The 57480-nt window shown below is 65.9% G+C and carries 50 protein-coding genes (2 of these 50 only partly in view); 24 read left to right on the top strand and 26 right to left on the bottom strand.

The features are described from left to right. The 3 genes from DSD28_RS07325 to DSD28_RS07315 form a co-directional block, all read right to left on the bottom strand. Positions 1–2189, bottom strand: partial view of an ABC transporter permease gene (locus DSD28_RS07325; protein ID WP_119255723.1) — the 5' portion only. 46 nt of this gene lie to the left of the window's left edge; 2189 of the gene's 2235 nt are visible here — the first part of the coding sequence; its start codon is at positions 2187–2189; its stop codon lies beyond the left edge, outside the window. A gap of 69 nt (positions 2190–2258) precedes the next feature. Next, the gene (locus DSD28_RS07320; RefSeq protein ID WP_119255722.1) at positions 2259–3287 is read right to left on the bottom strand and encodes an ABC transporter substrate-binding protein; all 1029 of its coding nucleotides are present in this window, start codon (positions 3285–3287) and stop codon (positions 2259–2261) included. 119 nt (positions 3288–3406) lie between these two features. Further along, positions 3407–4429, bottom strand: a complete 1023-nt coding sequence (locus DSD28_RS07315; protein WP_245424771.1) for an ABC transporter substrate-binding protein — start codon at positions 4427–4429, stop codon at positions 3407–3409. 218 nt (positions 4430–4647) lie between these two features. Between DSD28_RS07315 and DSD28_RS07310 the strand changes: the two genes are divergently transcribed. From DSD28_RS07310 to DSD28_RS07300, 3 genes are read left to right on the top strand one after another with little or no spacing between them, the layout of a single operon-like run. Further along, positions 4648–5388: a response regulator gene (locus DSD28_RS07310; RefSeq protein ID WP_119255721.1), complete on the top strand. Its 741-nt coding sequence runs from the start codon at positions 4648–4650 to the stop codon at positions 5386–5388. Beyond that, positions 5385–7517 carry an ATP-binding protein gene (locus DSD28_RS07305; protein WP_119255720.1) on the top strand — a complete coding sequence of 711 codons (2133 nt, stop codon included), beginning with the start codon at positions 5385–5387 and terminating at the stop codon, positions 7515–7517. Before DSD28_RS07310 ends, DSD28_RS07305 begins: the two co-directional genes overlap by 4 nt. Positions 7518–7573: 56 nt before the next feature. After that, positions 7574–8158 (top strand): tyrosine phosphatase family protein, encoded by a 585-nt coding sequence (locus DSD28_RS07300; RefSeq protein WP_119255719.1) that lies wholly within the window; start codon positions 7574–7576, stop codon positions 8156–8158. Positions 8159–8195: 37 nt separating this feature from the next. Here DSD28_RS07300 and DSD28_RS07295 read toward each other — a convergent pair whose 3' ends face one another. Then, positions 8196–8705 (bottom strand): NUDIX hydrolase, encoded by a 510-nt coding sequence (locus tag DSD28_RS07295; protein ID WP_119255718.1) that lies wholly within the window; start codon positions 8703–8705, stop codon positions 8196–8198. 156 nt (positions 8706–8861) lie between these two features. On the opposite strand from DSD28_RS07295, the gene DSD28_RS07290 reads away from it, so the two are divergent. From DSD28_RS07290 to DSD28_RS07255, 8 genes are all read left to right on the top strand, one after another. Then, positions 8862–10142 carry an ArgE/DapE family deacylase gene (locus DSD28_RS07290; protein ID WP_119255717.1) on the top strand — a complete coding sequence of 427 codons (1281 nt, stop codon included), beginning with the start codon at positions 8862–8864 and terminating at the stop codon, positions 10140–10142. Between the two features lie 38 nt (positions 10143–10180). After that, on the top strand, positions 10181–11563 hold the full coding sequence (locus tag DSD28_RS07285; RefSeq protein ID WP_119255716.1) for a PLP-dependent aminotransferase family protein: 1383 nt from the start codon (positions 10181–10183) through the stop codon (positions 11561–11563). Positions 11564–11644: 81 nt separating this feature from the next. Then, positions 11645–12406 (top strand): ectoine utilization protein EutA, encoded by a 762-nt coding sequence (gene eutA / locus DSD28_RS07280; protein WP_119255715.1) that lies wholly within the window; start codon positions 11645–11647, stop codon positions 12404–12406. A 26-nt stretch (positions 12407–12432) separates the two neighbouring features. Beyond that, positions 12433–13611 (top strand): M24 family metallopeptidase, encoded by a 1179-nt coding sequence (locus tag DSD28_RS07275; protein WP_119255714.1) that lies wholly within the window; start codon positions 12433–12435, stop codon positions 13609–13611. Next, on the top strand, positions 13598–14794 hold the full coding sequence (locus DSD28_RS07270; RefSeq protein WP_119255713.1) for a M20 metallopeptidase family protein: 1197 nt from the start codon (positions 13598–13600) through the stop codon (positions 14792–14794). Before DSD28_RS07275 ends, DSD28_RS07270 begins: the two co-directional genes overlap by 14 nt. Before the next feature lie 112 nt (positions 14795–14906). Further along, positions 14907–15395 carry an Lrp/AsnC family transcriptional regulator gene (locus DSD28_RS07265; protein WP_119255939.1) on the top strand — a complete coding sequence of 163 codons (489 nt, stop codon included), beginning with the start codon at positions 14907–14909 and terminating at the stop codon, positions 15393–15395. 139 nt (positions 15396–15534) lie between these two features. Then, positions 15535–16746 carry a diaminopropionate ammonia-lyase gene (locus tag DSD28_RS07260; protein WP_119255712.1) on the top strand — a complete coding sequence of 404 codons (1212 nt, stop codon included), beginning with the start codon at positions 15535–15537 and terminating at the stop codon, positions 16744–16746. Beyond that, complete coding sequence (locus DSD28_RS07255) at positions 16743–17963, top strand: Zn-dependent hydrolase (protein WP_119255711.1); 1221 nt, start codon at positions 16743–16745, stop codon at positions 17961–17963. The genes DSD28_RS07260 and DSD28_RS07255 overlap by 4 nt, the downstream gene beginning before the upstream one ends. A 15-nt stretch (positions 17964–17978) precedes the next feature. Here DSD28_RS07255 and DSD28_RS07250 read toward each other — a convergent pair whose 3' ends face one another. The 3 genes from DSD28_RS07250 to DSD28_RS07240 are packed head-to-tail and all read right to left on the bottom strand — an operon-like array spanning position 17979 to position 21190. Then, positions 17979–19523 (bottom strand): DHA2 family efflux MFS transporter permease subunit, encoded by a 1545-nt coding sequence (locus DSD28_RS07250; RefSeq protein ID WP_119255710.1) that lies wholly within the window; start codon positions 19521–19523, stop codon positions 17979–17981. After that, a complete protein-coding gene (locus DSD28_RS07245) occupies positions 19516–20739 on the bottom strand; it encodes an HlyD family secretion protein (protein WP_119255709.1) in 1224 nt (407 codons plus the stop codon). Before DSD28_RS07245 ends, DSD28_RS07250 begins: the two co-directional genes overlap by 8 nt. Further along, positions 20732–21190 carry a MarR family winged helix-turn-helix transcriptional regulator gene (locus tag DSD28_RS07240; RefSeq protein ID WP_119255708.1) on the bottom strand — a complete coding sequence of 153 codons (459 nt, stop codon included), beginning with the start codon at positions 21188–21190 and terminating at the stop codon, positions 20732–20734. Before DSD28_RS07240 ends, DSD28_RS07245 begins: the two co-directional genes overlap by 8 nt. A gap of 339 nt (positions 21191–21529) precedes the next feature. Here DSD28_RS07240 and DSD28_RS07235 point away from each other — a divergent pair, with 339 nt between their 5' ends. From DSD28_RS07235 to DSD28_RS07220, 4 genes are all read left to right on the top strand, one after another. Beyond that, on the top strand, positions 21530–22843 hold the full coding sequence (locus DSD28_RS07235; RefSeq protein WP_119255707.1) for an MFS transporter: 1314 nt from the start codon (positions 21530–21532) through the stop codon (positions 22841–22843). A 23-nt stretch (positions 22844–22866) separates the two neighbouring features. Beyond that, on the top strand, positions 22867–23445 hold the full coding sequence (locus tag DSD28_RS07230; protein WP_119255706.1) for a TIGR00730 family Rossman fold protein: 579 nt from the start codon (positions 22867–22869) through the stop codon (positions 23443–23445). Positions 23446–23539: 94 nt separating this feature from the next. Beyond that, positions 23540–23914 carry a GFA family protein gene (locus DSD28_RS07225; RefSeq protein WP_119255705.1) on the top strand — a complete coding sequence of 125 codons (375 nt, stop codon included), beginning with the start codon at positions 23540–23542 and terminating at the stop codon, positions 23912–23914. Positions 23915–24000: 86 nt separating this feature from the next. Then, the gene (locus DSD28_RS07220) at positions 24001–25968 is read left to right on the top strand and encodes a protein-L-isoaspartate(D-aspartate) O-methyltransferase (protein ID WP_119255704.1); all 1968 of its coding nucleotides are present in this window, start codon (positions 24001–24003) and stop codon (positions 25966–25968) included. A gap of 72 nt (positions 25969–26040) precedes the next feature. Here DSD28_RS07220 and DSD28_RS07215 read toward each other — a convergent pair whose 3' ends face one another. The 3 genes from DSD28_RS07215 to oiaX form a co-directional block, all read right to left on the bottom strand. Beyond that, positions 26041–26241 carry a hypothetical protein gene (locus tag DSD28_RS07215; protein ID WP_119255703.1) on the bottom strand — a complete coding sequence of 67 codons (201 nt, stop codon included), beginning with the start codon at positions 26239–26241 and terminating at the stop codon, positions 26041–26043. Positions 26242–26315: 74 nt separating this feature from the next. Further along, positions 26316–27611, bottom strand: coding sequence for a four-carbon acid sugar kinase family protein (locus tag DSD28_RS07210; protein WP_119255702.1), 1296 nt, complete (start codon positions 27609–27611; stop codon positions 26316–26318). Positions 27612–27614: 3 nt separating this feature from the next. Further along, positions 27615–28871: a 3-oxo-isoapionate-4-phosphate decarboxylase OiaX gene (gene oiaX / locus DSD28_RS07205; protein ID WP_119255701.1), complete on the bottom strand. Its 1257-nt coding sequence runs from the start codon at positions 28869–28871 to the stop codon at positions 27615–27617. A gap of 149 nt (positions 28872–29020) precedes the next feature. On the opposite strand from oiaX, the gene DSD28_RS07200 reads away from it, so the two are divergent. Beyond that, positions 29021–29737 carry a transcriptional regulator NanR gene (locus DSD28_RS07200; RefSeq protein WP_119255700.1) on the top strand — a complete coding sequence of 239 codons (717 nt, stop codon included), beginning with the start codon at positions 29021–29023 and terminating at the stop codon, positions 29735–29737. Here DSD28_RS07200 and apnL read toward each other — a convergent pair. From apnL to DSD28_RS25795, 16 genes are all read right to left on the bottom strand, one after another. Further along, complete coding sequence (gene apnL / locus DSD28_RS07195; RefSeq protein WP_119255699.1) at positions 29734–31599, bottom strand: D-apionate lactonase; 1866 nt, start codon at positions 31597–31599, stop codon at positions 29734–29736. The two genes, DSD28_RS07200 and apnL, sit on opposite strands and share 4 nt — an antisense overlap. Continuing rightward, on the bottom strand, positions 31596–32630 hold the full coding sequence (locus DSD28_RS07190; protein ID WP_119255698.1) for a Gfo/Idh/MocA family protein: 1035 nt from the start codon (positions 32628–32630) through the stop codon (positions 31596–31598). Before DSD28_RS07190 ends, apnL begins: the two co-directional genes overlap by 4 nt. 2 nt (positions 32631–32632) lie before the next feature. Next, a complete protein-coding gene (locus DSD28_RS07185) occupies positions 32633–33697 on the bottom strand; it encodes an ABC transporter permease (RefSeq protein WP_119255697.1) in 1065 nt (354 codons plus the stop codon). Beyond that, positions 33697–35241 (bottom strand): sugar ABC transporter ATP-binding protein, encoded by a 1545-nt coding sequence (locus DSD28_RS07180; protein WP_119255696.1) that lies wholly within the window; start codon positions 35239–35241, stop codon positions 33697–33699. Before DSD28_RS07180 ends, DSD28_RS07185 begins: the two co-directional genes overlap by 1 nt. 1 nt (position 35242) lies before the next feature. Next, positions 35243–35878 (bottom strand): DUF2291 family protein, encoded by a 636-nt coding sequence (locus DSD28_RS07175; protein ID WP_119255695.1) that lies wholly within the window; start codon positions 35876–35878, stop codon positions 35243–35245. Positions 35879–35944: 66 nt separating this feature from the next. Continuing rightward, complete coding sequence (locus DSD28_RS07170) at positions 35945–36886, bottom strand: D-ribose ABC transporter substrate-binding protein (RefSeq protein WP_119255694.1); 942 nt, start codon at positions 36884–36886, stop codon at positions 35945–35947. Between the two features lie 116 nt (positions 36887–37002). Continuing rightward, a complete protein-coding gene (locus DSD28_RS07165; RefSeq protein ID WP_119255693.1) occupies positions 37003–37830 on the bottom strand; it encodes a phosphogluconate dehydrogenase C-terminal domain-containing protein in 828 nt (275 codons plus the stop codon). A gap of 306 nt (positions 37831–38136) precedes the next feature. Next, entirely contained in the window at positions 38137–39837 is a 1701-nt protein-coding gene (locus tag DSD28_RS07160) for a dihydroxyacetone kinase family protein (RefSeq protein ID WP_119255692.1), read from the bottom strand. 86 nt (positions 39838–39923) lie between these two features. After that, a complete protein-coding gene (locus DSD28_RS07155; protein ID WP_245424770.1) occupies positions 39924–41597 on the bottom strand; it encodes a glycerol-3-phosphate dehydrogenase/oxidase in 1674 nt (557 codons plus the stop codon). Positions 41598–41608: 11 nt separating this feature from the next. After that, entirely contained in the window at positions 41609–43135 is a 1527-nt protein-coding gene (locus tag DSD28_RS07150; protein ID WP_119255690.1) for an FGGY-family carbohydrate kinase, read from the bottom strand. Between the two features lie 69 nt (positions 43136–43204). Further along, positions 43205–44059 carry a DeoR/GlpR family DNA-binding transcription regulator gene (locus DSD28_RS07145; RefSeq protein WP_205536183.1) on the bottom strand — a complete coding sequence of 285 codons (855 nt, stop codon included), beginning with the start codon at positions 44057–44059 and terminating at the stop codon, positions 43205–43207. 118 nt (positions 44060–44177) lie between these two features. Beyond that, positions 44178–45125: a D-ribose ABC transporter substrate-binding protein gene (locus DSD28_RS07140; RefSeq protein ID WP_119255688.1), complete on the bottom strand. Its 948-nt coding sequence runs from the start codon at positions 45123–45125 to the stop codon at positions 44178–44180. 119 nt (positions 45126–45244) lie between these two features. Beyond that, positions 45245–46285, bottom strand: coding sequence for an ABC transporter permease (locus tag DSD28_RS07135; protein ID WP_119255687.1), 1041 nt, complete (start codon positions 46283–46285; stop codon positions 45245–45247). 13 nt (positions 46286–46298) lie between these two features. Continuing rightward, a complete protein-coding gene (locus tag DSD28_RS07130) occupies positions 46299–47840 on the bottom strand; it encodes a sugar ABC transporter ATP-binding protein (RefSeq protein WP_119255686.1) in 1542 nt (513 codons plus the stop codon). After that, positions 47837–48487 carry a DUF2291 family protein gene (locus tag DSD28_RS07125; protein WP_119255685.1) on the bottom strand — a complete coding sequence of 217 codons (651 nt, stop codon included), beginning with the start codon at positions 48485–48487 and terminating at the stop codon, positions 47837–47839. Before DSD28_RS07125 ends, DSD28_RS07130 begins: the two co-directional genes overlap by 4 nt. Then, positions 48480–48617 carry a hypothetical protein gene (locus tag DSD28_RS25795; RefSeq protein WP_162911287.1) on the bottom strand — a complete coding sequence of 46 codons (138 nt, stop codon included), beginning with the start codon at positions 48615–48617 and terminating at the stop codon, positions 48480–48482. The genes DSD28_RS07125 and DSD28_RS25795 overlap by 8 nt, the downstream gene beginning before the upstream one ends. 642 nt (positions 48618–49259) lie before the next feature. Here DSD28_RS25795 and DSD28_RS07120 point away from each other — a divergent pair. The 8 genes from DSD28_RS07120 to DSD28_RS07085 all read left to right on the top strand — a co-directional run. Continuing rightward, complete coding sequence (locus DSD28_RS07120) at positions 49260–50810, top strand: FGGY-family carbohydrate kinase (RefSeq protein ID WP_119255684.1); 1551 nt, start codon at positions 49260–49262, stop codon at positions 50808–50810. 49 nt (positions 50811–50859) lie between these two features. Next, positions 50860–52371, top strand: a complete 1512-nt coding sequence (locus DSD28_RS07115) for a glycerol-3-phosphate dehydrogenase (RefSeq protein WP_119255683.1) — start codon at positions 50860–50862, stop codon at positions 52369–52371. Between the two features lie 8 nt (positions 52372–52379). After that, positions 52380–53315, top strand: a complete 936-nt coding sequence (locus DSD28_RS07110) for a sugar phosphate isomerase/epimerase family protein (RefSeq protein WP_119255682.1) — start codon at positions 52380–52382, stop codon at positions 53313–53315. A gap of 146 nt (positions 53316–53461) precedes the next feature. Continuing rightward, positions 53462–54406 carry a sugar-binding transcriptional regulator gene (locus tag DSD28_RS07105; protein ID WP_119255681.1) on the top strand — a complete coding sequence of 315 codons (945 nt, stop codon included), beginning with the start codon at positions 53462–53464 and terminating at the stop codon, positions 54404–54406. A gap of 77 nt (positions 54407–54483) precedes the next feature. Next, the gene (locus DSD28_RS07100) at positions 54484–55260 is read left to right on the top strand and encodes a DeoR/GlpR family DNA-binding transcription regulator (RefSeq protein WP_119255680.1); all 777 of its coding nucleotides are present in this window, start codon (positions 54484–54486) and stop codon (positions 55258–55260) included. Beyond that, positions 55257–56027, top strand: coding sequence for a triose-phosphate isomerase (locus tag DSD28_RS07095; RefSeq protein ID WP_119255679.1), 771 nt, complete (start codon positions 55257–55259; stop codon positions 56025–56027). The genes DSD28_RS07100 and DSD28_RS07095 overlap by 4 nt, the downstream gene beginning before the upstream one ends. A gap of 13 nt (positions 56028–56040) precedes the next feature. Continuing rightward, entirely contained in the window at positions 56041–56499 is a 459-nt protein-coding gene (locus DSD28_RS07090; RefSeq protein ID WP_119255678.1) for an RpiB/LacA/LacB family sugar-phosphate isomerase, read from the top strand. Positions 56500–56690: 191 nt separating this feature from the next. After that, positions 56691–57480, top strand: the 5' portion of a protein-coding gene (locus tag DSD28_RS07085) for a sensor domain-containing diguanylate cyclase (RefSeq protein WP_162911286.1). It continues 173 nt past the right edge of the window; only the first 790 of its 963 coding nucleotides appear in the window; it begins with the start codon at positions 56691–56693; its stop codon lies off the right edge, out of view.

The raw sequence follows: 57480 nt of genomic DNA, 5'->3' as shown, positions 1-57480 counted from the left end.
GCGACGCGGTTCTCGCGCCTGAGCCGCCGTTCACCCACGAGAAGCTGGAAGACGGCGATGACCGCGATCATCACGACGATCAGCATGGAGGAATAGGCGATCGCCACGCCGTATTCGCCGTTCTCGACGAGGCCAACGATGTAGGACGTCGCCATGTTGTATTCGGCGCTCACGAGGAAGATGACGGCGCTGATGGACGTGATGGCGCGCACGAAGGAATAGACGAGCGCGGCGGTGATGGCGGGGCGCAGCAGCGGCAGAATGACCTTGCGGATCGTGCGGAAGCTGCCGGCGCGCAGCGTCAGCGAGGCCTCGTCGAGGCTCTTGTCGAGCTGGCTCATCGCCGCGATGCCGCCGCGCACGCCGACCGGCATGTTGCGGAAGACGAAGCAGGCAATCAGGATCAGCGCCGAGCCCGTCATTTCCAGCGGCGGCAGGTTGAAGGCCATGATGTAGCTGACGCCGATGACCGTGCCGGGAATAGCGAAGCTCATCATCAGCGCGAATTCGAAGACGTTCCGCCCGGCGAACTTCTGGCGCACGATGATATAGGCCGTCAGCAGGCCGACCGCGGCGGTGAGCGGCGCGGAAAGAAGCGCGATCTCCATGGTCGTCCAGAACGAGTTCCAGGCGACGCCCGTCCAGGCGATGCCCCAGGCCGTGCCATTGCCGAAGGTGATCGAGAAGGCCTTGATGTAGTGGTCGAGCGTCAGCGAATTGTCGAGGCCCCAGGTCTTCACGAAACCGCCGACGAGGATCATGCCGTAGATGACCAGCGTGAACAGGCCCCACGGGATGACCACCGAATGGACGGCGATGGAAAGCCCCTTCGGCAGGGCGATATGCGCCCCGCTGTCGCCCTTGCCGGTGACGGTGGCGAAATTCTTGCCGGAGAGCCAGACGCGCTGGGCCAGGAAGGCCGAGAGCGTGAAGAAGAGCAGCACCATGGCGAGCACGGCGGCGCGGGACGGATCGTTCTGCGAGCCGACGACGGCGAAGAAGATTTCCGTCGAGAGCACGCCATGGCTGCCGCCGAGCACCAGCGGGTTGCCGAAATCGGCCATGCTCTCGATGAAGCCGATGAGGAAGGCATTGGCGAGGCCCGGCTTCATCAGCGGCAGCGAGACGCGGTAGAAGGTGCGCCAGCGATTGGCGCGCAACGTGGTCGAGGCCTCCTCCATCGACGGGCTGACGCCCTCGACGACACCGATCAGCACGAGGAAGGAGATCGGCGTGAAGGAAAGGACCTGAGCGATCCAGATGCCGGTGAGCCCGTAGAGCCAGCGACCGGGCTCGATGCCGAGGAGGCTCGAAAGCCCCTGCGTGACCACGCCGGCGCGGCCGAAGAGCAGCGTCAGCGCAAGGCCGATGACGAAGGGCGGGGTGATGATCGGCAGGATCGTCAGCAGGCGCAGGCCCTTCTTGAAGGGAAACTGCGTGCGGGTGGCGACCAGCGCGAAGGCGAGGCCGAGCAGCGTGGAGCCGAGGCCCGTCATGATGGCGAGCCATAGCGTGCGCCAGGCGACGCCGCAGCGGCCCGCGCCGATGACGCAATTGAGGCTCCAGATGCTCGGATCCTGCAGGTTGCGGATGAAATTGTCGGGATTGAACGAGCCGTCGAAATCCTGCACCGAGCCGATGAACATGCTGCCGATCGGATAGAAGACGAAGACCGCGACGAGGAAGACGAGCAGCGAGATCGAGCTGACGACGAAGGCATCGCCCTTCATGACGCCCCGCTCGGCAAGGCCGAAGGAGAACATCAGGACGAAGGTGATGGCGCAGAGCACCGCGCCCGCCCCCATCGAGGACTGGCCGTCGGCAAGCGGGCCGAACAGGCTTTCGCTGATCGCCCATGTCCAGCCGGAGAAGCCGATGGCCAGCCCCTGGAGCGCCAGGAACAGGACGCCGATCGCCCCCACCCAGGCCAGCACGGCGCCGCGGCGCATCGGGTCCGCCATGCCGCGCGCTGCACCGGCGATGAGAAGGAGCAGCACGACGGCCGCGAGCCACAGGCGGCCATGCGCCGCGATCTGGACGAGACCGGGTGCGGCCTCGGTGGAAAGCGGGAAACCGGCCAGCCAGCCGAACCCGAAGAAGCCGTTCTCGATGCGATACCAGGGCAGAAGGGTCAATGCGACCGCGCCCAGGATCAGGACGATGTCCAGCCTGCGATTGCCATTCGTCATGGCCGACCTCGCTGTCTTTGATTATGGGAAGGCGGCGCCCGGAGGAGACGGGCGCCGCCACTCAGGACATCAGTTGGCGGCAGCGCCGACTTCGCGGTCCCAACGCTCCAGCAATTCCTTGCGCTTTGCCGGGTCGCCGTAAGTCTTGAAGTCGTAGTTGATCAGCTTGATATCCTCGAACTTCGGCGCTTCCTTCGGAATCTCCGCGTTTTTGTTGGAGGGAAGCTGGAAGGACTTGGCATCCTTCATGCGCGACTGGACTTCCGGGGTCAGCGCCCAGTCGTACCAGATCTTCGCATTGTCGAGGTTGCGCGCGCCCTTGATGATCGACATGGAGCCGATCTCGTAGCCGGTGCCTTCGCAGGGCGTGACCGAGGTGACCGGGAAGCCTTCGGCGATCTGTGCCACGGCGTCGTGCACGAAGACGATGCCGAGCGCCGTTTCGCCGCGCGCCGCCGCCTTGACCGGCGCTGAGCCGGACTTGGTGTATTGCGAAATGTTCTCGTTCAGCTTCTTCAGGTAGTCGAAGGCCTGGTCCTCGCCCATGATCTGCACGAGGGAGGCGAGCGCCGTATAGGCCGTGCCCGAGGAGTTCGGGTTGGCGATCTGGATCTCGCCCTTCAGTTCGGGCGCCAGGAGGTCGGCCCAGCACTTCGGCTCCTTGAAGCCCTTCGACTTGAAGATGTCGTTGTTGTAGCCCCAGCCGAGCGCGCCGGCATAGACGCCGACCGTACGGTAGCCCGAGCTTTCCGCCTGGCTCTTGGCCCAGTCGTTGAGCTCGTCGAGCTTGGGCGACTTGTATTCCAGCGTCAGGCCTTCGGAAGCGGCCTGCAGGTGCGGGTCGCCCGTGCCGGCCCACCAGATGTCGGTCTTCGGGTTGCGGGCTTCCGCGCGGACCTTCGCATAGGTCTCGCCGGAGGACAGGCGAACCATGTTCACCTTGATGTCGCTGTGCGCCTTCTCGAAATCGCCCTTCATCTGCTCGCAGATGACAACGTCGGCCGAGCAGATGAGGTTGAGCTCGCCGGCGGCCTTTGCCGGCAGGGCGGCAAGGGCCGTTCCGGCGAAGAGCATGAGGGAAAGGGTCTTCATTTTCATTGGGCATCCTCCTGTTGCCTGGTCATGAATTTGGCTGCGAACGGCGCACGAGGGGGCCATCGGCCTGCCCGCGAGGGCGGCGCGTCCGCGGTATTCCTAAGTCTTGCGTGAAGGCTCGCTCAGTTCGTCGCGGCGATCTCCGCGTCGAACCTTTCGAGCAGCCGACTTCGCTCTTCCGGCGAGCCGAAGGTCGCGAAGTCGTAATCCACCATCTTGATCATCGAGATATCGGGCGCTGCCAGCGGCAGGGTCGATTTCGCATTGGACGGCACCTGGTTCTGGCCGGATGCCGCGCCGGTGCCTTGTCCTTCCGGGCTGAGCGCAAAGTCGACGAAGCGCTTCGCCTCATCCGGATGCCGCGCGCCCTTGACGATGCTGACCGCGCCGATCTCGTAGCCGGTGCCCTCGCAGGGCGCGACGATCACCAGCGGATAGCCCGCCTGTTTCTGGGTGACTGCATCATGCATGAAGGAGATGCCGATCAGTGTCTCGCCGCGCGCCGCCGCCTTGACCGGCGCGGACCCGGCGCTCGTATAGCGCCCGATATTGCGGTTGAGCGCCGCCATGAAACGGAACGCCTCGTCCTCGCCGAAGAGCTGCACCAGCGTCGCGAGCGTCGTGAAGGCCGTGCCGGAGGAGTTCGGATTGCCGCTCTCGATGCGCCCGCGATAGGAAATGTCGGCAAGGTCCTTCCAGCAGGCCGGCGCGGGCAGTTTCAGCTGGCGCAGGAGGTCGGCATTGTAGGCAAAGCCGAGCGCTCCGGCATAGATGCCCGCCGAGCGCCCGCCCGACATGGCGAAGAAATTCTGCGCCCAGGGCAGCATGTCGCGTTCATGCGCCGGACGATAGGGTTCGAGAAGGTCTTCCGACCCGCCCTGGAGATGCGTGTCGCCCGTGCCGCCCCACCAGACGTCGACCGTCGGGGCGACCTTCTCGGCGCGGATCTGGTTGAGGATGTCGCCGGTGCTCTTGCGGGTCATCGAGATTTCGAGGCCGGACTTCGCCTCGTACGCCTTCTTCATCGCCGCGCACCAGTCCTCGTCGACGCCGCACAGAACGGTGAGCGCCGGGGCTGTCATGCCGGTCGTGACGCTGCATAGCCACAGGGCCACGCCCGCGCCGAAAGCGGTGATGCCTTTCACGATTTCCTCCCATTTGGAACGTCGCCGTCCCAATCTCCGCAGTCAGGATGTCACATTCCCCGCCTGCCGCAATCGAAGAATGGTTACCGTTCTTACAGCCTGGGGCGGCCGCCGCATGGCAAAAATTACAAAGATTACAAATGTGATAAATCCGCATAACACGAGCTGCTTTGAACATTCGACAAGCGCCGCCTATGATGCGGGCGGGAGGACGTGCAGTGCTGATCGAGCGGATTCGGATTCTGATCGTCGAGGACGATCCGGACATGGCGGAGCTTGTTTCCGACCTCGTGGAGGCGGAAGGCTGGACGCCGCTTATCGCCCCGTCGGCCGAAGCGGCCGCGGCCGTGCTCGCGCATGAGACCGTGCATCTCGTGCTCGTCGACCATAACCTTCCCGGCACCTCCGGGCGCACCTTCGCCCAGCGCCTGCGTGCGCAGACCAATATCGGCATTGTCATGGTGACGGCCGCCGGCAGCGCGGCGGATCGCGTGCTAGGGCTGGAAACGGCGGCGGACGACTATGTCGTCAAGCCTTTCGAACCGATCGAGCTCACCGCCCGCATCAAGGCGGTGCTGCGCCGCACGATACCGTCGCTGAAGCCGGAGCGCGACGGCGAGCGCGAGCCGGAGCCCGCTTCGCTCCGACTCGGCGACTGGTCGGTGGACCTGAAGAACCGCCGCGCCGTCTGCCTCTCCGATCCGGGCAAATCGCTGACCAGCGCGGAATTCACCCTCCTCGAAATCCTCGCCGAGACACCGAACATGCCGGTCAGCCGCGCGCATATCCTCGACCGGCTCGGCGCGGAGAGCGACCGCTACATCGACCGCAACGTCGATGTCCTCGTGCTTCGGCTGCGGCGCAAGATCGAGCGCAACCCGGACCTGCCGCGCCATATCAAGACGCGGCGCGGCAAGGGATATGTCCTCGACACGGACGACGGTGAGCCCGCCCTGTGATCAGCCGCCCCTTCCTTTCGTCGATCGCCTTCCGCCTGCCGTTTGCGATCGTCTTCATCTGCGTGCTGGTCTTCAGCCTCGCGACCATCGCCGTCTACGGCCTGCAGCGGGCGCGGGAAGAGATGGCCGCCTACGGGCTTCAGGCCTTTTCCAGCCTCGCCAAGGCCTCCCTCGTCTCCCGCCAGGTCTCGGACCTCGTGTCGAGCGCGCCGTTCCTGATGAATGCGACGTCGCCCTACCGCGTTTCCAGCGAAAGCCGCTCGGTGGTCGGGCAGGTCGATGTGTTGCTGCGCGCCATGCAGCCGGAAAGCGGCGAGAAGGCGGTCAAGGGCTTTGCCAGCGCCCGGATCGTCGAACTGCTGGAGACCATCCGCAACCAGACGACGACGCTTGCCGCCGATGCCGATTCCGCCCAGCAGCACAAGGCGGAAGCCGCCGCGGCGCTGGGCGAGATCGCGACCGGGCGCGGCATCGCCGACGCGGATTTCCGCCGCCGGCTGAATGGCATCGTGCAGTCGGCCTCCAATTCCGACAGCCTTTTCCAGCTCGGCGAGCTGCGCCGCCGCTATGTGGCGGAAACCACGCCGCGCCTCGAGCGGGCGGCGCCGGATGTCCGCGTTTCCGCCGCCGAGCTCGCCCCCTATGAACGGGTCTTCGAGGCACAGACCCAGTACCTGCTCGAAATGTTCTCGATCCGCGCAGCCGTCGCGCGGCTGCATGTCGTCTCGCGCGACCTGTCGCATGCTACGGAAACGCAGAGCGAGGCCGTCGCCCGTGGACTGAACGACGACCTGCTCACCACTTCCGACGTGCTGAGCCGGCTGCTCGTCATCGTCGCCTTCGCCGCGCTCCTGGTGCTTGCCATGGCGGTCCTTTCCATCCGCTCGGTGATGCGCGTCTCGCGCGGCATCGTCTCGCTTTCGAGTGGCATGAACGCGCTTGCGGAGGGCCGCAAGGATGTCGAGACGCCGAGCTACGAGGGATCGGAAACGGAGCTTGTGCGGCTCCTGGAGGCCTTCCGCGCCTTCCGCGAGAGCGTCGAGCGCGTTTCGCGGCTCCGGCGCACCGCCGAAGCGGCCGCCCGGACCATCCGCTCGACCTTCCGCAACATGAATGAAGGGATCGCGCTCTTCGATCCGCGCGGCCGGCCGATCACCATGAACCGGCGCGTCATCGAGCTCGTCGGCTGGTCCGGTTCTGCGCGAAAGCTGCCGGCGCGGAAATTCGTGGAGCCCATTCCCGAGATAGAGCCCGCCCTTCTGCCCGCGGACGAAGACCGGGGTGCGCTGGAGGACCGCGCCGTCCTGCGCCACCGCTCGAAGGCCGGGCGCGTCACGGAGGTCTCGCTCTCCCGCCAGCCGGACGGCGGCATCGTGCTACTTGCCCGCGACGTCACGGACATGGACCGGCAGGAAGCGGAGGCGGCCAAGGCGCACCGCCTCGACGGCATCATGCGCATGACCCATCAGGTGAGCCACGAGGTCGGCAACATGATCGGCATCATCACGGGAAGTCTCGGCCTGCTGGAGCGCGAGACCGGCTTCAACGACCGGCAGAAGCGGCATCTCTCCCGCATCCGCAAGGCCGCCGACCGCGGGCGTTCGCTCGCCGGCAGCATGCTTTCCATCGGCAGCCAGCAGCCGATCCATCCGGGCGCGGTGGAGATCGGCGCGCTGCTGCGCGGCATGGCGGACGTGCTGGAGATCGCCATCGGCGAGAAATGCCGCCTCGCCTTCGACATCGCGGAGGGCCTTCCGGCCGTGCTGCTCGATCCGGCCCTCTTCGAGCAATCCGTGCTCAATCTCTGCCTCAACGCCGCCGCGGCGATGCCCGAAGGCGGAACGATCCTCGTGCGTTCCTTCCGCAACGAGACGGGCGTCGTCGTGTCGGTGAGCGACGAGGGTGTCGGCATGTCGCCGGAGGCGGCGGACAAGGCGTTCGAGCCCTATTTCACCACCCGCAACGAACAGGGCGGCGCCGGCCTCGGCCTTGCCGTGGTCTATGGCTTCGTGCGGCAGAGCGGCGGCGACGCGCGCATTCATTCCACCCCCGGCAAGGGCACGACGGTCGAACTGTGGTTCCCGGCCCGCGCCGGGGAAAGACCCATCATAACACCGCCATTTCCGTAGCGTAGGGCACGGAAAATGACACCAATCATTTGCATCGAAGACTGAAAGGACAGACCATGGATGTGATCTTTACCCCGGAACTGACGATTTGCGGCATAGAGGAGCTGCCGGCGCAGCGCGAGCGCAAGGTGACCCATGTCCTGTCCCTGCTCGACCCGGAGCTTCCCGAGATCGAGACCTTCGCGACCTATGGCCAGCACCACCGCACGACGCTGCGCTTCCACGACATCATCGTCGCCGCGCCGGACCGGGTGATGCCGCGTCCCGACCATGTCGAGGCCATCCTGAAATTCGGCTCGGACTTCCAGGCCCAGCAGAACGCGCAGGCGTCGAGCCACCTGCTCGTGCATTGCCATATGGGCGTTTCCCGCTCGACTGCCGCCATGCTGACCCTGATGGCGCAGGCCAACCCGGATGAAACGGCCGAGAACCTTTTCACCCGCCTCGTCACGATCCGGCCGCAGGCCTGGCCGAACTCGCAGATGATCGGCTTTGCCGACGAGCAGCTCGGCCGCAAGGGCGAGTTGACGGCCGCGCTCGGCCGTCACTACGGCCGGCAGATCCGCAATCAGCCGCAATATGGCGAGTGGATGAAGACCCTCGGCCGCCACGCCGAACTGCAAATGGCCGTCCTCGACTGACGGACCGGAATTCCGGCGGCATAAAGCCGCCGGAGCTTCAACGGGGGACGAATTCGACCAGCATGGACTTGAGCTCGATCTCGCGGACGCGCCGGGCGGCTTCGTCCGGGCTGACCCAGGCGAGGATGCGCTCGCCCTTTTCCTTGAACTTTTCCGTGACGCTCGTGACCTCGATCTGGAAGACGTCGACGATGCAGGGCGCGACATCGCCGTCGTCGAGCAGCTTCAGGTAGGTATAGCTGCCGACCGGCTTCTTGCGGACGGTTCCCTTGACGCCGGCCTCCTGCAGCGCCTCGATGGCCGCCGCTTCATAGGGTTTCCTGCCCTTCATCGGCCAGCCTTTGGGAATGATCCACCGCCCGCTGTCGCGCGACGTCACGACAAGGATCTCGATCCCTTCGCCCGTCGACGCGGGGCGAAAGCAAAGGGCGGCATATTGCTGGCGGAAGGCACCCGAGAACAGCTTCTCGGGCGAAGCCGCGAGCTTCTGCAGGAGCGTCTTCGGCTTGCGCTCCCTCGTTTTCTTTTCCTTCTTGCCTGTCTTCACGGGTCTCTATCGCCGACGCTTTCAATCCGCCTCTGAATGATGGAGTTCGCCGCCCGTGTCAAAGCGGAAGTCGGGCTTCCGGACGATCCAGCTTGAAATGAGCGAGACAGCGGTTACGCTGCCCCGCACCGCATTCAACTTCGGACCCGGCCCGCCATGACATCTGCAAATTGCCGTATTCTCAATGCCGTAGACCAGTCTTTTGAGAGTGAGGTCCGGTTTCTGGAAAAGCTGGTCGCTTTCCGTTCCCTCCGCAACGAGGAGGCCGAGGCGCAGGATTTCGTTCAGGCGGCATTGCAGAAGCGCGGCTTTGCGGTGGAGCGCCTGCGCACCGATGCCTCGAAGATCGGGCGGCACCCGGCATTCTCGCCGGCGACCGTCGACTATGCGGAAAGCTGGAATGTCGTCGGCCTGAAGCCGGCAGGCGGCAAGGGCGGCCGGTCGCTCGCCTTCAATTCCCATGTCGACATCGTTCCGGCGGGAAGCAGCCACCGCTGGGCTTCCGCCCCCTTCCAGCCGGTCCGCAAGGGCGACTGGCTTTACGGGCGCGGCGCCGGCGACATGAAGGCCGGCCTCGTCGCCTCCATCTTCGCGCTCGACGCCATCGCAGCGGCCGGCCTTTCCCTGCGGGGTGATATCCAAGTCCAGTCCGTCGTGGAGGAGGAGATCACCGGCAACGGCGCCGCGACGCTCTTCGAACGCGGCTTCGTCGCCGACGCCGTCATCAGCCCCGAACCGACGGACGAACAGCTCGTGCGGGCCAATGCCGGCGTCATCAAGTTTCGGCTGGAAACCAAGGGCCGTCCCGCCCATCCCCGCGAGCCGGAATCCGGCCAGAGCGCCATCGATCTCATGATCCGCCTGATCGGCCACCTCCGGGCGCTGGAGCGCAAATGGATCGACGAGCGGCAGGACAGGCGCTGGTTCAGCGAGCTCGCCAACCCCGTGGCATTGACCATCGGCACGATCAGCGGCGGCGACTGGATCGCCTCCATTCCCAGCGATTGCGTTGCGGAGGGCCGCATCGGTTTCTACCCAGGCGAGGATCCGCAGGCGCGTGCGGTGGAATTCGAAGCCTTCCTCGCGCGCATTCAGACGGAAGATCCGGCCTTTGCAGGCGAGGGTCTGGTCGACCTCACCTGGGTCGGCGTGATGCATGCAGACTACGAGCTTGCCGAGGGAACGCCGGCCGAAGCCAGCCTTCGCGCCGCCCACGCCCTGACGCATGCGGGAGGCGAGCTACCCTCCTATGTCATGGCCTGCTATCTCGACGCTGCCGTCTTCTCCGTGCACGGCAACATCCCAGCGCTCGTCTATGGCCCGGTGGCCGAAAACATCCACGGCATCGACGAGCGAGTCAGCCTTTCTTCGCTGAAGCGCGTCACCAAGACGCTCGCCCTCTTTGCGGCGGACTGGTGCGGCATAGCGGAAAGCTGAGCCATTGAAATTGTCATGCATTTGCGCCAGAAAAATGCATGACAAAATGGCAACCCGATCCCGCCCTCCTGCGGCGTCCCGTCTACATTTCCCTCGCCGACCAGTTCACGGCCGCGATCAAGAGCGGCCGGCTTGCGGCGGGCGGCAAGCTGCCGGCCCATCGCGACCTTGCCTATGACCTGAAGGTCTCCATCCAGACGGTCAGCAAGGCCTATGACATCCTGGCCCGCCGGGGCCTCGTGTCCGGCGAGGTGGGGCGCGGCACCTATGTGAAGCCGGGCGGCCCGGCGCTGCAGCCGCCCTATATCGCCGAGCGGCTAGCGAATGTCATCGACCTCTCCATCGTGACGCCCGTCTGCACCGCCATGCAGCTCGACCGGATGAAGGCAGCGCTGCGCCGGCTCGGCGACACGATCCCGCCGGCCGCCGTGCTGTCCTTCCGGCCCAACACCATCTTCGCCCGCCACAACGAGGCGGCCGTCTCCTGGCTTTCCGGCCTTGGCTTGGAGGCAGCGCCGCAGAACGTGCTGCTGACGAACGGCGCATCCTCCGCCTTCACCGTCGCGCTCATGTCTGCGGCCGGCCCGGGCGCGATCCTCGCGGCGGAAGAGATCTGCTATCACGTCATCCGCCCCCTCGCCGACTATCTCGGCATCAGGGTGCGGGCAATCGCCGCCGACGCGGATGGAATGCTGCCGGAGGCGCTGGAGGAGGCCTGCCTTCGCGAGGAGGTGCGGGTGGCGACGCTCCAGCCGAACCTTGCCAATCCCACCGCCGTTGTGATGTCAGAAAACCGGCGGCGGGCAATAGCCGAGGTCGCGCGGAGGCATGACGTGACGATCATCGAGACCGATGTCTTCGGTCCGCTTCTGTCCGACCGACCGCAGCCGCTCGCGGCCCTCGCGCCGGAACGCACGATCTACATCACCGGCTTCACCAAGGTTGCCGTGCCGGGCCTGAGGATCGGCTATGTGGCCGCGCCCGATCATTTCGCCGCGACGATCGCCAACCGGCAACTGATGGCGAACTGGATGGCGACGCCAATCATGGCCGAGATCGCCACGCTATGGCTTGGCGACGGCACCATGGACGCCCTGGTCGGCTGGCAGCGCGAGACGCTGCGTGCCCGCCATCGCATCGTGGCGGAATCCCTCGGCAAGGCATCCTGCCGCGCGCATCCCGAGGGCCTGCATGTCTGGTTGCCCCTTCCACCCGATCACGACGAGCTCGCCTTCGTCTCCCAGGCGCGGGCGCGCGGCGTCGCCGTCGCCCCGAGCACACCCTTCTGCCTCTCCGGCCTTCCCGCCGGCGCCGTCCGGCTTTCGGTCGGCGCGACGGAAGCGGAGGAGTTGCGCGCGGGCCTCGATATCCTTGCCTCGCTCCTGCGCGCGGCGCCCGACCGGAGCATTCTCTCGATCTGATAAATTGACACGTGTCTTTTTCGAAGATTGACGCGGTTCTTTCTGCGCGGCTCAATACAGGTCGAGAGCTGCGGAGCGCGCATGATCGAGGAAATTCAGCCACGGCCGGCACTGGACGATCGCCCTGCACCCAGGCGCATCGGCCTGATCGCACTTGCGACCGACCACACCGTCGAGGCGGATTTCCGGCGTCTCGTCGCGAGCGATGCCGTCGCGGTCCATGTGGCCCGCGTCCACTACGCCAACCCGACCACGCCGGAAAACCTGCGCGCGATGCATCCGCACCTTGCCGCCGCTGCCGAGCTTATCCTGCCCGGCGAGGCGCTCGACGCCATCGTCTACGGCTGTACTTCCGCCTCGGTCGTCATCGGCGAGGATGCGGTGGCCGCGACCCTCGAAGCGGGCAAGCCGGAAACGCCGGTCATCACGCCCGCCGGCGCCGCCGTCCGGGCGCTTCGCACCCTGCGGGCACGGCGCATCGCTATCCTGACGCCTTATGTCCGGCGCACGGCAGAGCCGATGCAGGCGTTCTTCGCCGCGAAGGGCTTTGACGTCGACCGCCTTGTCTGCCTCGGCATGGAGGACGACCGCGAGATGGCGCGCCTGCCGCTCGAGGAGATCGTGCGGCTGGCCGTCGAGACGATCACGCCCGGCGCCGAGGCGCTGTTCCTCGCCTGCACGGCCCTCCGTGCCGCGCAATGTGCGCCCGAGATCGAACGGCGAACCGGCCTGCCGGTCGTCACCAGCAACCTTGCGGCCGCCTGGGCCAGCCTCCGCCAATGCGGGATAGCGCCCGACCCGGCGGCGGCCTGCCGCCTGCTCACCCTTGCCGATACCCGATAACCGCCACCCGACAGGATGCATCCATCATGATCGAACTTCCCTTCGCGCTTTCCGAATACAAGGCCCGCCTCCAGGCCATCCGTGCGGAGATGGCGCGCCGCAATCTCGACCTGCTGGTCGTCAACGACGTCGCCAACCAGCACTACATCACCGGCTATGACGGCTGGTCTTTCTACACGCCGCAGGTCGTGCTCGTTCCCCTCGCGGACGAGGAGCCCGTCTGGATCGGCCGCGCCATGGATGCGGCCGGCGGCCTTCTGACCGCATGGATGAAGCCGGAAAACGTCGTCGGCTTCCCGGAGGACCATGTCCAGCGCGCCGACCGCCACCCGATGGACTGGATCGCCGGCTGGATTGCCCGCAAGGGCTGGGATCGCGGCAATATCGGCATCGAGCTGGAGGCCTATTATTACTCGCCGAAGGCGCATGCGCGCCTTACCGCCGGCCTGCCCAACGCAACCTTCCACGATGCGGACCTCTTGGTGAACTGGATCCGCAGCGTCAAGTCCGCCGCCGAGATCGATTATCTGCGCAAGGCCTCGCGCCTTGCCGAAGCCGCCGTGACCGCCGCCTATGACGTCATCGCGCCCGGCGTGCGCGAATGCGATGCCATCGCGCGGATCCAGGCCGCGCAAGTTGCCGGCTCACCCGATTTCGCCGGGGACATCACCGCCCTTCCCCCGACCATCCTTGCCGGCGAGAACGCATCGGCCCCCCATGTCATGTGGAGCGACCGGCGCTTCGGCGAGAACGAGACGGTCGCGCTGGAGCTTGCCGGCGTCGTCCGCCGCTATACGGCCGGCCTTGCCCGCACCATGCAGCTCGGCCGGATGCCGACCAAGGTCGGCGACACCGGCAAGGCGGTACTCGAAGGCATGGAGGCCGTGCTCGCCGCCATCAAGCCGGGCATCACGGCCGAGGAGGTCGAGGCCGCCTGGCGGCAGGTCATCCAGCGCTACGGCCTGAAAAAGGAATCGCGCATCGGCTATTCCATCGGCGTCGCCTATCCGCCGGACTGGGGCGAGCACACGATCAGCCTGCGCCCGGGCGACAGGACCATCCTCAAGCCCGGCAACGTGCTGCACTCCATCCTCGGCATGTGGATGGACGGCTGGGGGATCGAGGTCAGCGAGACGATCCTCGTGACCGAACGCGGCTGCGAGACGCTGACCAACTTCCCGCGGGACATCCATGTCAAGGCCTGACCCCGACACCGCCGCGATGGAGCCGTCGCTGGAACGCGGGATGATCGACATCCGGCGCCACCTCCATCGCAATCCGGAACTGTCGAACGAGGAGCGCGAGACGCAGGCCTATCTGAAGCAGGCGCTCGAGGCGGCGGGGCTGGAGAATGTCCGGCCCGTCGCGGGCTTCGGCCTTGCCGTGGATATCGCCGGAACGGCCGGGCCTTCGAACCGCAAGGTGGTGATCCGGGCCGATATCGATGCGCTGCCGATCACCGAGGCATCGGGCGTGCCCTTCGCCTCCGGGCGACCGGGCGTGATGCATGCCTGCGGGCACGACGCGCATGCTGCGATGGGCTACGCCGCCGCGGTCCTGCTCGACCGGCAGAGATCGTCGTTCAGCGGCACGGTGCGCCTGATCTTCCAGCCCGCCGAGGAAGCCGAGCCGCTCGGCGGCCGGCGGGTGATCGAGGAGGGGCTTCTCGATGACGTGGACGCCGCAATCGGCATCCATGTCGATCCCTATACGCCCGCCGGACAGATCGCTGTCGGCGCCGGTCCCTACACGCTCGCCTGCGATATCTTCGACGTCGTCGTTACCGGCAATTCCGCCCATGCCGCCAAGCCCTCCGACGGAGTGGATGCGATCGCGGTCGCCTGTTCCATGGTGACGGAATTGCAGAAGATCGTTTCGCGCGAGATCGATCCCTACGACCCGCTGGTGGTTTCCGTCACCGGCATAGAGGGCGGCGGCGCTTATAACGTGATCGCCCCCGAAGTGCGCCTGAAGGGCACGATCCGCAGCGGCCACGAGGAGACACGACAGAAGGCCTGGCGCCGGCTGCGGCAGATCCTCGAAGGCGTCGCCGCCACCCATGATGCAAGCGTCGCGGTGACAATCCAGCGCGGCGAGCCGCCGGTCGTCAACGCGCCCGAAATGGTCGCCATCGTCCAGCAGGCGGGAGCCGAGGTCGTCGGGCGGGACAACGTGCTCAACGCGCCCGGCTGGACCGCGGCGGACGACTTCGCCTTCTACAGCGAGAAATGCCCGTCGGTCTATTTCCGCCTCGGCATCCGCAACGAGGTGATGGAGGCAATCTATCCGCTGCATCACCCGAAGTTCCGCGTGGATGAAACCGCCCTTCCCAAGGGTGCGATGACCCTGTCTGCGGCTGCACTCAGGTTCCTCCGGCAACTGGAATAGCCTCGCGCGCAGGATGACTTGCAGCGGCAGATGAAATAATGCTCGGCACCATGTGAAAGCTGCGCCGGAAATCCGGCGCAGCCACGCAATTTCGTTGCGAAAGGCGCTGAAGATGAGCGAGAAGCCGACACGCGGTTCCGCCGAGCTCGACCGGCTGGACCTGAAGATCCTCGACATCCTGCAGCGGGACAACAAGACGCCGCAGCGAACCATCGCAGAGATGATCCACCTCTCCGCGCCGGCCGTCCAGCGCCGCATCCGGCGCATGGAGGAGATCGGGGTCATCAGGGCCAATGTCGCGCTCGTCGATCCGGCGAGGGTCGACCGGTCGATCACGCTTTTCGTCGAAGTGGAGATGGAAAGCGAGCGCGCAGAGCTTTACGACGCCGCCAAACGCTCCTTCGCCGCCGCGCCGGAGGTGCAGCAATGCTATTATGTGACGGGAGAGGCGGATTTCATCCTGATCGTCATCGTGCGCGCGATGTCGGATTACGAGGCGCTGACGCGAAGGCTCTTTTTCGGCAACAACAATGTGAAACGCTTCCGGACGTTCGTTTCCATGGAGCGCGTCAAGGTGGGATTGAGCATTCCGCTGGAGTGACGTTCCTGCGTGGCGCGGAACAAAAGTCAGCCCGCCCCGGCCTGAACGAAACAGAAATGCATCGAAGGTCGCAAAACACAGCGCCTTTCTCTCCTCCGTTGAAATATCCTTCATCCGATATCTGCCCGAGGAGACACCGATGCCCACCTTGCCCTATTTGACGAACACCCTGCCCGGTTATCGGCAACCGCTGGACGCACGCGACGCCGAAACGCTGGGCATCGCGGCGGCCGGGCGGGTGGCGCAGGTCCTCGCCCTTCGCGAGAACAACGATGCGACGCCGCTCCACACGCTGCCCGGCCTTGCCGCCGAACTCGGCATCGGGGCCCTATATGTCAAGGACGAGGGCTTTCGCCTCGGCCTCGGCTCCTTCAAGGCACTGGGCGGCGCCTATGCGCTGATGATCCTGGTGAAGGAGGAGGCCGAGCGCCACCTTGGCCGCCCCGTCCCCATCGCTGAACTCATGTCGGACGAGGTCCGCGCCATCGCCGCGACCATGACCTTTGCCTGCGCGACCGATGGCAATCACGGCCGGTCGGTTGCACAGGGCGCGGCGCTGATGGGCGCCCGCGCGGTGATCTTCGTCCATTCCGGCGTCAGCGATGCCCGCATCGAGGCCATCGCCCGCTTCGGTGCGAAAATGGTGCGCGTCGACGGGAATTACGACGTCTCCGTTGCCGAAGCCGCGCGCGTGGCAACCGAAGAGGGCTGGACGATCCTCTCCGACACCTCATGGCCCGGCTATGAATACGCTCCCGGCCTCGTGTCGCAGGGCTATACCGCATTGGTTCGCGAAGCCCTCGCCTCGCTTGCCGAACCCCCGACCCATGTCTTTCTCCAGGCCGGCGTCGGCGGCTTTGCCGCTGCGGTCAGCGGGCATATGGCGATGGCGCTCGGCGATAATCGTCCGCATGTCACGGTGGTCGATCCGGCGCGCGCCGCCAGCATTTATGAGAGCGCCCGCGCGGGCCATGTGGTCAAGGTGGAAGAGGGAGAGCCGACCATCATGGCGATGCTGGAATGCTATGAGCCGTCGCTGGTCGCCTTCCGTGTCCTCGAGCGGGTCGCGGATGGCTTCATGACGGTCGAGGAGGATGTCGCGCCGGAGGCGATGCGCCGCCTCGCCAATCCCGTCGGCGAGGACCCCGCCATCGTTGCCGGCGAAAGCGGAAGTGCCGGGCTGGCGGGTCTTCTGACGGCGCTTCGCGACCCCGCGCTTGCCGCCCGGATCGGTCTCGACAGCAAGGCGCGCGTGCTCATCGTCAACACGGAAGGCGCGACCGACCCAGCCCTCTACGAGAGGATCGTCGGCCGCAGCCCCGAAGCCGTCCGCAACGGAGGCGCTGCATGATCGCCGCCATCGACGCCGCCCGTCTGACTGCCCGCCTGAAGGCGCTTGGCGATACGGGGCGGGACGAGGCCGGCCGGCTCTGCCGCCTTGCCGCGACCGATGCCGACCGGGTGGGACGGGATCTTCTGTGCGCGTGGCTCGGGGAAGCCGGCCTCCGCATCGAAATCGACCGCATCGGCAACATTCATGGCCTGTGGGAGCCGGAGGGCGCCTCCGGCGACCCGGTCGTCATGGGCTCCCATATCGATACGGTGATCGACGCGGGTATCTATGACGGCTGCTACGGCGTTCTTTCGGGCCTTGCCGTGATCGAGGCGATGCAGCAGGCAGGTTTTCGCCCCTCGCGGCCTCTTGCCGTCGTCGCCTATACCAACGAGGAAGGCGTGCGCTATGCGCCCGACATGATGGGCAGCCTGGTCGCGGCCGGAGGGCTCGGCGCGGACGATGCGCTCGCCACCATCGGCAGCGACGGCACGACGCTCGGGGTGGAGCTGGCGCGCATCGGCTATGCCGGGACGCGCGAACCGGGCTTCCTCAGGCCGCATGCCTATATCGAACTCCATATAGAGCAGGGACCAATCCTCGAGGCGGAAGGAGCTCCGATCGGGGCGGTCGAGAACCTGCAGGGCATTTCCTGGCAGAGGATCACCATCGGCGGCATGGCCAACCACGCTGGCACGACGCCCATGGCGATGCGCCGCGACGCCGGCGTTGCCGCCGGCCGCACGCTCGCCTTCCTCGACCGGCTTGCCCGCGAAACGCCGGGTGCGGTCGCGACGGTCGGTACGATCCGCTTCGAGCCCAATGCGATCAACGTCATTCCCTCGGCAGCGATCTTCACGGTCGATCTGCGCAATCCCGATGAAGAAAGGCTCAAGGGACAGGAAACCGCGCTCGATGCCTTTCTGAAGAAACTGCAGGGCGAAGGCTTCGAGATATCGACGGAGCGTCTGGCGCGCTTCCAGCCCGTTGCCTTCGCGCCGGAAATCGTGACGGCTATCGAGGCATCGGCGGCGGGACGCCAGCTGAGCTGCCGGCGCATGACATCGGGCGCGGGGCATGATGCGCAGATGATCGCCCGCATCGCCCCTTCGGCGATGATCTTTGTACCGTCGAAGGGCGGCATCAGCCACAATCCGGCCGAACATACCGACGAGGCCGATCTCGTCGCCGGCGCCAACGTGCTCCTCGACGTCGCTACGAAGCTCAGCCGGTGACGGGCCGCTGCCCGGCTAGTCCACCACCGCGCTGTGATCGAGCGCCGGGGCCGCTTGCGGCTTCTTGAGCAGCAGGACGAGCGGCATGACGGCAAGCGAGAGCAGCATCAGCAGCTTGAAATCGTCCATATAGGCGATGATCGTTGCCTGCAGGGTGATGGTGCTGTCGAGCGCGGCGCGCCCGGCCTCCGTCAGCGGGTTGAGATGCTGCTGCACGGCCGGATTGTTGAAGGCGTGGTTGAACGGCGTCACATAGGCGGCGATGCTTTCGTGATTGCTCTGCACGCTCTCGGTGATCAGCGCCGTCACCAGCGAGATGCCGACGGACGAGCCGATGTTTCGCGAAAGGTTGTAGAGGCCCGTACCGTCTCCGCGCATCTCCGGCGGCAGGGTCGAGAAGGCCATGGTCGTCAGCGGCACGAAGAGGAAGCCGAGGCCGGCGCCCTGCACGAAGCCGACGGAAACGATGGTCCATTGCGAGACGTCCGGCGTCCAGGCGGTCATGTCGTACATCGCCCAGGCCGTCAGCCCGAGGCCGGCGGAAAGCAGGATTCGCGTATCCACCTTGCCGATCAGTCGCCCGATCAGGAACATGCACAGCATGGTGCCGAGGCCGCGCGGCCCCATGACGATGCCGGCGGTGATGACCGGATAGCCCATCAGCGTCTGGAGATAGGGCGTCATCAGCGCCAGCGACGCCAGATAGGTGATGCCGATCACGAAGATGAAGATCATGCTGACGGCGAAGTTCTGGTCGAGGAAAAGCCGCGGATTGACGAAGGATTTCTCGGACGTCAGCGTATGCACGACGAGAAGATAGAAGGCCGCCGCGCAGATGATGGCCTCGACGAGGATTTCGCCGGAGGAGAACCAGTCGAGCTGCTCGCCACGGTCGAGGAAGAGCTGTAGCGCGCCGATGAAGAGACTCATCATGCCGAAGCCGAACCAGTCGAGCTTGGCAAGCGCGTCCCGCAGGGTCTCGTTCACGAAGATGACGATGCCGGCAAAGGCGAGCGCGCCGATCGGCACGTTGATGTAGAACACCCAGCGCCAGCTGATATTGTCGGTGAGCCAGCCGCCGATGACCGGCCCGAGCACAGGCCCGACCATCACCGAGACGCCGAAGAGCGCCATGGCCGAGCCGCGTTCCTCGACCGTGTAGATATCGAGCAGGATGCCCTGCGACAGCGGCACCAACGCCGCGCCGAACAGGCCCTGCAACAGGCGGAAGGCGACGATCTGGTTGAGCGACTGCGCAAGGCCGCAGAGGACCGAGGCGAAGACGAAGCCGGCAATGGCCGTCAGCAGTACCCGCTTGCGGCCGAACTTGGCCGCAAGGAAGCCCGAGGGCGGCGTCATGATGGCGGCCGCCACGATATAGGAGGTCAGCACCCAGTTGATCTGGTCGGCCGACGCCGACACGCTGCCCTGGATGAAGGGCAGCGCGACATTGGCGATGGTCGTGTCCAGCGCCTGCATGATGACGGCGAGGATGACGCAGGCCGTGATCGCGCCGCGATTGGCCACGATGACGGTCGGTGCGTCCGTGGAACTAGCCATGTTTCTTGCCGCTGATGCTGTCCAGCATGCCCTGGATGGAATCCGGCAGGCCGCGGGCGTGGCCAGTGTCGATATCGACGACGGTGCTCATGCCCACGCGCAGCGGCGGCTTGCCTTCGGCATCCTCGATGCTCACGCGCATGGGAATGCGCTGCACGACCTTGACCCAGTTGCCGGAGGTGTTCTGCGCCGGCAGGAGCGAGAAGGACGAGCCGGAGGCCGGGCTGATGCTCTCGACCTTGCCCTTCCAGGAAACGCCCGGATAGGTGTCGACATAGATCGTGGCCTCCTGGCCGGGCTTCACATAGGTCAGCTCGGTCTCCTTGGGATTGGCCGCGATCCACAGGCGGTTGGTCGAGACCAGCGAGAACGCCTGCTGCGAGGCCTGAAGGTAGGAGCCGACCTGTAGCGCGTTGACATTGGTGACGACGCCGTCGAAGGGCGCACGCACGACGGTATGGTCGAGTTCGCGCTGGGCGTTGTCCACGCTGGATTTCGCCTGGAGATAGAGCGGATATTCCTCGGCCGGCCGGTCGGCGTCGCCGCCGAGCTGGGCGAGCGTGACGGCGGCCTCGGCCTTGCTCACGGAAACCTTCTGGCGCGCGGTGTCGAGATTGTGCTTGGCTTCGTCATAGGCCGAGCGGCTGGCGCTTCCGCCGTTCAGCAGGCTCTGCTGGCGGTCGAACTGCGCCTGGAAATAGGGCAGGTCCGCTTCCGCCTGCGTGATCTCCGCCAGCGACTGGCGGTAGCTCGCCTTGAGGTTCTCGATCTGGTTCCGCTGGACGCCGAGCTGCGCCTTGGCGCCTTCGAGCGTGATGCGGAAGGCATCGGGCCGCAGGGTGAAGAGCGGCTGGCCGGCCTTCACCGCCTCGTTCTCATGTACGTCGATGCGCTCGACGATGCCCGAGACGTCGGTCGCGATGCCCACCATGTCCGCCTGGATATAGGCATTGTCGGTCGCCATGACCTGCCCGCCGGTGACGTAATAATAGCCGCCTACTACGAGGGCGACCGGGAGCAGGGCGAAGAGGACCGGCCGGGTGAGCGAGCGCCGGCGGCGCGGCAGCTCGGGTGCGGGCACTGCCTCGGCAGTCGCGCCGGAAACGGGGGACGGCGCTTCGGCGACCGTACCTTGCGCCTCCAGGGTCTCGCCTCTGTCGGCGGCATTTTCGGCATCGGCGTCGGTGATGACGCGGAAGGTGGGCTTGTCAGTCATGCTCTTGCTCTTTTTCGCCAGTCGGCGCCTCGCAGGCCAGGACGAGGTTCGCCTTTATTTCGGAAAGCACAGTGAATGTTTCGTCGAGCCGCTCCGGCGCGATGCCGAGCAGCGCCTCGGCGCGCGTCGCATCGGCCAGTTCGTGGATTTCGGCCAGCAGCGGACGCACCTCGTCGCGCAGGTAGAGGAGCCAGATGCGCCGGTCGGAGGGATGGCGCCGGCGCTCGATCAATCCGCGCTCGGCAAGCTTGTCGAGAACGCGCACCAGCGCGATCGGCTCGATTTCCAGAAGCTCCGCCAATCCGCCCTGATGAATGCCCTCGTTCTTCGACAGATAGGCGAGCGTGCGCCACTGCGATCGCGTCAGGCCGAGGCTTTGCGCCCGCTGTTCGAATCGCTTGCGCACGAGGCGCGCGATGTCGGCCAGCAGAGCGAGGGAATGGGCACTCATAGAGGAAGCTACTATTAGGGGGCTAATGATAGAGATGCATACCATGCGGATAGGGCGAAGACAACGCCTCCCTGCGGGATTTCGCCGGTCCTCACCAAAGAATGATCGCGGCTGCCCGCGCCGGGGCGTCATTCAGCAATTCAATGAAAGGCATCGGGAGATTTAATTTCGGAAACCGGATGCGCGCGCCTATAAACAGGCGGCCGGATATCGAACCGGCCTCCCCTTCCGTCCCGTCGCCACCCGCAGGGACGTCGTCACGCCGAACACATCGATACGGACATGCCGTACCCGCCCTCCGCGCCGGCGGGCGCTTGGCCGCAGTGCAGGAAGCCGAACATGCCGCGATCCGAGACCACCGCTCTTGCCGAGGATGCCACCAGCGCGGCGCTGGAATTGCCGATGCCCCGTGCCGTGCCCGCCGGTCTCCTCGGCCGGGTCGCCTCTTCGCTCATCCTTTATCCCCGCTATCGGCTGCTGTGGGTTTCCAACCTCTTCTTCTTTGCCGGCGTTTGGACGCAGACCCTCGTGCTCGGCTGGCTGGTCTTCGAGATGACGGGCTCGGAATTCTCCGTCGCCATCTTCACCGCGGCGCGGCTTTCGCCGCTGATGCTCGGGCCCCTTGCCGGCGTGATCTCCGACCGCTTCAACCGGCCGCGGCTGCTGCTCGTTGCGTCGGGCTGGGCGTTCTGCGTCCTGACCGTCGTCGCCCTTCTCGTGGCGCTGGACAGCATATCCTTTGCCGGCCTCGTTGCGGCGGGGTTCTGCATCGGCCTTGCACAATCCCCCTCGCAGCCGGCGCGCTTCACGCTCGTCAGCGAGCTTGTCGGGCGAAGGAGCCTCAGCAATGCCAATGCGCTCAACTCCATCGTCCTGAGCATGACGCAGGTGATCGGCCCGGCGCTTGGCGGCGCGATGATCGCCGCCTTCGGGGCGGCTGCGGCGCTGGCGATCTCGGCGCTCTGGTATCTCGTTGCCTTCCTCGCGCTCTGGCCGCTCCGGCAGGTGAAGAACAGCCATGAGGCCATCGGTCCCCAGAAACTCCGGATTCTGCTTTCGGCCGGTTTCAGCACGGTCCTCTCGAACCGCCTTCTCGGTTCCGTGCTGCTCGTCACCTTTGCCGCCAACATCCTGCTCTGGCCGATCTATCAGGGTTTCATGCCCGTCATCGCCAAGGAGCATCTGGGGCTTTCGCCGAGCGGCCTCGGCTGGCTGCTGGCCTGCGCCGGGATGGGTGGCCTCGCCGGTTCGGTGATCGTCGCGGCGCTCGGCGACTTCCGCTTCAAGGGCGGCCTCTTCGTGCTGGGCACGGCGATCTGGGGCGCGCTCTGGGCAGTCTTCGCCCTCTGTTCCTCCGTGCCCCTTTCCTTCGCGCTAATGGTTCTCATCGGCCTTGTCGCGGCGCCCTTCGGCATCCTGCAGACGACGCTGATGCTGATGATGACGGAGCCGCATGTGCAGGGCCGCGTCATGGGCATCCAGGAATTGACCATTGGCGTCATGCCGCTTGCCAGCATCATGCTCGGCGCGGCGGCCGAGCTCATCGGTATCACCCATGTGGCGTTGATCAGCGGAACGCTGCTCGCAACCTTCCTCGCCTTTCTGGCGCTTCGCGTTCCCGCGCTGTTGCGCTACAGCGGGCACGGGGATTGAACGCCGAACGAAAGGAACAGGCCATGACGAAGACGCTCGGCACGATTGCCGTATTCTGCGGATCGAACACCGGCGAAGGCGACGCCTATGTGGACGGCGCAAGGGCGCTCGGCACGGCGCTCGCGGAAGCCGGCATCGCCCTCGTCTATGGCGGCACGACCAAGGGGCTGATGACCGTCGTGGCGGACGCCGTCCTTGCCGGCGGCGGCACGGTCCATGGCGTCATCACCGAGAGCCTCCATGCACGCGGGCACTCCCATCCCGACCTCACCCGCCACGAGATCGTGCCGACCCTCGGCATCCGCAAGGCGCGCATGATCGAGCTGGCCGACGCCTTCGTCGTGCTGCCGGGCGGGATCGGAACGGTCGAGGAACTGATGGTCGTTTGGTCCATGAACCAGCTCGGCGAAATGGACAAACCCGCCGGCCTCCTGAACGTGGCGGGCTTCTTCTCGCCCTTCCTCGCCTTTCTCGACAGGATGGTCGAGACGAAGTTCCTGCCTGCCGCGCACCGCGGAAGCATCGCCGTCGACAGCGATCCGGCAAGCCTCATCGAAAAACTGCGCGCGCATGAACGGACGAACGCGCCCAAGTGGCTCTGACGAGCCCTCGCCAACCCTTCGGAAGATCGATAGCCTGGAACCACTGGGCGGCACGCCCGTTCTCACAAGCGCGACAAGGCCGAAGGGAGATCGCATGACGACGCTATCGGGACAATGCCTTTGCGGGCAGGTGCGGCTTTCCGTGCGGGGAGAACCGCTGCGCGTCGGCATCTGCCACTGCACAGACTGCCGGCAGGAGAGCGGATCCGCCTTCACCTTCTACGGTATCTGGCCGGCCAGCCAGTTCGAGTATTCCGGCGATGCCGCCAACTTCCAGGGCCGCTGCTATTGCCCGCATTGCGGCGGCCGGCTGTTTTCGCTCGACGAGCGGGAGGCCGAAGTCAAGCTCGGTACCCTGCCCGAGGCACCGACGCCTTTCACGCCGAGCTACGAGCTCTGGGTCAAGCGCCGCGAGCCCTGGCTCCGGTCCATCGAGGGCGCCGCGCAATACGAGGAAGACCGGGTCTGAGCCTTCGTAAGGGAAGGAAAAGCGGAACAATGCCCCGTCCCGGCCGGTTGATCGAACAGACGCCAACCAGCCAAAGGGAGGCTTCCATGTTCGATCACGACTATGCCCGGCACCAGATGGTGGAGCGGCATCTCGCGCGCCGCGGCATCGCGGATGCGCGGGTGCTGAAGGCGATGGAAGCCGTGCCGCGGGAGGCTTTCGTCGAGCAGGGTTTCGAGGAGTTCGCCTATGAGGATTCCCCGCTGCCGATCGCCGAGGGCCAGACCATTTCCCAGCCCTATATCGTCGCCCGCATGGCGGAGGCGGCGGAAATCGAAGCGACGGACAATGTGCTCGAAGTGGGAGCCGGCTCCGGCTATGCGGCCGCCGTCCTCAGCCATCTGGCGCGACAGGTCTCCGCCATCGAGCGCCATGCAGCCCTTGCGGAAAAAGCCTCGCAGCGGCTGGCGGCGCTCGACCGTCGCAACGTCGCGGTGCGTACCGGCGACGGCACGAAAGGCTGGCCGGAAAAGGCACCCTTCGATGCCATTCTGGTTTCCGCCGGCGGGCCTTCAGCGCCGATGGCCCTGAAGGAACAACTGGAAATCGGCGGCCGCCTCATCATCCCCATCGGGCAACAGGAGCGTTCGCAGCGGCTCGTTCGCATCACCCGGCTCGCGGCCGGCCGCTATGAGGAAGAGGATCTCGGTGCGGTCTTCTTCGTTCCGCTGATCGGGGAAGCGGGCTGGCGCGAGCATTCGCAGCCGGCAACCGCCCATTTGCGGCAGCACCTGCCAGACCTGATCGCGGAAGCCGGCGAGGACCTGCCGTCCCCCGACGATCCCGCCTTCGCCGATCTCTTCGAACGCTTCGCCGACCGGCGCGTCGTCCTTCTTGGCGAAGCAAGCCATGGCACGTCCGAATTCTACCGCGCCCGCGCCGCGATCACCCGGCGCCTCGTCGAGCGGCACGGCTTCACCATCGTCGCGGTGGAGGCCGACTGGCCGGATGCGGCGGTGGTCGACCGTTTCGTCCGCGGGCGGCAGAAGGCGGGCGAAGCGCCGCCCTTCCAGCGCTTTCCGACGTGGATGTGGCGCAACCGCGAGGTGGATGCCTTCATCCGCCGGCTGCGATCCCACAACGCGGCCACGACGGGCAGGCAGGCCGGTTTCTACGGCCTCGACATCTATAATATGCGCGGCTCCATCGCTGCGGTCCTCGCTTATCTGGATGCCACGGACCCGCAGGCGGCGGCAATCGCGCGCGAGCGCTACGGCTGTCTGACACCCTGGCAGAACGCGCCTGACACCTATGGCCGGGCGGTGCTCACCGCCGGCTATCATACCTGCGAGAAAGCGGTCGTGCAGCAATGTCGCGAGCTGCTTCGGCAGGCGCTCGATGCGATGACGCGGGAGCCCGACGCTCTCTTCGACGCCGCGCAGAACGCCCGCCTCGTCGCCTCGGCCGAAAAATACTACCGCATCATGTATTACGGCGGGGCGGACGCCTGGAACCTTCGCGATCGCCACATGTTCGAAACGCTGGAACGGCTTCTCGACCGCGCGGGGCCGGATGGCAAGGCCGTGGTCTGGGCGCACAATTCCCATATCGGCGACGCGCGCCGCACCGACATGGGCAAGGTTCGCGGGGAGCTCAATATCGGCCAGCTATGCCGCGAGAAATACGGCGATGCGGCGGCGCTGATCGGCTTCGGCATGAATACGGGGACAGTCGCCGCGGCGAGCGACTGGGATGGTGACATGGAAATCAACGCCGTTCGTCCCTCCCACGAAGAGAGCGTCGAGAGATGTTTCCATCTCTCCGGCCGGCCACGGCTGCTTCTCGATTTCGCCCGCCATCCCGGCGTCTCGGAGGCGCTCTGCGCCGAGAGGCTCGAACGCTTCATCGGGGTGATCTACCGGCCCGAAACCGAACTGCTCAGCCACTATGCGAAGGTGGAACTCGCGCGGCAGTTCGATGCCTATGTCTGGTTCGAGGAGACCCGTGCCGTCACTCCGCTTGCCATGGAGGCTAAGAGCGGACGGATGCCGGATACCTTCCCCTTCGGGCTATGAGCCACCCCACGACAGGACGACAAAAAGCCCCGGCGGAGCTTCATCCGCCGGGGCGCAGCAAATTTGGGGGGCCTATTCGTCGCTGTCACGGACCTTGGACGCCTCTTCCTTGTCGGTCCGGCCGGCGGGAATGGAGGTCGTCGTCGCGGAGACGGGGTCGGAGCCGGGGAACGTCTCCTTCAGGCCCTCGTCGAGATCGTCTTTTTTCGTGCGGCGCTTGCGCTGCTCCTGCTTGAGGGATTCGACTGCGGGGGAAGAATGATGGCTGTTCAAGACATGTCTCCTTCTGTTCGGCATGGAACAGACGAGAGGCCGGTTTTGTTCCCGCCTGCGCGGGCGCCGGGCGGCTACGCCCTGCCAGCCCGGATCATCGAGAAGTAGTCGTCTCCGCCGACCTGCCCGCCCTTGAGCGCCAGTTGCAGCCCGTCGCTCGCGCCGCCGTGCACGGTGCAGAGAGGCGAACCCGGCGTCTGGGGCAGCGGCATCTTCAGGGTCAGCGCGGAAATGCCCATTTCCCCGAGCGCGTGGCTGGACGTATCGCCGCCCGCCACCACGGCGCGGGAAAGACCTGCCCGGGCGACAAGCTCCGACTGGATGCGCCCGAGCGCCCGGCCAAGCCGGTGGCGGGCGCCGGAACCGAGTTCCCCGCCCCGATCCGCCGCCGAGCCGAGCGCGGTATAGAGCACGACGCTGCGTCCCGTCTCAAGGACCCGCAGGCCCACTTCGACCGCTTCGGCGATGGCCGTCTCCGCGGCATCGCCTGACAGCGCCAACGGATCGACGGCAATGCCCTCGAAACCGTTCGCAAGGGCATGGCGGATCTGGCGTTCGGTGGTGGGCGAGACGCTGCCGGAGACCACCGCGATCCGGTCGACGGGCCCTGCCGCCGGAAAGTCCGGCTTTTCGCCGACCAGCCCGGCCTCGCGCCATGTGGAAATGAGGGCATACTCCACGCCCGAGGAGCCGCAGACGAACCGGTTGCCGGCGCGCAGCCGCTCCCACAGCATCTTGCCGGCCGCCGCCTGCGTCGCATGGTCCAGCACGTCGAGAAGGAGGATGTCGGCCGCCTCGGGCGCGGGATCGGCGAGGAGGGCCACATTGTCGATATGCGCGGTCGTCAGCGCGGTCTGGCGGGCGAGATGGAGAAGCAGGTTGGCCTCGTCCATGGGCGTGACGGGATGGCGGGACATGACCGGGTGGCGGTCGATGCGATAGTTGCGGCCCTGATAGGCGGCGAAGAGCTCGCCGAAAGCCGTATAGCGCCTGATCTGCGGCGCGCCGACGATGAGCGGCACGGTCGTCGTCTCGAAAACCTGCCGGCCGATCTCGATCGCCCGGCCGATATTGCCGACATGCGGCGCGGAATCGAAGGTCGAGCAGACCTTGTAGTGGCAGAGCTCGGCATCAAGCGTCTTCAGCCAGCCGAAGGCCTCGCGCAGATGGATACCCATCCAGTCCGGCGTCTCGCTGCGGCTCGTGCCGGCAAGGCCGAAAGCGCGGGCGCCGGCAAAGCGGGACAGGAGAGTGGCATCCGGCACCTTGAGGAACAGCACGGTGTCGACCCCGTTCGAGGCAAGCGCCTCCATGACGTCGGTCGAACCGGTGAAATCGTCGCCGTAATAGCTGATCAATGGCCGCGTCATGGTTCAGGCCCCCTTGCCGCCGGAAAACTTCTCGATGGACTGGGCAAGCTCGGAATGCTCGCGGGCATAGGCCTCCAGCGGGATGCCGGCGACCGCGGCCTCCCAGGCCTGCCTCACCGCCTTCACCCCGGCGCCCGGCCCGCCCGGATGGCTGACGATGCCGCCGCCGCACAGATAGAGCAGGTCCGTCGAGCCGCCCGTCGCGGCAATCGTATCCGGCGCCTGTCCGCCCCACTGGCCGGAGCCGATGACCGGCAGGGCGATGTCCTTCTCGGAAAACAGCGGGGCCGTCACCGCCTTGTAGGAGCGCACGAAGCTCTCGTCCGGCTCCCAGTATTTCACGCGGATGCCGTTGATCTGGAACTGGTCGATGCCGAGCAGGCGCCAGAACTGCTGCCAGACGGAGAACTCGAAGCCGAGCCCGGCATGACGCGTGAGAATGTCCCAGCCGTTGCGGTGCGCGTGCAGCACCAGCCCCGATCGCTTGCGCAGGAAGGCAAGGCCGCCGAAGCCGACGGAATTGATATTGACCACGGCGCAATTGCCGCCGGCCTGCAGCACCATGTCGTGGTTGCGCATCATCTCGTCCGGGTCGGCATGGCTGATGCCGAAGGCATACATCACCTTCTTGCCGGTCTTCTGCTCGTGGTCGAGGATCCTCGGCATGATCGCGGCGACGCGTTCCTCAAGCGGCGAATAGGCCGGGCTCATCAGCTTCTCGTCGTCCTTGATGAAGTCGACGCCGGCCTCGATGAGTTCGCCCACCATCTCGGCCGTCTCATGCGGGCGAAGGCCCAGCGCCGGCTTGACGATGGTGCCGATGATCGGCCGGTCCTTCACGCCCGTCAGTGCGAAGCTGCCCGGAATGCCGAATTGCGGGCCGGGATGGGCGGCGGCGAATTCCCGCGGCAGCGTCATGTCGACGATGCGGATGCCCGTCATGCCCTTGATCGAGAAGACGCCGCCGATCGCGATGGTCATCAGCGCGGCCAGGTCGGTCCCGACGGCATCCATCGGGAAGTCGATATCGACATCGGCGCGGTTGAACGGCCCGGCGCCGCCGCCTTCATCGGGGAAGGACGCGCGGTCGGCCGGCGGCAGGGGGCGGATGGCGACGACACGGGCCGCCACCCGCGCCTTCAGCTCCTCCGTCTCGCCCGGCAGGGCCACGAACGTGCCGGTCGACTGGTCGCTGGCAATCTTCATCGCCATGGCTTCCACCGAGCCGGGCGTCTCTATCCGATAGGTCAGGCGGATCACGTCTTCTCCTCCGCGGCGCACGGCAGGCCGCTTGTGAAAGCTCTCCAGCTGGTATAATGAGTATTTATGTTATTGCAAGTCGGCATTGCGAAAGCTGTTGCAGCAACGGAACTTGGTGCATATTCCAACCTGTCGAAACCAGGTGACTCATGAACGTCGTTTCCGAACCGATCGTCCGCAAGAAACTTTCCGACGAAGTCTTCGCGCGCCTCAGGCACATGATCGAGACCGGCGAGCTCAAGGCCGGCGACGAGATGCCCTCCGAGCGGGAACTCATGGAACGCTACGGTGTCGGCCGTCCCGCCATCCGCGAAGCCATGCAGGCGCTCGCCGGCAAGGGCCTCGTCGAGATCTCGCAGGGCGAGCGCGCCAAGGTGTTGCGCATCACCGCAGAGACGATCATCCGCCAGGTGGACCTGCCGGCGAAGATGATGCTCTCCGGCTCCTCCGACACGCTGGAGCACCTGAAAAGCGCCCGCATCTTCTTCGAGCGCGGCATGATCCGCGAGGCGGCGACCCGGGCGACGGCGGAACAGATCGCCGAGCTTCGCGCCCTTCTCGAAAAGCAGAAGCAGAGCCTCGGTGACCCGGACGCCTTCATCGACGCGGACATGGAATTTCATCAGTGCATCGCCCGGATTTCCGGCAATCCGATCTTCGCGGCCGTCAGCGGCGCGATGCTCGGATGGCTGAAATCCTACCATACGGAAATGCTCATCTGGACGGGCCGCGAGAATTTCACGCTCGCCGAGCATGAGGAAATCATCCGCGCCATCGAGAACGGCAATGCGGACCTTGCCGAAAAGGCGATGATCAAGCACCTCGAACGCTCCCGCGCCCTCTATGCCCTTAAGGCCCCGAATTAGAGCAGCACCTCGATACAGGCATAGGGCGGCAGCGTGATCCATTTGCCCGCCGGCAACTCCGCGCCCTCTCCTGCGATCAGCGCAACCCGGAGCGGCGTTGCGCCAAGGGTGACGGTCTGCATGTCAGGCGTGATGTTGGCGAGGAGAATACGCTCCTTCGTGGCGAGCCCCAGCACCGCATCCGGCCGCGATGTCTCCACGGCAATAACCGCCTGCCCGGCAAGGGCGCCGAGCCGCGACAGGACATGCGCGAGCGGCCGCATTTCGCCCTTCGCGGTCGCCTCCCCCTCGCCCGCGACAAGCCCGAACGGCCCGGCCAGCGTGGAGAGCGTCAGCACTTCGAGGCCGGCGGACGCCACGGTCGCGGCATAGGCCAGCGTCCAGGCCGCGCCGAAGGCGCCATTGTGCCGGGGATCGACATTGGCCATGGGGATACGCGATCCGGACGGGTTCTCCTTCGTCGCGCTGCCATAGGGGTTCTGGCGCATGGCGATTGTCGAGGGGCCGATGCGGTAGGGCTTGTCGCCATGGATGGCGCGCGCCGAACGGATGACGTGGTGCAGCGCCTCGAAAGTCTGCATGACGGAAAGGTCATCGGCCGCGTGCACGATTGGGTTGGTGCAATGGCTGACATAGTCCACGAGCGCGCCGGGAATGCGCTTACGGTTGAGCTCGGTGAAATAGCTCATCATGCCTCCGCCGAGCCGCACGCCGGGGAAGGCCGCGCGGGCGGCGGCATAGACATCTTCCAGCGGCGGGCATTCCGGCCACTCGCTCCCGGGCGGGGTCGACTGCCGGTCCACCGAGGGGCAGACGAAGAGCGTGTCGAGCGGCAATCCCGCCTCCCGCACCAGCGCGGCGAATTCGCTCATCTCCACGTCCAGCGGACGCCGGCACGGCACGGCCAGTTCGAGCGTCACCTTGAGGCCGGACCGGGCGGCGATCTCCGCATAGCCTTTCAGCGCCGAAAGACCATGGCCCGCGACGGGATCGAAATGCGCGATGAGGTGGCACGCGCCGATCGTCCGCAACAGGCCAAGGGCGGCCCGCTCTTCGGCAAGGCACTCCGGCCGGAGCCCGACGCCGATTTCGGGAAAGGCAAGACCGGTCGGCGAAAGCTTCAGCGAAACGGCCTTCGACGCGTCCGCAGCCGGCGCCTCCGCCTGTGCGTGGATTTCCACGAGCACCTGCTGGCGGAACGGCTTGTTCGCCGGCACCAGATAGGGCCAGGGCAGCGCCAGTGGGCGGACATAGGTCTTGTAGGATCCATCGGTCCAGTTGCGCTGGTCTTCCATCTCGAAGACGTCGCCATGGAACTCCGTCGTCGCCGAGATGTCCGGCGCGACCCGGTGGGTGATCGCGGCGATATCCTTGAAGGGCTGCCATGGCTCGATCCGGTCCGGCCAGTGCGAATGCTCGACACTACCGTCGCCATGGCGCACCTCGACCGGCTCGCCGGCGATGCCGACGACCGGATGCAGCACGACGAAGCCGGCGCGGGCGGTCTCGAAATCTCCGTCGCTGACGCAATCGGCGGAAAAGGCCACCCTCTCCGGCATGCCGGTGATCACAATCGCGCAGTCGAGATTGGCGCCCGACGGGGCCGTGAAGCGCGCCTTGTAGGTGACGGAGAAGCCCTGCCCGGTCTCTTCGGCAACAAGATCGGTGATGGCTGCATTGCAGGTCCCCCAGTCCTTGTCCCGGACGAGGAAGGAGACGGCGCGCAGTACTTCGTGGCCGCGATAGCGAAGCGTGCGCAGATTGCCGTCCTGCAACGCGACGCTGAGGTCGCCGGCGACGAGCGTGCGGCTTTCGGATTCCCGCTCGCGCGTTCCATAGAGCCGGAGCAGGTCCCCGCTCATCCGAGAAGCTCCTCCAGCGCGATGGTCTCGCCGCGCTCGGCGCTGAGATAGGCGGCCTCGACGAGGGCGAAGGTCTTCAGGTTGTCGCGGCCGGACGTGTCCGGTTCCGCGCCCGCCGCAAGCCGCTCGATCCAGTGCTTCTGGATGAGCGCGACGCTTTCCTGGATATTGTGCCAGGGGCGCGAGGCCCAGGGCAGCAGGTTCGGCGCGACGATGCTTCGTGTCGTGCCGTCCGGGCCATGGACGGTGAGCGTGTAGTCCTTGCCGAGGCGGAGCGTTCCCTCGCTTGCGTCGATCTCGACGAAGGTTTCCGGGAAGGGCTCCTCCGGCAGCTTCGTGGCATAGCTGACATCGACGATGGAGGTGATGCCGTTGTCGTGGTCGAGCAGCATGGTCGCCACGTCCTCGCCCGCGATCTCCGGATTGATGCGCTTGGTGCGGGCCGTCATGCGGCCGGCATCGCCGAACAGGAAGCGGGCGATATCGAGCGAGTGGATGCCGAGATCCTCGATGACGAAACGCTTGCCCTTGGCGAGATAGGGCTGACCGGAAAAGACGTCGAAGCCCGAACGGAACGAGACGCGACCCCAGAAGGGTGTGCCGATCGCGCCGCTCTCCAGCACCGCCTTGACCGCGAGGATCGGCGTCTGCCAGCGGAAATTCTCATGGATCATCAGCGGAATACCGGCCGCCTCGGCGGCGGCGACCATGGCCTTCGCATCCGCCAGCGTCGGCGCGAACGGCTTCTGGCAGATCGCTGGCACCTTATGGCGCGCGGCAAGCTCGACAAGCGCACGGTGGCTGCCAACCGTCGTCGCGACGTCGACGAAATCGAAGCCGCCATCGGCGAACATTTCCTCCGCCGCCCGATAGCGCCTCGCAACGCCGAACTGGTCTCCGACGATGTTGAGCCGCTCGGGATCGCGGTCGCAGATCGCGACGATCTCCACATCCGGCAGGTCCCGCCAGCCATGCATCTGGTTGACGGCGAAGAAGCCGCAGCCGATCAGCGCACCCTTGAACTTCGCCATGCTCAGCCTGCCTTTGCCATCTGCATCAGGGTCACGCGCTGCTGGAGGCGGCGCTGCGCCTGGTCGACCACCACGGCCACGATGATCACGAGGCCCTTGATCACCATCTGCCAGAACGAGCTGACGCCCATCATCACCAGACCGTCGGAGAGGATGCCGATCACGAAGGCGCCGATGATCGTGCCGCCGATGGTGCCGCGCCCGCCCGACATGGATGTACCACCGAGGACGGCCGCCGCAATGGCGTTCAGTTCGAGGTTCGTGCCGGTCGCCGGGTGCGAGGCCATCAGCTCCGAGGAGATGACGAGGCCGACGATGGCCGCGCAGAAGCCGGAGAACATGTAGACGAACATCTTCACGCGGTTGACGCGGATGCCGGACATGCGCGAGGCGCGCTCGTTGCCGCCGACGGCGAAGATGTGCCGGCCGAGCGGCACGAAGCGGGCGAAATAGGCCGCGCCCAGTGCGACGACGATGAGGATCCAGACGGAGACCGGCAGGCCGAGGATCGTGCCCGAACCGAGATAGGAAAAGCCCTGGTTGCCGAGGTCTTCACGGCCGGTGAGATTGGGCAGCGTCTGGCCGTCGGAATAGAGCAGCGCCATGCCGCGCGCCACATAGAGCGTGCCGAGCGTGGCGATGAAGGGCGCGACATTGAGGCGGGTGATCAGCAGGCCGTTGACCGCGCCGATCAGGACGCCGACCGCCATGACGATGACCGCGACCTCGACGATGTTGAAATAGACCGTGTAGCCGAAGGGCACGGCGACACCATACATGATGAGCCCGCCGGCAATCATGCCGCAGAGGCCGACGATGGAGCCGACCGAAAGGTCGATGCCGCCGGTGATGATGACGAAGGTCATGCCGATGGCGAGGAAGGCGTTCTGCGTCGCGTGCTTCGACATCAGGATCATGTTCGCGGTCGACAGGAAGTTCGGCGCGAAGATCGAGAAGAAGATGATCACCGCAAAGAGCGCGATGAAGGTCCTCAGCTTCATCAGCGTGAGCAGGGCCGATCCGGTTGAGAGGCCGTTTTCGGCGGCCGTTTGCGTTCCTGTCGTCATCACGCATGCATCCTTTTGGTTTTATGTCCCTCCGCGGAGGCCGAGACGATCATCTCCTCGGTAGCGTCCTTGCGATCCACCACCGTCACCAGGCGGCCGTTGCTCATGACGGCGATACGGTCGGAGAGCGCCATGACCTCCTCGAGGTCGGAGGTGGAGAAGAGGATGGCGAGCCCCTCGCCCGCCAGCCGCCGCATGGTGCGGAAGACATCCGCCTTGGCGCCGACATCGATGCCGCGGCTCGGCTCGTCCATCAGCAGCACCTTCGGCCCGGTCATCAGCGCCTTGCCGATCACCACCTTCTGCTGGTTGCCGCCCGACATGGAGGTAACGTCCAGTTCCGGGTTCTTCGCCTTGATGGAGAGATTGCGGATCGCATCGAGGATCGCCTTCTTCTCCAGCTTGAGATCGATATGGAAGCCGCCTCTCACGAACTGGCCGAGGCTTGCCATCGAAAGGTTGTCGGCAATCGACATGGACTGGACGAGGCCTTCGCGCTGCCGGTCCTCCGGGATCAGCGCCAGACCCTCGCGAATGCGCCGGGTCGTATCGCGGCCCTTCAATTCCTTGCCATCGACGAAGACCTTGCCGGTCGCATGTTCGTGCCGGCCCATGATGCATTCGAAAAGCTCGGAGCGCCCCGCGCCCATCAGGCCGTAGATGCCGAGAATCTCACCCGCGCGGACGCCGATGGAGACGTGATCGACCGCATAGCCGCCCTGTGCGCGTGGCAGGCAGATATCCTGCGTGCGGAAGACTTCCGCGCCCGGCGCATGGTCGACCTGCTTGGCGAAATCCTTGGCGTCGGAACCGATCATCGAGCGCACGATCCAGCGCGTGTCGATATCCTTGACCATAGCATGGCCGGTGATCTGGCCGTCCTTCAGCACCGTGATGTAGTCGCCGATGCGCATCAGCTCTTCCAGTCGGTGCGAGATATAGACGATGGCGACGCCGCGCGCCTTGAGGTCGGCGATGACCCGGAAGAGCACATCGACTTCCGCCGCGCTGAGGGCGGAGGTCGGCTCGTCCATGATGAGGATGCGAGTATCGAGCGAGACCGCCCGCGCGATCTCGACGAGCTGCTGCTGGCCGATCGGCAGGTCCTCGGCCAGCGTATCGGCCGAGATGCCGGCTTCGAGGCGGTTCAGGAACTCGTTCGCCTTCTCGACCTGCGCCTTGTGATCGATGCCCCGGATGCCACGGGTGATCTCGCGGGTGGCGAAGATGTTCTCCGCGACCGAAAGATTGCCGAAGAGGTTCAACTCCTGGAAGACGATGCCGATGCCGTGGCGCACCGCATCGGCGGGACTGTCGAGGGTGATGCGCTCGTCCTCCATCCATATCTCGCCGAGCGTCGGCCGCTCGACGCCTGCAATGATGCGCATCATGGTGGATTTGCCCGCACCGTTCTCGCCCACCAGCACATTCACCGCGCCGCGCCGCAGCTTCAGGTTTGCCTTCTTCAGCGCCACGATGCCGGAATAGGCCTTCGTGATGTCCTTCAGTTCGAGAATGACCTCGCCATCGTCGATGCCGCTCATGTCAGCCTCCGATGGTGATGGTGGCGGGAACGAGCTGCGGCAACTGGCCGGCGGCCGGCAGCGGATAGGCGCCCGTCGCCTTGATCGTCTTGCCCGTCAGTCCCTCGCGCGGCAGCTTTTCGAGAAGCGTGCGGTTCACATAAGTGTTGAACGACTTGCCGAACTGCGCCCATTCGATCTGGTTCTTGAAGGAATTGAAGTCCACGAAATCCAGGCTGTCGCGCAGCGCCGTGCCGCGAATGGCCGGGCCGATCGAAACGCGCACATCCGCCTTGGCGTCACCGTCGACGTCCACGTCGACATAGCCGGCGCGCGATTTCGTCTCTTCCGCGACGATCGTCCCATCGACCTTGGCGATGAAGGTCCAGGGCGCGTTGCCCTGCCTGGCCTTGTAACCGTATTTCCGCCCCGCCTCGTCGGCATTGGCCGCCGTCGCCGAAAGGACCTCCGGCAGCGGCGCGGCGCGCTTTTCGAGATAGGGCACGACCTTGCCATCCCATATCTCGGCGACAAGTTTGTCGGGATCGAAGGCGCCGGCCTGATCCTCCTTGTCCTTGTCGGCGGTCTTGACGAACTTGCAGCCCGCGAGCCCGAGGGCTGATGCGAACACGATGACGGCGGCGGCCTTGAAGCGCATGGATGGGTACTCCGGCATATGGCGAGGCGCGGGATGACGATCATCCCGCGCCCGCTCCCTCGAAGATCAGTCCTTCAGTGCGAAGGTCTCGAGCTTGTCGGCATTGTCGGCGTTGATCAGCACGCAGTCCATGAGCTGCTTTTCCTCGGCCGGCTTCTTGCCGCTGGTGATGAGGTCATGCGCCTGCTGGACGGCGAGCTGTGCCTGGGCATAGGCCGGCTGCAGCACGGTGGCCTTGATGCCGCCCGCCTTGATGGAGTCGCGAACGTCGTTCGAGCCGTCGAAGCCGGTGACGATGACGTCCTTCTTGCCGGCCGCCTGGAGGGCGGCGATGGCGCCCATGGCCATCGTGTCGTTGCCGGCGATGACGCCCTGGATGTCCGGGTTGGCCTGGAGGATGGTCTCCATCTTCGAATAGGCTTCCGTCTGGCTCCAGTTGGCCGACTGCTGCGCGACCATCTTCATGTCCGGATATTCGTCGATGACGTCATGATAGCCCTTGGAGCGGATGCCGGCATTGGTGTCGGATTCCTTGCCGACGAGCTCGACATAGTTGCCCTTCTCGCCCATCAGCCGGACGAATTCCTCGGCGCCGAGCTGTGCGCCCTGATAGTTGTTCGAGACGATCTGCGAGACGGCGACGCCGGCGGCATTGATCTCACGGTCGATCAGGAAGGACGGGATGCCTGCATCCTTGGCCTTCTGAACGGCGGCGACCGTAGCGTCGGCGCCGGCATTGTCGAGGATGATCGCCTTCGCGCCGCGGCCGATGGCCGTATCGATGAGCTGCGACTGCTTGTTGGCGTCGTCGTCATGCACCAGCACCAGCGCCTCGTAGCCGAGTTCCTTGGCCTTGGCTTCCGCGCCAACGGCCTCGGCCTTGAAGAAGGGGTTATCGTGGCTCGGCGTGATGATGGCGATGAGGTCGGCGGCGAAAGCCGGCACGGCAACGCTTGCAGCCATGACGGCAGCAAAGCCGACGGTGATCAGTCTACGGGTAACCTTCATGTTTTCCTCCCGGTTAAGCACCGGCCTCCACGGCCATCCCTCCATTGAAATCGGCCGATCCGGTGCGATCTTTCATGGGGCATTGCGCCCCGCGGCGGGCCGAAGCCCGCCGGTATTCACGTGATGCGCTGGATACTTGCGGCGATTTCTTCAGGTTCGAAGACGCGCTTCCAGTCGTCCTTCATCAGGACCGGCTTGCCGAACTCGATCGCCTTGTTGCAGGCATCGGAGAAGACGCCGGGCGTCTCCTCGAAAATGACGGCGCCGAGGACGTTCATGTGACCGAGCAGGAAGTCACGGGCGGCTTCCTTGGCGACGCCGCGGCGCACGCATTCGTCCATGGCTTCGCGCATGACGACGAGGAGCGAGGCGCAGACGGTTTCGGACAGGCCCGGCTCCAGCAGCGCCATCTGCTCGACCGTCACGCGGTGCGAGCGCATGACCGGCGCCCAGATGACCTTCGCGACCTCCTCGCCCAGCGCATAGGCCTCTTCCGGGCCCTGCATCAGGGCGGAAACGATATGCTGCTTGGCGGCGATGCCGCCGAAGAAGTCGCGCTTGGCGGCCGGATCCGTCTCGTCGTTGAAGATCGGCGGATGGCAGGGATGCGTGACGAAATAGGTGATATCCGCCCGCTCCGGCAGATGGCCGGCGAAGGGTGCGGCCGCATCGAGCACGACGATCATGGTGCCGGGCGCCAGCTTGTCGACGATGCCGCTGGCAACCTTGCCGATCGCCGTGTCGGGAACCGCGAGGATGACGACATCGGCGCCGGCGAGACCTTCATCGGCGGAAACGCAGGATAGGCCGAGATCGTCGGCAAGGCGCGCCTTGCCGGCATCGCTCACCTCGATATGGCGGACGTCGAACCGCGAACCTTTGAGGTTCTTGGCGAGCCGATACCCCATTTTGCCACCGGCACCGAATAGCGCGATCGATGTCATCGAAGACCTCCCTGAATTCATGCGGCCGGACGGTGTTGGTCAGCCGGAATTTCCTCCACCGGGCACCCGGCGTGAGGCTATATTTCTCAACTGGTATAACATGTCAATAACTATCTCTCTGAATATGTGATATCGCGTGGTGATACTCATTTCCACTATTTGATAATTCAGTTTCACTGAAGGCACTCAAGCGATTGAAACAGCTCGTATAATGTTTCATACAGAACAAAGAAAAAGAGCCGGACGTCACGCGACGCCCGGCTCAATGTCACACTGAACATGTTGCGTTCAGGCAAGGGCAGCCGCTCACAATCGGGCCGAAATCGTCCTTGCGATCAGCGCCAGCGAGACCGCACCGGCATCGGGATGGCCGATACTGCGCTCGGCGAGCGGACGGGCGCGGCCAAGCCGTGGGGAAAGCGGCGCCGTCGCCTGCGCCGCCTCTTCGCAGGCAGAGCTTGCCTTGGCCCAGGCCTCTTTCAGCAGTGCACCGTCCGCGCTCGCCGCTTCCAGCGCGGCGACGAAAGGCACGAACGCATCGACGAGCGTCTTGTCGCCCGGCTTCGCCCCGCCGAGGCGCATCACATCGTCGAGGGCAAGGCGCGCGCCGCGCACCATATCCGCCCCTGTCGGGGCCGCGTCGTCGGTGAATGCCCCGCTCCAGGAGCGGAGCAATAGCCCCCAGATCGCGCCCGACGTACCGCCCGCACGGTCCGCCCAGGCATCGCCTGCCACCGCCAGCGCGCTCCTCGCACCCGCGCCGCCAGCAACGGCCTGATGGATCGCTTCACGCGCGGCCGTCGCGCCGCGCCGCATGCCTTGGCCGTGGTCGCCGTCGCCGGCAAAGGCATCGATCCTGCCGAGCTCGGCTTCCGCCTCGCCAAGGGCCGACACCATGGCGTCGAGGATACCCGCAAGGCACCGGGCACCTTCCTGCGAGGCGGGCGTCGCGGGGCCGAAGGTCGGCGCTTCGTCTTCCGCACGATCCCGCACGGCCGCCGGCTGCGTATGGAAAGTCTCGCCGCGACGGAAGACGGGCGTGTCGCACGGGGCCAGCCAGTAGCGTTCCAGCTCCTCGTCGAGCCACATCACCGTCAGGGAGCAGCCCTGCATGTCGAGGCTGGTGACATATTCGCCGACCTCGGGCGCGACCGGATCGACGCCCGCCGCCTGCAGGTAGCCTTCGACCGCGCCCCAGAGCACGAAGAGCTCCTCGTATTTGGTCGCGCCGAGGCCGTTCAGCAGCACGGCGGCGCGACGCGCGCCGGCCGGGCGCTCCGCCAGGACGGTCTCGACCAGGAGCCTCGCCAGATCGCGCGCCGGAACGATGTCGGTGTCGCGGATGCCGGGCTCGCCGTGGATGCCGAGGCCGAGCGCCATCATGCCCTTCGGTACGGTGAAGAGCGGGTCCTTCGCGCCCGGCAGCGTGCAGCCGCCGAAAGCGACGCCGAACGAAAAGGTGCGGCTGTTGGCAAGTCGTGTCACGCGCTCGACCTCGTCGATCGCAAGCCCCGCCTCTGCGGCCGCGCCCGCCACCTTGAAGACCACGAAATCGCCGGCGATGCCGCGGCGCTGCAGGTGCCGGTCGGCGGGCGCGCTCGCGACATCGTCCGTCACCGTGACGATGCGCACATCGATGCCTTCCGCCCGCAGCCGCTCCGCCGCCACGCCGAAATTGAGTACGTCGCCGGCATAATTGCCGAAGCCGAGAATGATGCCTCCGCCATGGTCCGCATTGCGGCAGACACGGGCGACCGCCGCCGTCGAAGGCGAGGCGAAGATCTCACCGGCAACCGCCGCGTCGGCCATGCCCGGCCCGACATAGCCCGCAAAGGCCGGATAATGCCCCGACCCGCCGCCGACGATGACCGAAACCTTGCCCGAAGGCACCGCCGTCGAGCGAACCACGCCCCCCTTCACCAGCCGGACGTAGCGCTCATAGACGCGGGAAAACCCCGCCAGCGCCGAGGCGGCAAAGGTTTCCGGATCATCGACGATCTTCGTCATGGGGGCCTCCTGCAAGCAATCAAGCCGCGAAGATGCAACAGGATCCAGACCGGGAAAAGGGCAAAGATGCCTTCGGCTGAATGCGCTCAAAGGTTTACGCGGTTGAATGCCGTCAGGTGTCGTGTGACCTGCGCAAGCTCGTCCTCCCACCGGCCTTCGTCCCAGCCCAGCGCGGCGGCGGCGACTGCCGCGATCTCGTCGAGCCCCTCGGCCGTCAGCCTGCCTTCGATGGCGAGCGTCGTCCGGCGCATGACGATGTCGGCGAGATGTTCGACCATTTCGTTGCGGGCGATCCAGTCGATCTCGCCGCGGCCGTAGCCTTCGACATGGGCGAGCGGCGCATCTCCCACCTTCTCGATATGCGCGAGAACGGCATCGGCGATCGTCCCGTAGCGGGCAAGAAGCGCTTCGACGCGTGCCTCGGGCAGGCCGCTCTTCGCGGCGCGCCCGGAAATCCACACGCGCCGCTCCGCCGCCTCCACCGGAAAGCCGCGCCCGCCGCCGATCGGCAGCATCTGCGTGCTCACCGCCCGGTTCCGGTCGAGGCGGGAAAGGATCGTGTCGGCCACCTCCTCGGCAAAGCCGCGGAACGTCGTCCACTTGCCGCCGACGAGCGAGATGACGGAAAACGGCCGGCCCTCCGCCGGCTCCGCCACGGGCGCCGAATGGTCGCGGCTGATCAGGCCCGGCTGGCTGGCATCGGAGGCCGGCAGCGGGCGGATGCCGCTATAAGTGTAGACGATCTGCTCGCGGCCGAAATGCAGGGCCGGCAGGAGCGAGCGGAGGCTGGCGAGGAAATAGTCGATCTCGTCCTCTTCGCAGCGCACCGTATCGGGATTGTCCGCCTTGATGTCCGTCGAGCCGACGAGCGCGAGGCCGAGGAAATCGTAGACGAGGCAGATGCGGCCGTCGTCCGCCTCGAAATAGATCATGCGGCCTTTCAGGCTTTCTACCAGCTCCGGGTGCCTCAGGAGGATATGCGAGCCCTTGGTGCCGCCGATCAGCTTGCCGGGAACGCCAAGCGTGTCGTTAACATGATCGATCCACGGCCCCGCCCCGTTGACGACGATGCCGGCGCGGGCAAACCGCTCGCTACCGCGCGGATCCCGCAGCCGCAGCACGCCGTCTTCCTGCCCGAGCAGCGTCGTATCATTCATGGCGCGGGAGGCAGGGCTGGCGTCGAGGCCGTCGCGCACCAGCTCCCAGACGAGCCGTTCGGGCCGGCTGATCTTGGCGTCGTAGTAGATGCCGCCCGCGACGATGCGCGGCGTGATCGCCGGCATCTCCTCCAGCGCCTTGCGGCGGAAGAAGAACTGGTGCTTCGGCATGACGCGATGGCGCGCGCCATAGAGATCGTAGAGCGCAAGGCCGATCTTGATGAGGAGCGCGCCGCGGCTGCGCGGGGCGGTGGTGGAGCCGAGCAGCGTGCGCAGCGCCGCGAAGGCGCCCTTCGTCAGCGAGAAGGAGGGGATGAAGGTCGGCAGCGCCTCCACGCAATGCGGCGCGTTGCGCAGGAGGAGGTTGCGCTCCAGCGTCGACTGCGCGACGAGGCCGAGCTCGCCGGTCTCCAGATACTTGATGCCGCCATGGATGAGGCGCGAGGGGGCGGCGCTGGTGCCGGAGCCGAAGTCGGCCTTGTCGACGATCAGGCATTTCAGCCCCTGCAGGCAGAGATCGCGGAAGAGCCCCGCCCCGTTGATGCCCGCGCCAAGGACGATGACGTCGAAGGTCTCGACGGTTCCGGCTGTCGTTTCTGTCATGATCGGCATTCCTAAACTTGCGCCGCCCCGCCGAGACGCCGGAGCGTCGGCCAGAGCGGTTTCATCGCCTCGGCGAGATCGAGGAAGACCCGGTATTTCTCGTCATAGGCACGCTGCCGGTCTGGGTCCGGCTGGTAGGTCGTCTCGATCGACGCGAGGTCGCGCGGATCGTCGGTGGGCGAGGCGTAGAGGCCGGCGCCGGCACCCGCGCAGAGCGCCGCCCCCCAAGCCGCCGCCTCCTCGGTGCGCGTCGCGGTGACGGGCATGCCGAGGATATCGGCGAAGAGGCCGGCCATGGCGGGATTGCGCGAGACGCCGCCCGTCAGGCGCGCGGCGGTGGGGGCAAAGCCGTCGCGCAGCGCATCGACATGGACGCGGTGGTTGAAGGCGATGCCTTCCAGCACCGCGCGGACGAGGTCGCCGCGGTCGTGCCAGGCATTGAGGCCGTAGAAGCCAGCGCTCGACGCGCCGCCGAAGGGCGAGCCGAAGAGGTAGGGATGGAAGAAAGTGCTCGAAGGCCGCTCGCGCGCGGCCTCGAATTCATTGCCGAGGATCGCATGGATGCTCTCGCCGGCCACCTCCGCCTGCCGGGCATCGGCGGCGCAGAACTGCTCGATGAACCAGTCGTAATTGGCGGTGGAGGCGGGCGAGATGGACATGTTGTTCCACTCGCCGGGCAGGATGCCGTTGCGGCAGAACCAGCGGCCATCGACCTTCGGTGTGGGCGAGACGGTCTCGTTGATCGAATAGGTGCCGGCGATGACGGCCACCACGCCTTCGCCATAGCCGCCCATGCCGAGCGCGGAGGCGGTGACGTCATGCAGGCCCGCCATGACGGGCGTGCCCTCGACCAGCCCGGTCAGGCGCGCGGTCTCCGCCGTCACGCCGCCGACGACCTCGGTGGAAGCGGCCATCGGCGGCTGCCGTCCGGCGAGGCGATCCAGCCCGAAGAGGCGGAAGGCGTTTTCGGCATAGTCCTGCGTCGTCACGTCCGTGAAGGAAGTGCTCGCCTCCGTGCGGTCCGTGCCGATGGTGCCGCAGAGGCAGAAGCGCAGCCAGTCCTTGGCGGCGATGAAATGGGCGATGCGGGCATAACGCTCCGGCTGGTGCTCGAAGATCCAGCGCAGGATGGCGGAGGGTGCCGAGGCATGCGGGCGCTGGCCGGTCAGCTCCAGCGCGTGGGCGCCGACCTCGCCCTCGTTCCAGGCGTCGGCAATCGCCCCGGCGCGCGTATCGAGCGAGACGATGGCGGGGCCGAGCGGCCTTTTGTCTTCATCGAGGAGGTAGATGCCGTCGCCGTGGGCGGTCGCGGCGATCGCCACGATATCGGAGGCCGGGCGGCCGCAGGCTGAGATAGCCTCGCGGATGGCTTCGGCCGTCGCGGTCCACAGGCCGTCCATGTCGCGTTCGACATGCTGCGGCGCGGGGATGAGCTGGGGAACGCGCCGGCGGGCGATGGCGAGCGCCGTGCCGTCCGCGTCGAAAATGACGGCCTTCGTCACCGTCAGGCCGCTGTCTATACCCATGATGCAGGGCATCCATGCCTCCATTCTCGGGCGAACGGCGGAACGGAACCGGGTATCGGGGCAGCCGCGGCGGCGGTCCCCTCAGCCGGACCGTTCCCCGTCCGCCACAATCACGTTGATCCCCTTCGAGCGCATGCGCGACAGGTGGGAGATCGGAATATCCTCGTCGACGATCACGGCGTCGAATTCCTTGAGCGTCGCGAAGTGATGCAGCGCGCGCCGCTCGAATTTGGTGTGGTCCGCCAGAAGCACGCGCCGCGCCGCGCTTTCGAACATCGCCCGCTTGGTTTCCACCGTCTCGGGCGACTGGTGATAGACCACGTCGTCGACGATGGCCGACAGCGACATGAACACGGTGTCGGCGCGCAGCCGGCGGATCTCGTTGGTGGTGATGTGCCCCATGAAGGCATTGCACCAATTGTAGAACTGCCCCCCGAGACAGACGAGGTTGAGGTCGCTCACCTCCTTCAGCTCGTTGATGAGGACGAGCGAGTTGGTGATGATCGTCAGCGGCACCTTGGCCGGCAGGAACCGCGTCATCTCGTGCACGGTCGTGGCGTCATCCATGAAGATCGCCTGGCCCGGCTCGACGAACTGCATGGCGGCCTTCGCGACCGCCTTCTTCTCCTTCGCCTGCCGGGTGGCACGGTAGGCGTCGGAGGATTCGATGAGGCTGGTCGGCGCGGCGGAGACGATGCCGCGCGTCTTGCGGAAGAGGCCGCGGCTGACGAGATCGTCGACGTCGCGGTGCGCCGTCATGAGGCTGATGCCGAAGCGCTCGGTCAGGTCCTCGATGCGGATCGAGCCTTCGCCGATCACCGTCTCGGCGATCATCTGGCGCCGCACGAGCTGGCGCGCATGCCGGCTGTCGCTCGGCAATTCTTCCGAAAGCAAATCCTTAACGTCGACTTTCTTGTTCACCGGAGGCCCTGCCATGCTTCGAGGATAGAGGTTTCGTATCTCGTATCGGGCGGCAAGGAAAATGCCAAGCTGGCCCGGAAAAGCCCGGGAATGCGAAATGGGAGCGCCCGCGGACGGGCGCTCCCGGGATCGATTACTCGCTCAGGACGAAGGGAGCGGTGTACTTGTCGACATTGTCTTTGGTGATCAGGAGGCAATCGAAGAGCTGCTTTTCGGTATCGACACCGGTGGAGCCGTTCTTGATCACGCTGTCGGCCTGCTTGACGGCCGCTTCCGAGAACACGGCGACCGGCTGGAGGACGGTGTACTGCAATTCACCGGCCTTGATGGCGGCAACTGCATCCGGCGAACCGTCGAAGCCGCCGACCTTGACCTGGTCGAGCTTGCCGGCTTCCTTGAGCGCGGCGATGGCGCCGAGGGCCATTTCGTCGTTGCCGCTGATCACGCCGATGATGTCGGGGTTCGCCTGGAGCATGGACTGCATCTTGTCATGGCCCTTGGTGCGGTCCCAGTCAGCCACTTCCTTGGCGACCTTCTCGAGGTCAGGGTACTGCGTCAGGACGGTTTCGTAACCGTTCGAACGCGTCGCGGCGTTGTTGTCGGAGGGAGCGCCGAAGAGTTCGACATACTTGCCCTTGTCGCCGACCGCCTCGACCCACTGCTGCGCGCCGAGCGCGGCGCCCTGGGCGTTGTTCGAGACGAGCTGCGCCTTGGCGAGGCCTTCCTGGTTGATCTCGGCATTGACGAGGATGACCGGGATGCCGGCGGCGACGGCCTTCTTGACCGCGCCCACGGAACCGTCGGCATTCGCCGGGTCGAGGATGATGGCGACCGACTTGTTGGTGATCGCCGTGTCGATCAGGTTGCTCTCGGTGTTGGTGTCACCCTTGTGGGCGCCGACATTGGCCGTGTAGCCGAGGCCTTCGGCGGTCTTCTTGGCGACTTCGCCTTCCGTGAACCAGTAGGGGTTCGACGGATCGTTGACGATGACGGTGATCAGGCCGTCCGCCCAGGCAGAGCTGAACAGCAGCGGCATGACGGCCGTTGCCGCGAAGAGTACACGCATACCTTTTTTGAACATGGTCTCACTCCCTTTGTTGAGTCCGGTTGTGCCGATTGTCGGCAATACTTTCCGCTGCCGGGCCACTCGATGGTCCGCCTCTCCCGGCAGCGGTCAGTCTGTGCCGGTCGCCGCTGAGGTCAGCGGCGGCCGTATTTGACGCTGTTCAGGAGAACAGCGGTAACGATGACGGCGCCGGTGAAGACCGTCTGCCAGTAGGCCGAGACGCCGATGATCACGAGGCCGTCGGAGAGGAAGCCGATCACGAAGGCACCGAGCATGGTGCCGATGACCGTGCCGCGGCCGCCCGTCAGCGCCGCGCCGCCGATGACGACGGCGGCGATCGCCGTCAGTTCGTAGGTGGTGCCGGCGGTCGGGCCCGCCGAGGTGAGCTGCGAGGAGAGGACGAGGCCGGCGACGGCCGCGCAGATGCCCGAGAGCACATAGACCGTGATCTTCACGCGCTTGACCGGCACGCCCGACAGTTCCGCCGCGCGCTCGTTGCCGCCCGAGGAATAGAGCCAGCGGCCGAAGGCCGTGCGGGCAAGCAGGACATGGCAGGCGATGGCGAAGACGAGGAGCACGAGGACGCCGATCGGAACGCCCGCAAGGCGGTTGAAGCCGAGCCAGTCGAAACCGGTATTGCCGAGTTCGGGGCGGCCGCCGAGATTGTTGTAGGTCAGGCCGTTGGTCATCAGCAGCGCGATGCCGCGGGCGACATAGAGCACGCCGAGCGTCGCGACGAAGGCCGGCACCTTGAGATAGGCGATGAGCACGCCGTTCACCGCGCCGACGACCGCGCCAAGCAGGCAGGTCAGCACCACGACGACCCAGACCGAGGGATAGAGGATGATACCGAGTTGCGGCAGCGTCACGCCCTGCATGAGGAAACCGGCGACGACGCCGGCAAGGCCGAGCGTCGAGCCGACCGAAAGGTCGATGCCGCCGTTCAGGATGACCAGCAGCATGCCGATGGCGAGCAGGCCGAAGATGGCGACATGCGAGGCCATGATCAGGAAGTTGCTGACCGTGAAATAGTTCGGCGACATCAGCGAGAAGACGACGACGATGGCGATCAGCGCGAAGAAGGCGCGGCCCTCGAACAGAAGCTCGATCAGGCTCTTCTTGCGCTTGCCGCCGCTTGCCGCTGCCTTCGTCTGGATTGCAGGTGTGACTGACATGGGTTCGGCGCTCCTAATGGGCATGCACGGCTTCGCCGGAGGCGGCCATGATCTGTTCTTTGGTCGCGTCGGGACCGAATTCGGCGGAGATGCGGCCGCGCCGCATGACGATGATGCGATGGGCGATGCTCAGGCATTCACCGACTTCCGAGGTCGTGTAGACCACGGCGAGCCCCTGTTTCGCGCGCTCGGCGAGCAGCTTGAAGACCTCCGCCTTGGCGCCGATGTCGATGCCGCGGCTCGGCTCGTCGAGCAGGATGACCTCGGGATCGGTCGCCAGCATCTTGCCGATGACGACCTTCTGCTGGTTGCCGCCCGACAGCGAGCCGATGGCGGCCGCGCCGCCGTCCGTCTTGATATGCACCTTGCGGATCGCGCTGTCGACGAGCCCGCCTTCGCGTGACGTCGAGGTGAAGAGGCCGCGCGTGAAGGCGCCGAGGCTGGCGAGCGAGAGGTTGCGGCCGACGCTCATGGTCTGCACCAGTCCGTCGCGCTGGCGGTCTTCCGGCACGAGCACGAGGCCGTCGCGGATGCATTCGGCGATCGACTGGCCGGTGACGTCCCGGCCCTTCAGCACGACCTTGCCGGCGGTGGATTTCAGGCGGCCCGCGACGGTTTCGAGCAGTTCCGTGCGCCCGGCACCCATCAGGCCGTAGATGCAGACGATCTCGCCCGCGCGCACCGACAGCGACATGCCGTCGACGACCGAATAGCCGGCGCCACCCGGATCGGGAACGGTCAGGCCCTCGATGGAGAGCGAGACATCGCCCATCTGGTAGCCGGCCGGCGGCGAGCCGAGGTCGAAATTATCGCCCACCATGTGGCGGACGATCCATTCGAGGTCGATGTCCTTGCGCTCGGCATAGGCCGTCATCGTGCCGTCGCGCAACACCACCGCATGGTGGGTGATCTGCAGAGCCTCTTCGAGGTGGTGCGAGATATAGACGATGGAGACGCCGCGGCCGGTCAGGTCGCGGATGACCTTGAACAGCACCTCGACCTCGGAGGCCGACAGCGCCGAGGTCGGCTCGTCCATGATCAGGATGCGCGAATTGACCGAAAGGGCGCGCGCGATCTCGACGATCTGCTGCTGGCCGAGCCGCAGGTCCTCGACGAGCGTCAGAGGATCGATGTCCTCTTCGAGTTCTTCCATCAGGAGGCGCGTCTGGCGCTCTTCCTCGGCGAAGTCCACGCCGGTGGAGGTCATGATCTCGCGCCCCATGAAGATGTTGTCGCGAACGTTCATGTTCGGGGCGAGGCTGAGCTCCTGATGGATGATGGAGATGCCGCGGTCACGTGCTTGGGAGGATGACGCGAAGACGACCGGTTCCCCATCGAGAATGATTTCGCCCGATGTCGGCCTGACCACACCGGAAAGGATCTTCATCAGCGTCGACTTGCCGGCGCCGTTCTCGCCGAACAGGGTCGTCACCTGCCCGCGATGGATATCGAAATTGACGCCCTTGAGGGCATGGACGCTGCCGTAGGATTTCGCCACGTTGCGCGCGGCAAGAACGACTTCGCCCTTCTGTCCGGTTTCGGGGATCGCGCTCATTGGACGTCGAACCTCACGGGCGTGACGATCCAGCTCTTCGGATTGACGAGCTTGAAGACGCCGATGACGGAAACGGTCTTGCCGGAAAGCGCCGCCGGATCGAGGCCGTCGAGAACGACCTTCTTGACCTCGTTGTTGATGGCGGAACCGGCATCCTGGTATTCGATCTGGTTCTTGAACTGGCCGAACTCGATCTGCCCCGTCGCATCGCGCAGGTCCGTGCCGTTGAGCGCAGGGCCGGTCTGGACCCGCACCGTCAGCTCGGGCGGCAGGCCTTCGACGGCGACGACGTTGTAGTTCGCCTTGCGCTCGCCGACCACGCCGGTGAACTTGACCGGGAAGACCGGGCCGGTGGAGGTGTTGACGCCGTATTTCTCGCTGGCGGCCTTCTTGTCGGCGGCGATCGCCTGCGACAGCTCGACCGCGTCGGCAGCGCGCGTCTCGACGCTCTGTTTGATGATCGGGAACTGCTCGGCACCGAAGGCCACGGGCGAGAATTTCTGGACCTGGACGTCGGCCTCGGAGCCGATCTGCACGATTTTCGTGTCGAAGGCCATGGCTCCCAACAGCACGACGACGGCGGCGATGCCGATCCAGCGGTAGCTGCGGGCGGGCCGGGGCGATTTCGAGAGCGTGGCGTCAGTCATGTCGGATGGCCTTGCGGTTGAACGGTGAAAGCGTCAGCGGGCACGCCGGCACGATGCCGGGGACATCGACGGGCCGGAAGACACGACCATGGCGCCAGGGCCGCGTGCCGATGCCTTCGAAACGGAACATGTCATGATGCCCTCCCCATGAACGCGCCGGCCGGATCTCCTCTTCCGCCTTGCGCTGCAGTGCACACTTTCTCGCAGTTGCGATATATGTGTGTGATATGTCGCAGTATATATGTTAAATTAACACGAGCTGTCAATCGGCCTTTTTGCGGGATACCGGAACTGATCAGCTCGTTTTCTCCGGCCACCCGTTGCGCCGGGCGCATAAGCACGCCGGAGAGGCGCCTGTGGAAGCTAGGCTCTCCCCGGCAGGAGAGCGAATGACATGCAAGCCTCAATACACTGCTATTAAAAGATAAGTTGTGATCCTTGAGTCTTTTTCCCAAGGGTCGGCATGTTTTATCGAGCGACCTCGATTGAAGGCGACCAGCAAGAATGGCCCTCCGCACACAGCCCAAGGAAGCCCTCCGTTACTCTCCAGCATAACTGAAAAATAATTCGTTGTGCGAAAAATTTTACGAGACATATGGTAACTTTATGATATGTTCCTTCGCGAAGTCCGGGCTATCCCGTGGCGCTCCCTTGACCCAATCTGGCGGGACAGCCACGCGCGCTTTCGCGAAGGACGATCGGGAGGATCGAATGCTTTGTTTCACGTCAGGCGAGACGGTGCGCACTGTCGCGGCATCGGCAGGCGCACGCCATGGCTGAGGCCGCCGACCTGATCATCGGCATCGACGCCGGAACCTCCGTCATGAAGGCCGTCGCCTTCACGCTCGCCGGTCGCCAGATCGCCAGCGCCTCCGTGCGCAACAGCTACAGCACCGGCGACGACGGCTCCGTCACGCAATCGCTCGACCAGACCTGGCTCGACTGCGCGCGCGCCCTGCGCGGGCTCGGCGAGAAGGTGGAGAACCTTTCCGCCCGCGCCGCCGCCATCGCCGTCACGGCGCAGGGCGACGGCACCTGGCTCGTCGGCGCCGGCAACCGTCCCGTCGGCGATGCCTGGCTGTGGCTCGACGCGCGCGCGGCTCCCACCGTCGAGCGGCTTGCCGCGAGCGACGCCGACCGCCAGCGTTTCGAGGCGACCGGCACCGGCCTCAACACCTGCCAGCAGGGCACGCAGCTTGCCCATATGGACCGCCATTTCCCGGAACTGCTCCCCGGCGCGCAAGTCGCGATGCACTGCAAGGACTGGCTCTATCTGAACCTCACCGGCGTGCGCGCCACCGATCCGTCGGAAGTGAGCTTCACCTTCGGCAATTTCCGCACGCGCCGCTATGACGACGACGTGCTCGCCGCCCTCGGCCTGACGCACCGCCGCAACCTGCTGCCCGAGGTGATCGACGGCACCGAGACCACGCATCCGCTGACGGCGGAAGCTGCCGCTGCCGCGGGCCTCAGGGCCGGCACACCGGTCTGCCTCGGCTATGTCGACATGTGCATGACGGCGCTGGGTGCCGGCGTGCGCAGCGAAGGCCGCAATGCCGCCTGTTCCGCCATCGGCTCGACGGGCGTGCATCTCCAGGCGAAGGCCGTTTCCGACGTCGTCCTCAATGCCGAGCGCACCGGCTACGTCATCGCGCTCCCCATCCCCGGCATCGTCACCCAGGTGCAGACCAATATGGGCGCGACGATCAATCTCGACTGGCTGCTCCAGCTCGGCGTTGACCTTCTCGGCGAATTCGGCGTCACCGTCGGCCTCAACGACATGATCGGCCGCGTCGACCAGTGGATCGCCGCCAGCAAGCCGGGCAACATCCTCTACCACCCCTATATTTCCGAGGCCGGCGAGCGCGGCCCCTTCGTGAATGCCCGTGCCCGCGCCAATTTCACCGGCCTTGCCAGCCGCCACCGCTATCCGGATCTCGTGCGCGCCGTCGTGGAAGGCCTCGGCATGGCGACGCGCGATTGCTACGCAGCCATGGGGGCCCTGCCCTCGGAGCTGCGAGTCAGCGGCGGCGCTGCCCGGTCCGCCTCGCTGCGCGGCACGCTGGGCGCGGCGCTCGGCGCGCCGGTACGCGTCAGCACGCGTGAGGAGGCGGGCGCCGCCGGCGCCTCGATGATGGCGGCCGTCGCCATCGGCGCCTACCGCACGATGGACGATTGCATCGCCGACTGGGTGACGCCCGAGCTCGGCGCGGCCGAGCAGCCGAAAGCCGAAGACACCGAACGCATGAACCGCCTCTTTGCCGCCTATTCCACCGTGCGCCGGGGCATCGCGCCAGCCTGGGACATCCTGGCCGCGCGCTGACGAAACGACGAGTGCGCCCCCTCTGCGGCCGGCGCTGAAGGAGACCCAAATGAACGAGCCCGAGCTTATTGACCTCTTCGTGATCGGCGGCGGCATCAACGGCGCCGGCATCGCCCGCGATGCGGCGGGCCGCGGACTGAAGGTCGTGCTCTGCGAGAAGGACGATCTGGCCGAGGGCACCTCCTCCCGTTCCGGCAAGCTGGTGCACGGCGGCCTGCGCTATCTCGAATATTACGAATTCCGCCTGGTGCGCGAGGCGCTGATCGAGCGCGAAGTGCTGCTCAACGCCGCCCCGCACATCATCTGGCCGATGCGCTTCGTGCTGCCGCACAGCCCTCAGGACCGTCCCGCCTGGCTCGTCCGGCTCGGCCTCTTCCTCTACGACCACCTCGGCGGCCGCAGGAAACTGCCCGGCACGCGCACGCTGGACCTTGCGCGCGATCCCGAGGGCACGCCGATCCTCGACCAGTACACCCGCGGCTTCGAATATTCCGACTGCTGGGTGGACGACGCCCGCCTCGTGACCCTCAACGCGCTCGGCGCGGTGGAAAAGGGCGCCGTGGTGCTGACCCGCTCGCCGGCCGTTTCCGCCCGCCGCGAAAACGGCGTCTGGATCGTGGAGACGAAGAGCCGCTTGACGGGCGAAACCCGCGCCTTCCGCGCGAAATGCGTCGTCAACTGCGCCGGCCCGTGGGTATCCGACGTCATCAACCGCGTCGCCGGCTCCAATTCCACGCGCAACGTGCGCCTCGTCAAGGGCAGCCACATCATCGTGCCGAAGTTCTGGGCGGGCTCCAACGCCTATCTGGTACAGAACCACGACAAGCGCGTCATCTTCATCAACCCCTACGAGGGCGACAAGGCGCTGATCGGCACCACCGACATCGCCTATGAAGGCCGCGCCGAGGACGTTTCGGCCGACGAGACCGAGATCGACTACCTCTTGAAGGCGGTGAACCGCTACTTCAAGGAGAAGCTGCGCCGGCAGGACGTGCTGCATTCCTTCTCCGGCGTGCGCCCGCTCTTCGACGACGGCAAGGGCAATCCCTCAGCCGTCACCCGCGACTATGTCTTCGACCTCGACGAGACGGGCGGCGCGCCGCTGCTCAACGTCTTCGGCGGCAAGATCACCACCTTCCGCGAGCTTGCCGAGCGCGGCATGCACCGCCTCGGGCACATCTTCCCCAATATGGGCGGCGACTGGACGGAGAAGGCCCCGCTTCCCGGCGGCGATATGCCGAACGCCGACTACGAGACCTTCGCCAACGGCCTGCGCGACACCTATCCCTGGATGCCGCGCAGGCTGGTGCACCATTACGGCCGCCTCTACGGCACGCGCACCGGGCTCATCGTCGGCGGCGCGACCGGCCTCGACGGGCTCGGCCGGCATTTCGGCGGCCAGTTCTACGAGGCGGAAGCCCGCTATCTCGTCGCCACCGAATGGGCGCAGACGGCGGAGGACATCCTCTACCGCCGCACCAAGCACTACCTGCACCTGACGGAAGCCGAGCGCGCGGCCTTTGCCGACTGGTTCGACGCCGCCCGCCCTGCCGCCGCCTGAGGACGACCATGCCGCTGACGCTTTCGCTCAACACCAATCCGCTGGTCAACCGCTTCGCCGATCCCGACGACCTGATCGAGACCGTCGCGCGGGACCTTCGCCTGCGCGACCTCCAGTTGACGCACGAATTCATCAATCCGAGCTGGAACGCCGCGACGATCCGCCGGCTGACCCGCCGGATGGACCGCGCGCTCCAGCGCACCGGCGTGCGCGTCACCTCGGGCATGACCGGCCCCTATGGCCGCCTCAACCATTTCGGCCATCCGGATGCGGATGTGCGCCGCTATTATGTCGACTGGTTCAAGACCTTCGCCGACATTATCGGCGATCTCGGCGGCACCTCCGTCGGAACGCAGTTCGCCATCTTCACCTACAAGGACTATGACGACCCGGCCCGCCGGGAAGAGCTGATCCGCATCGCCATCGACTGCTGGGCGGAAGTGGCGGAGCATGCGAAGGACGCCGGCCTCTCCTGTGTCTTCTGGGAGCCGATGAGCATCGGCCGCGAATTCGGCGAGACCATCGCCGAATGCGTCAGGCTTCAGGACCGGCTCACCGCCGCCGATATGGCCGTTCCCATGTGGATGATGGCCGATATCGACCATGGCGACGTCACCTCCAGCAACCCGGACGATTTCGATCCCTATGCCTGGGCGCGCGCCGTGCCGAAGGTCTCGCCGATCATCCACATCAAGCAGAGCCTGATGGACAAGGGCGGCCATCGGCCCTTCACCGCCGAGTTCAACGCCAGGGGCCGCATCCAGCCGGAACCGCTGCTGAAGGCCTTCGCCGAGGGCGGCGCGGTCGACAACGAGATCTGCCTGGAACTCTCCTTCAAGGAACGCGAGCCGAACGACCGGCAGGTCATTCCCCAGATCGCCGAAAGCATCGCCTTCTGGGCGCCGCATATCGATACCGGTGCATCCGACCTCAAGCTGGGCTGACCGCGTCCGGGCCGCTTGCCGCGGCATCGCACGATGCGGTTAAAACAAAAGCCAGAGCATTTCCGGCGGATCGGAATTCACCGGAAATGCTCTAAGACGGGATATGAAAAACGCTTTTTCTTGCACAGCAGGACAGGACATCGCCGATGACCGACAATGAAGACTCCCTCGCCGTCCGCGCCGCCTGGCTGCACTATATCGGGGGCTTCACCCAGTCCGCCGTGGCCAAGCGCCTCGGCATTCCCTCGGTCAAGGCGCACCGGCTGATCGCGCGGGCGGTCGCCGAGGGCGTGGTCAAGGTCAGCATCGACGGCGATATCGCCGAATGCGTCAATCTCGAAGTGGCGCTTTCCGAGCGCTACGGGCTCGGTTACTGCGAGGTGGCGCCCGATGTCGATGACGACGCGCTGGCGCTGACGACGCTCGGCCATGTCGGCGCGGATTTCCTGCGGCGCGAGATCGAGCGCGGCGAAGTCGCCGTCATCGGCCTCGGCCATGGGAGAACGCTCTCGGCCGCCGTCCATCACCTGCCCCGCATCAGCGCCAGCGGCACGCGCTTCGTCTCGCTGCTCGGCGGCCTCACCCGCAACTATGCGGCCAATCCATACGATGTCATGCACCGCATCGCCGCCAAGACGGGCACGCAGGCCTATGTGATGCCCGTGCCCTTCTTCGCCAACACGGAGGAGGACCGCGAGGTGCTGCTGTCGCAGCGCGGCGTCAGCGAGGTCTTCGACCTTGCCCGCAATGCCGACCTGAAGCTCGTCGGCATCGGCACGGTCGACAACCAGGCCCATCTCGTCACGTCGGGCATGCTGCAGGCGAACGAGCTGGAGGAGATCCGGGCCCTCGGCGGCGTCGGCGAGCTGCTCGGGCACTTCTTCGACGGCAAGGGCCGCATTCTGGAAACATCGGTGACGGCGCGGACCCTTGCCGCCTCCTTCTCGGAAACCGGCGACGACCGCCTCGTCGCCATCGCCGGCGGCTCCTCCAAGACGGAGGCCATCCGCGCCGTGCTGCACAGCCACAAGCTCCACGGCCTCATCACGGACGAGGCGACAGCGCGGCTACTGCTGCAAAGCTCCGCATGAAAATCACAAAATCACAAATTCAATGTTATGATTTGTGAGATTCATGTTATAGAGCTGCGGACACACGGAGGAAGCGGGTGAAACGGGAAGAGCGAAGGCAGGAGATCATCAATCTTCTGGTCGAGAGCCGCGCCGTCGAGCTCGACGAAGTCGCCGCGCGCTTCGGCGTTTCCAAAATGACCATCCACCGCGATCTCGACGATCTCGAGCGGGCCGGCGTGCTGCGCAAGGTGCGCGGCGGCGCGACGATCGATGCGGGCACGCAGTTCGAAAGCGACTTCCGCTTCCGCGAACGGCAGGAAGCGGATGTGAAGCTGACCCTTGCCCAAACCGCCGCCGAACTGGTCGAGCCGGGCATGACGGTCATGATCAATGACGGCTCGATGGCCTCGGTGCTCGGCGACGTGCTGTGCTCGAAGAAGCCGATCACCATCATCACCAACAATGCCGCGATCATGGAGCGGGCGAAGGGCATTTCCGGTGTCACGCTGGTCGGGCTCGGCGGCACCTATTCGGCTAAGTTCAACGCCTATCTCGGCATCGTCACGGAAGAGGCGCTGTCGCGCCTTCGCGCCGACATCGCCTTCATCTCGGCGCCGGCCGCCTCAGGGCGCCTTGCCTATCACATGGACGAGGCGGTGGTGCGCGCCAAGCGCGCGATGATGGCCTCCAGCCGCCAGGCATGCCTTCTCGTCAACAGCCGGCGCTTCGGCCACACGGCGCTGCACGTCCTCGCCGACCTTGCCGAATTCGACACAGTGATATCCGACAACCCCCTGCCCCACGATACGACGGCCGAGCTTGCCGACCGCAAGACCGTGGTGCGCATCGCCCACAAGGAGACAACGACATGAGCCAAGGCCGGAACTTCTGGGTCGGCACGAGCTGGAAGATGAACAAGACGCTCGCCGAGGCGAAAGCCTTTGCGGAAGGCCTCAAGGCCGCCGACGGCGACCGGAACGCCCGCATCCAGCGCTTCGTCATTCCGCCCTTCACCGCCGTGCGCGAGGTCAAGGCGCTGCTCGCCGACACCTCCGTCAAGGTTGGCGCGCAGAACATGCATTGGGCCGACGAAGGCGCCTGGACGGGCGAGGTCTCGCCCGTGATGCTGAAGGATTGCGGCCTCGACCTCGTCGAACTCGGCCATTCCGAGCGCCGCGAGCATTTCGGCGAGACGGACGAGGCGGTCGGCCTCAAGACGGAAGCGGCCGTGCGCCACGGCCTCGTGCCGCTGATCTGCATCGGCGAAACGCTCGCCGACCGCGAGAGCGGCCGCGCGGCGGAAGTGTTGGCGCGGCAGGTGCGCGGCGCCTTCGGCAAGCTCGAAGGCGCGCAGAAGCAGGCCGAAATCCTGCTTGCCTACGAACCCGTCTGGGCCATCGGCGAGAAGGGCATTCCCGCGACCGCCGACTATGCGGATGCGCGCCATGCCGAGATCGCGCAGGTGGCGGAAGACATCCTCGGCCGTCGCATCCCCTGCCTCTACGGTGGATCGGTCAACCCGCAGAACTGCGAGGAACTGATCGCCTGCCCGAATATCGACGGGCTCTTCATCGGCCGCTCGGCCTGGAAGGTTGAAGGCTATCTCGACATCCTGGCGCGCTGCGCCGCAACGATCTGAAAGGAGATCTCCCATGAAACTTGCCATTGCCGGTGACAGCGCGGGCGAAGGCCTCGCAAAGGTCCTCGCCGACCACCTGAAGGACCGCCACGAGGTGCACGAGATCTCGCGCACCGATGCCGGCCCGGACGCTTTCTACGCCAATCTCTCCGACCGCGTCGCCTCGGCCGTCATCGCCGGGGAATATGACCGCGCGATCCTCGTCTGCGGTACCGGCATCGGCGTCTGCATCTCGGCCAACAAGGTGCCCGGCATCCGCGCCGCGCTGACGCACGACACCTATTCGGCCGAACGCGCCGCCCTTTCCAACAATGCCCAGATCATCACGATGGGCGCCCGCGTCATCGGCTCGGAACTCGCAAAAGCCATTGCCGACGCCTATCTCGCCCAGACCTTCGACGAAAACGGCCGCTCGGCCGGCAACGTCAAGGCGATCGACGAGGTCGATGCGAAGTACAACGCCGGAAAGTAAGCCGGCACCCGGCGCCGCGCCTTCACCGGTGCGGCGCTCCCCCATGGGTTTCTGCACAATTTCCTCCTTCCTTTTGATGAAAAGCAAGTCGGGGCGCTCTTCTCCCCACGGAAGCGTCGCTTTCAACAAATGCGTCTAACGCTTTGTTTAAGAGTAGCATCTAGATTTCCGATAACAGCCATCCTGAGGACATGAAGCCCTTGGTCGACACGGAAGCCATGCTGCAATTGGCGCAGCTCGTGGAGAATGCCGGATCCCTCGTTGCGGTCTTCGACCCGGAGGACCGCCTGCGCTTTGCAAACCAGGCCTTTCGCGCCGCCTGGTTCATCGATGACCATGAACAGCCCCTCTGGCCCGACCTCATGCGGCGGAATTTCCATGCCCGGCGTGGTACCATCGTCGTGACGCAGGATTTCGAGACATGGCTGCGCTCCACGCTGGCACGGCGCGGCAAGACGGGCTACCGCGCCTTCGAGACCGACCTTCACGACGGGCGCTGGCTCTGGATGACGGAGACGATGCAGCCGAACGGCTGGATGCTCAGCGTCGCGAGCGACATCAGCTTCATCCGCACCGACGAGCGCACGCTGCGGCAGGATCGCGACTTCGCCATCAGGGCCTCCTTCACGGATGACCTGACCGGCCTTCCCAGCCGCCGCTTCGCGATGGCGCGGCTTGCGGAACTCGTCGGCGCATCCGGTGGCGAGGCCCGCGATGTCGGGTGCCTTGCCGTCCTCGACATCGACAATTTCAAATATATCAACGACCGCTTCGGCCACAGCGTCGGCGACGCCGTCCTGAAGGACTTCGCCATCACCCTGCAGCGCCATCTGCGCAAGACCGATATCCTCGGCCGGGTCGGCGGCGAGGAATTCCTTCTCATCCTGCCGAACACGGTGATGGAAGATGCCGAAGCCATCCTCGAGCGCATGCTGGCGGCGGTTCGCCATTCCCGCCCCGTGCCGGACCAGGCGAGCTTCC

This window comes from Shinella zoogloeoides (genome assembly GCF_003574625.1).
Classification (GTDB): Bacteria; Pseudomonadota; Alphaproteobacteria; order Rhizobiales; family Rhizobiaceae; genus Shinella; species Shinella zoogloeoides_A.
This window is presented reverse-complemented; position numbering and strand designations above follow the sequence as displayed.

What these genes read in the sequence shown, in the direction of transcription:
- DSD28_RS07320 (WP_119255722.1), bottom strand. Translation starts at nt 3,287, where the DNA reads ATGAAAATGAAGACCCTTTCCCTCATGCTCTTCGCCGGAACGGCCCTT.
- DSD28_RS07300 (WP_119255719.1), top strand. Translation starts at nt 7,574, where the DNA reads ATGGATGTGATCTTTACCCCGGAACTGACGATTTGCGGCATAGAGGAG.
- DSD28_RS07290 (WP_119255717.1), top strand. Translation starts at nt 8,862, where the DNA reads ATGACATCTGCAAATTGCCGTATTCTCAATGCCGTAGACCAGTCTTTT.
- DSD28_RS07285 (WP_119255716.1), top strand. Translation starts at nt 10,181, where the DNA reads ATGACAAAATGGCAACCCGATCCCGCCCTCCTGCGGCGTCCCGTCTAC.
- eutA (WP_119255715.1), top strand. Translation starts at nt 11,645, where the DNA reads ATGATCGAGGAAATTCAGCCACGGCCGGCACTGGACGATCGCCCTGCA.
- DSD28_RS07275 (WP_119255714.1), top strand. Translation starts at nt 12,433, where the DNA reads ATGATCGAACTTCCCTTCGCGCTTTCCGAATACAAGGCCCGCCTCCAG.
- DSD28_RS07270 (WP_119255713.1), top strand. Translation starts at nt 13,598, where the DNA reads ATGTCAAGGCCTGACCCCGACACCGCCGCGATGGAGCCGTCGCTGGAA.
- DSD28_RS07265 (WP_119255939.1), top strand. Translation starts at nt 14,907, where the DNA reads ATGAGCGAGAAGCCGACACGCGGTTCCGCCGAGCTCGACCGGCTGGAC.
- DSD28_RS07260 (WP_119255712.1), top strand. Translation starts at nt 15,535, where the DNA reads ATGCCCACCTTGCCCTATTTGACGAACACCCTGCCCGGTTATCGGCAA.
- DSD28_RS07255 (WP_119255711.1), top strand. Translation starts at nt 16,743, where the DNA reads ATGATCGCCGCCATCGACGCCGCCCGTCTGACTGCCCGCCTGAAGGCG.
- DSD28_RS07250 (WP_119255710.1), bottom strand. Translation starts at nt 19,523, where the DNA reads ATGGCTAGTTCCACGGACGCACCGACCGTCATCGTGGCCAATCGCGGC.
- DSD28_RS07245 (WP_119255709.1), bottom strand. Translation starts at nt 20,739, where the DNA reads ATGACTGACAAGCCCACCTTCCGCGTCATCACCGACGCCGATGCCGAA.
- DSD28_RS07240 (WP_119255708.1), bottom strand. Translation starts at nt 21,190, where the DNA reads ATGAGTGCCCATTCCCTCGCTCTGCTGGCCGACATCGCGCGCCTCGTG.
- DSD28_RS07235 (WP_119255707.1), top strand. Translation starts at nt 21,530, where the DNA reads ATGCCGCGATCCGAGACCACCGCTCTTGCCGAGGATGCCACCAGCGCG.
- DSD28_RS07230 (WP_119255706.1), top strand. Translation starts at nt 22,867, where the DNA reads ATGACGAAGACGCTCGGCACGATTGCCGTATTCTGCGGATCGAACACC.
- DSD28_RS07225 (WP_119255705.1), top strand. Translation starts at nt 23,540, where the DNA reads ATGACGACGCTATCGGGACAATGCCTTTGCGGGCAGGTGCGGCTTTCC.
- DSD28_RS07220 (WP_119255704.1), top strand. Translation starts at nt 24,001, where the DNA reads ATGTTCGATCACGACTATGCCCGGCACCAGATGGTGGAGCGGCATCTC.
- DSD28_RS07210 (WP_119255702.1), bottom strand. Translation starts at nt 27,611, where the DNA reads ATGACGCGGCCATTGATCAGCTATTACGGCGACGATTTCACCGGTTCG.
- DSD28_RS07200 (WP_119255700.1), top strand. Translation starts at nt 29,021, where the DNA reads ATGAACGTCGTTTCCGAACCGATCGTCCGCAAGAAACTTTCCGACGAA.
- apnL (WP_119255699.1), bottom strand. Translation starts at nt 31,599, where the DNA reads ATGAGCGGGGACCTGCTCCGGCTCTATGGAACGCGCGAGCGGGAATCC.
- DSD28_RS07190 (WP_119255698.1), bottom strand. Translation starts at nt 32,630, where the DNA reads ATGGCGAAGTTCAAGGGTGCGCTGATCGGCTGCGGCTTCTTCGCCGTC.
- DSD28_RS07185 (WP_119255697.1), bottom strand. Translation starts at nt 33,697, where the DNA reads ATGACGACAGGAACGCAAACGGCCGCCGAAAACGGCCTCTCAACCGGA.
- DSD28_RS07180 (WP_119255696.1), bottom strand. Translation starts at nt 35,241, where the DNA reads ATGAGCGGCATCGACGATGGCGAGGTCATTCTCGAACTGAAGGACATC.
- DSD28_RS07175 (WP_119255695.1), bottom strand. Translation starts at nt 35,878, where the DNA reads ATGCGCTTCAAGGCCGCCGCCGTCATCGTGTTCGCATCAGCCCTCGGG.
- DSD28_RS07170 (WP_119255694.1), bottom strand. Translation starts at nt 36,886, where the DNA reads ATGAAGGTTACCCGTAGACTGATCACCGTCGGCTTTGCTGCCGTCATG.
- DSD28_RS07165 (WP_119255693.1), bottom strand. Translation starts at nt 37,830, where the DNA reads ATGACATCGATCGCGCTATTCGGTGCCGGTGGCAAAATGGGGTATCGG.
- DSD28_RS07160 (WP_119255692.1), bottom strand. Translation starts at nt 39,837, where the DNA reads ATGACGAAGATCGTCGATGATCCGGAAACCTTTGCCGCCTCGGCGCTG.
- DSD28_RS07155 (WP_245424770.1), bottom strand. Translation starts at nt 41,597, where the DNA reads ATGACAGAAACGACAGCCGGAACCGTCGAGACCTTCGACGTCATCGTC.
- DSD28_RS07150 (WP_119255690.1), bottom strand. Translation starts at nt 43,135, where the DNA reads ATGCCCTGCATCATGGGTATAGACAGCGGCCTGACGGTGACGAAGGCC.
- DSD28_RS07145 (WP_205536183.1), bottom strand. Translation starts at nt 44,059, where the DNA reads ATGGCAGGGCCTCCGGTGAACAAGAAAGTCGACGTTAAGGATTTGCTT.
- DSD28_RS07140 (WP_119255688.1), bottom strand. Translation starts at nt 45,125, where the DNA reads ATGTTCAAAAAAGGTATGCGTGTACTCTTCGCGGCAACGGCCGTCATG.
- DSD28_RS07135 (WP_119255687.1), bottom strand. Translation starts at nt 46,285, where the DNA reads ATGTCAGTCACACCTGCAATCCAGACGAAGGCAGCGGCAAGCGGCGGC.
- DSD28_RS07130 (WP_119255686.1), bottom strand. Translation starts at nt 47,840, where the DNA reads ATGAGCGCGATCCCCGAAACCGGACAGAAGGGCGAAGTCGTTCTTGCC.
- DSD28_RS07125 (WP_119255685.1), bottom strand. Translation starts at nt 48,487, where the DNA reads ATGACTGACGCCACGCTCTCGAAATCGCCCCGGCCCGCCCGCAGCTAC.
- DSD28_RS25795 (WP_162911287.1), bottom strand. Translation starts at nt 48,617, where the DNA reads ATGTTCCGTTTCGAAGGCATCGGCACGCGGCCCTGGCGCCATGGTCGT.
- DSD28_RS07120 (WP_119255684.1), top strand. Translation starts at nt 49,260, where the DNA reads ATGGCTGAGGCCGCCGACCTGATCATCGGCATCGACGCCGGAACCTCC.
- DSD28_RS07115 (WP_119255683.1), top strand. Translation starts at nt 50,860, where the DNA reads ATGAACGAGCCCGAGCTTATTGACCTCTTCGTGATCGGCGGCGGCATC.
- DSD28_RS07110 (WP_119255682.1), top strand. Translation starts at nt 52,380, where the DNA reads ATGCCGCTGACGCTTTCGCTCAACACCAATCCGCTGGTCAACCGCTTC.
- DSD28_RS07105 (WP_119255681.1), top strand. Translation starts at nt 53,462, where the DNA reads ATGACCGACAATGAAGACTCCCTCGCCGTCCGCGCCGCCTGGCTGCAC.
- DSD28_RS07095 (WP_119255679.1), top strand. Translation starts at nt 55,257, where the DNA reads ATGAGCCAAGGCCGGAACTTCTGGGTCGGCACGAGCTGGAAGATGAAC.
- DSD28_RS07090 (WP_119255678.1), top strand. Translation starts at nt 56,041, where the DNA reads ATGAAACTTGCCATTGCCGGTGACAGCGCGGGCGAAGGCCTCGCAAAG.